56 protein-coding genes and 1 tRNA gene (1 of these 57 running past the window's edge) are annotated in these 57,671 nt (G+C 45.8%); 34 read left to right on the top strand and 23 right to left on the bottom strand.

The annotated features are described in order from the left end of the window. The 5 genes in view from obgE to K2Q26_01350 are tightly spaced (at most 3 nt apart) and all read left to right on the top strand, a layout consistent with a single transcriptional unit that may run on beyond the window. On the top strand, window positions 1-655 hold the 3' portion of the coding sequence (gene obgE, locus K2Q26_01370; protein MBY0314137.1) for a GTPase ObgE. Its footprint begins 374 nt before the window's first position; 655 of the gene's 1,029 nt are visible here — the last part of the coding sequence; the start codon falls outside the window, past its left edge; the stop codon is at window positions 653-655. A 1-nt stretch (window position 656) separates the two neighbouring features. Beyond that, window positions 657-1,703: a nicotinate (nicotinamide) nucleotide adenylyltransferase gene (gene nadD, locus K2Q26_01365; GenBank protein ID MBY0314136.1), complete on the top strand. Its 1,047-nt coding sequence runs from the start codon at window positions 657-659 to the stop codon at window positions 1,701-1,703. Window positions 1,704-1,705: 2 nt separating this feature from the next. Continuing rightward, on the top strand, window positions 1,706-2,179 hold the full coding sequence (locus tag K2Q26_01360) for a 23S rRNA (pseudouridine(1915)-N(3))-methyltransferase RlmH (protein MBY0314135.1): 474 nt from the start codon (window positions 1,706-1,708) through the stop codon (window positions 2,177-2,179). Between the two features lie 3 nt (window positions 2,180-2,182). After that, complete coding sequence (locus K2Q26_01355; GenBank protein ID MBY0314134.1) at window positions 2,183-2,791, top strand: DUF3267 domain-containing protein; 609 nt, start codon at window positions 2,183-2,185, stop codon at window positions 2,789-2,791. Beyond that, a complete protein-coding gene (locus K2Q26_01350; protein MBY0314133.1) occupies window positions 2,775-3,371 on the top strand; it encodes a DUF3267 domain-containing protein in 597 nt (198 codons plus the stop codon). Before K2Q26_01355 ends, K2Q26_01350 begins: the two co-directional genes overlap by 17 nt. Window positions 3,372-3,377: 6 nt before the next feature. On the opposite strand, the gene K2Q26_01345 is transcribed toward K2Q26_01350, so the two are convergent. Next, entirely contained in the window at window positions 3,378-5,252 is a 1,875-nt protein-coding gene (locus K2Q26_01345) for a potassium transporter Kup (protein ID MBY0314132.1), read from the bottom strand. Window positions 5,253-5,664: 412 nt separating this feature from the next. Here K2Q26_01345 and K2Q26_01340 point away from each other — a divergent pair, with 412 nt between their 5' ends. The 5 genes from K2Q26_01340 (at window position 5,665) to tadA (K2Q26_01320) (ending at window position 11,193) form a co-directional block, all read left to right on the top strand. Further along, complete coding sequence (locus K2Q26_01340) at window positions 5,665-6,195, top strand: hypothetical protein (protein ID MBY0314131.1); 531 nt, start codon at window positions 5,665-5,667, stop codon at window positions 6,193-6,195. Between the two features lie 78 nt (window positions 6,196-6,273). Further along, window positions 6,274-6,954 (top strand): outer membrane lipoprotein carrier protein LolA, encoded by a 681-nt coding sequence (locus tag K2Q26_01335; GenBank protein MBY0314130.1) that lies wholly within the window; start codon window positions 6,274-6,276, stop codon window positions 6,952-6,954. Continuing rightward, window positions 6,951-8,321, top strand: coding sequence for a 30S ribosomal protein S12 methylthiotransferase RimO (rimO, locus tag K2Q26_01330; GenBank protein ID MBY0314129.1), 1,371 nt, complete (start codon window positions 6,951-6,953; stop codon window positions 8,319-8,321). Before K2Q26_01335 ends, rimO begins: the two co-directional genes overlap by 4 nt. Further along, on the top strand, window positions 8,296-8,850 hold the full coding sequence (locus K2Q26_01325) for a DUF2878 domain-containing protein (GenBank protein ID MBY0314128.1): 555 nt from the start codon (window positions 8,296-8,298) through the stop codon (window positions 8,848-8,850). The genes rimO and K2Q26_01325 overlap by 26 nt, the downstream gene beginning before the upstream one ends. 72 nt (window positions 8,851-8,922) lie before the next feature. After that, window positions 8,923-11,193 carry a Flp pilus assembly complex ATPase component TadA gene (tadA, locus tag K2Q26_01320; protein ID MBY0314127.1) on the top strand — a complete coding sequence of 757 codons (2,271 nt, stop codon included), beginning with the start codon at window positions 8,923-8,925 and terminating at the stop codon, window positions 11,191-11,193. An 18-nt stretch (window positions 11,194-11,211) separates the two neighbouring features. On the opposite strand, the gene hpt is transcribed toward tadA (K2Q26_01320), so the two are convergent. From hpt to K2Q26_01300, 4 genes are read right to left on the bottom strand one after another with little or no spacing between them, the layout of a single operon-like run. Continuing rightward, complete coding sequence (gene hpt / locus K2Q26_01315) at window positions 11,212-11,730, bottom strand: hypoxanthine phosphoribosyltransferase (protein MBY0314126.1); 519 nt, start codon at window positions 11,728-11,730, stop codon at window positions 11,212-11,214. Window positions 11,731-11,738: 8 nt separating this feature from the next. Next, window positions 11,739-12,452: a tetratricopeptide repeat protein gene (locus tag K2Q26_01310; GenBank protein MBY0314125.1), complete on the bottom strand. Its 714-nt coding sequence runs from the start codon at window positions 12,450-12,452 to the stop codon at window positions 11,739-11,741. Next, a complete protein-coding gene (bamD, locus tag K2Q26_01305) occupies window positions 12,449-13,180 on the bottom strand; it encodes an outer membrane protein assembly factor BamD (GenBank protein ID MBY0314124.1) in 732 nt (243 codons plus the stop codon). Before bamD ends, K2Q26_01310 begins: the two co-directional genes overlap by 4 nt. Window positions 13,181-13,240: 60 nt before the next feature. Then, complete coding sequence (locus K2Q26_01300; GenBank protein ID MBY0314123.1) at window positions 13,241-14,014, bottom strand: hypothetical protein; 774 nt, start codon at window positions 14,012-14,014, stop codon at window positions 13,241-13,243. Between the two features lie 76 nt (window positions 14,015-14,090). Between K2Q26_01300 and K2Q26_01295 the strand changes: the two genes are divergently transcribed. Genes K2Q26_01295 through mltG form a run of 5 tightly spaced genes read left to right on the top strand, consistent with a single transcriptional unit; the run spans window position 14,091 to window position 20,418 of the window. Further along, window positions 14,091-15,467 carry an aminotransferase class III-fold pyridoxal phosphate-dependent enzyme gene (locus tag K2Q26_01295; GenBank protein ID MBY0314122.1) on the top strand — a complete coding sequence of 459 codons (1,377 nt, stop codon included), beginning with the start codon at window positions 14,091-14,093 and terminating at the stop codon, window positions 15,465-15,467. Window positions 15,468-15,469: 2 nt separating this feature from the next. Next, complete coding sequence (locus tag K2Q26_01290; protein ID MBY0314121.1) at window positions 15,470-16,798, top strand: M20/M25/M40 family metallo-hydrolase; 1,329 nt, start codon at window positions 15,470-15,472, stop codon at window positions 16,796-16,798. Continuing rightward, entirely contained in the window at window positions 16,795-17,808 is a 1,014-nt protein-coding gene (locus K2Q26_01285) for an arginine N-succinyltransferase (GenBank protein ID MBY0314120.1), read from the top strand. Before K2Q26_01290 ends, K2Q26_01285 begins: the two co-directional genes overlap by 4 nt. 20 nt (window positions 17,809-17,828) lie before the next feature. Further along, window positions 17,829-19,334 (top strand): succinylglutamate-semialdehyde dehydrogenase, encoded by a 1,506-nt coding sequence (locus K2Q26_01280; protein MBY0314119.1) that lies wholly within the window; start codon window positions 17,829-17,831, stop codon window positions 19,332-19,334. 10 nt (window positions 19,335-19,344) lie between these two features. Further along, window positions 19,345-20,418: an endolytic transglycosylase MltG gene (gene mltG, locus K2Q26_01275; protein MBY0314118.1), complete on the top strand. Its 1,074-nt coding sequence runs from the start codon at window positions 19,345-19,347 to the stop codon at window positions 20,416-20,418. Here mltG and K2Q26_01270 read toward each other — a convergent pair. From K2Q26_01270 to K2Q26_01260, 3 genes are all read right to left on the bottom strand, one after another. Beyond that, window positions 20,413-20,853: a hypothetical protein gene (locus tag K2Q26_01270; GenBank protein ID MBY0314117.1), complete on the bottom strand. Its 441-nt coding sequence runs from the start codon at window positions 20,851-20,853 to the stop codon at window positions 20,413-20,415. The two genes, mltG and K2Q26_01270, sit on opposite strands and share 6 nt — an antisense overlap. Before the next feature lie 131 nt (window positions 20,854-20,984). Beyond that, window positions 20,985-22,328 (bottom strand): OmpA family protein, encoded by a 1,344-nt coding sequence (locus K2Q26_01265; protein MBY0314116.1) that lies wholly within the window; start codon window positions 22,326-22,328, stop codon window positions 20,985-20,987. A 110-nt stretch (window positions 22,329-22,438) separates the two neighbouring features. Beyond that, entirely contained in the window at window positions 22,439-22,957 is a 519-nt protein-coding gene (locus K2Q26_01260; protein MBY0314115.1) for a hypothetical protein, read from the bottom strand. Window positions 22,958-23,191: 234 nt separating this feature from the next. Here K2Q26_01260 and K2Q26_01255 point away from each other — a divergent pair, with 234 nt between their 5' ends. From K2Q26_01255 to groL, 3 genes are all read left to right on the top strand, one after another. Then, entirely contained in the window at window positions 23,192-23,632 is a 441-nt protein-coding gene (locus K2Q26_01255; GenBank protein MBY0314114.1) for a hypothetical protein, read from the top strand. An 87-nt stretch (window positions 23,633-23,719) separates the two neighbouring features. Then, complete coding sequence (gene groES / locus K2Q26_01250) at window positions 23,720-24,013, top strand: co-chaperone GroES (protein ID MBY0314113.1); 294 nt, start codon at window positions 23,720-23,722, stop codon at window positions 24,011-24,013. 21 nt (window positions 24,014-24,034) lie between these two features. Continuing rightward, complete coding sequence (gene groL, locus K2Q26_01245; protein MBY0314112.1) at window positions 24,035-25,681, top strand: chaperonin GroEL; 1,647 nt, start codon at window positions 24,035-24,037, stop codon at window positions 25,679-25,681. Window positions 25,682-26,024: 343 nt separating this feature from the next. Here the strand turns inward: groL and K2Q26_01240 are convergent, their stop codons facing one another. Both K2Q26_01240 and K2Q26_01235 read right to left on the bottom strand, forming a co-directional pair. Then, window positions 26,025-26,528 (bottom strand): hypothetical protein, encoded by a 504-nt coding sequence (locus K2Q26_01240; protein MBY0314111.1) that lies wholly within the window; start codon window positions 26,526-26,528, stop codon window positions 26,025-26,027. 3 nt (window positions 26,529-26,531) lie between these two features. After that, window positions 26,532-28,130: a porin family protein gene (locus K2Q26_01235; GenBank protein MBY0314110.1), complete on the bottom strand. Its 1,599-nt coding sequence runs from the start codon at window positions 28,128-28,130 to the stop codon at window positions 26,532-26,534. A gap of 157 nt (window positions 28,131-28,287) precedes the next feature. Between K2Q26_01235 and K2Q26_01230 the strand changes: the two genes are divergently transcribed. Together K2Q26_01230 and K2Q26_01225 are read left to right on the top strand one after the other, a co-directional pair. Continuing rightward, entirely contained in the window at window positions 28,288-28,668 is a 381-nt protein-coding gene (locus K2Q26_01230) for a response regulator (protein ID MBY0314109.1), read from the top strand. Further along, window positions 28,661-29,065 carry a hypothetical protein gene (locus tag K2Q26_01225; GenBank protein ID MBY0314108.1) on the top strand — a complete coding sequence of 135 codons (405 nt, stop codon included), beginning with the start codon at window positions 28,661-28,663 and terminating at the stop codon, window positions 29,063-29,065. Before K2Q26_01230 ends, K2Q26_01225 begins: the two co-directional genes overlap by 8 nt. Here K2Q26_01225 and K2Q26_01220 read toward each other — a convergent pair. The 11 genes from K2Q26_01220 to ligA all read right to left on the bottom strand — a co-directional run bounded on the left by K2Q26_01220 (window position 29,037) and on the right by ligA (window position 40,904). Then, window positions 29,037-30,713: a cell wall-associated protein wapA gene (locus K2Q26_01220; GenBank protein ID MBY0314107.1), complete on the bottom strand. Its 1,677-nt coding sequence runs from the start codon at window positions 30,711-30,713 to the stop codon at window positions 29,037-29,039. The genes K2Q26_01225 and K2Q26_01220 overlap by 29 nt on opposite strands. 4 nt (window positions 30,714-30,717) lie before the next feature. Continuing rightward, complete coding sequence (locus K2Q26_01215) at window positions 30,718-31,566, bottom strand: type II secretion system F family protein (protein ID MBY0314106.1); 849 nt, start codon at window positions 31,564-31,566, stop codon at window positions 30,718-30,720. 35 nt (window positions 31,567-31,601) lie between these two features. After that, complete coding sequence (tadA, locus tag K2Q26_01210) at window positions 31,602-33,842, bottom strand: Flp pilus assembly complex ATPase component TadA (GenBank protein ID MBY0314105.1); 2,241 nt, start codon at window positions 33,840-33,842, stop codon at window positions 31,602-31,604. Window positions 33,843-33,954: 112 nt separating this feature from the next. Beyond that, window positions 33,955-35,424, bottom strand: a complete 1,470-nt coding sequence (locus K2Q26_01205) for a BON domain-containing protein (protein ID MBY0314104.1) — start codon at window positions 35,422-35,424, stop codon at window positions 33,955-33,957. Between the two features lie 9 nt (window positions 35,425-35,433). Next, the gene (gene cpaB, locus K2Q26_01200) at window positions 35,434-36,306 is read right to left on the bottom strand and encodes a Flp pilus assembly protein CpaB (GenBank protein MBY0314103.1); all 873 of its coding nucleotides are present in this window, start codon (window positions 36,304-36,306) and stop codon (window positions 35,434-35,436) included. A gap of 1 nt (window position 36,307) precedes the next feature. After that, a complete protein-coding gene (locus tag K2Q26_01195) occupies window positions 36,308-36,787 on the bottom strand; it encodes a hypothetical protein (protein ID MBY0314102.1) in 480 nt (159 codons plus the stop codon). A 1-nt stretch (window position 36,788) separates the two neighbouring features. Beyond that, the gene (locus K2Q26_01190) at window positions 36,789-37,400 is read right to left on the bottom strand and encodes a hypothetical protein (GenBank protein MBY0314101.1); all 612 of its coding nucleotides are present in this window, start codon (window positions 37,398-37,400) and stop codon (window positions 36,789-36,791) included. Beyond that, window positions 37,400-37,675 (bottom strand): hypothetical protein, encoded by a 276-nt coding sequence (locus K2Q26_01185; GenBank protein MBY0314100.1) that lies wholly within the window; start codon window positions 37,673-37,675, stop codon window positions 37,400-37,402. The genes K2Q26_01190 and K2Q26_01185 overlap by 1 nt, the downstream gene beginning before the upstream one ends. After that, window positions 37,672-38,160: a prepilin peptidase gene (locus K2Q26_01180; protein MBY0314099.1), complete on the bottom strand. Its 489-nt coding sequence runs from the start codon at window positions 38,158-38,160 to the stop codon at window positions 37,672-37,674. The genes K2Q26_01185 and K2Q26_01180 overlap by 4 nt, the downstream gene beginning before the upstream one ends. Before the next feature lie 215 nt (window positions 38,161-38,375). After that, complete coding sequence (locus K2Q26_01175; protein MBY0314098.1) at window positions 38,376-38,555, bottom strand: hypothetical protein; 180 nt, start codon at window positions 38,553-38,555, stop codon at window positions 38,376-38,378. Window positions 38,556-38,825: 270 nt separating this feature from the next. After that, the gene (gene ligA, locus K2Q26_01170) at window positions 38,826-40,904 is read right to left on the bottom strand and encodes an NAD-dependent DNA ligase LigA (protein MBY0314097.1); all 2,079 of its coding nucleotides are present in this window, start codon (window positions 40,902-40,904) and stop codon (window positions 38,826-38,828) included. A 126-nt stretch (window positions 40,905-41,030) separates the two neighbouring features. On the opposite strand from ligA, the gene gatC reads away from it, so the two are divergent. The 5 genes from gatC to K2Q26_01145 all read left to right on the top strand — a co-directional run bounded on the left by gatC (window position 41,031) and on the right by K2Q26_01145 (window position 46,108). Continuing rightward, window positions 41,031-41,312 carry an Asp-tRNA(Asn)/Glu-tRNA(Gln) amidotransferase subunit GatC gene (gene gatC, locus K2Q26_01165; GenBank protein ID MBY0314096.1) on the top strand — a complete coding sequence of 94 codons (282 nt, stop codon included), beginning with the start codon at window positions 41,031-41,033 and terminating at the stop codon, window positions 41,310-41,312. A 7-nt stretch (window positions 41,313-41,319) separates the two neighbouring features. Then, window positions 41,320-42,795: an Asp-tRNA(Asn)/Glu-tRNA(Gln) amidotransferase subunit GatA gene (gene gatA, locus K2Q26_01160; protein MBY0314095.1), complete on the top strand. Its 1,476-nt coding sequence runs from the start codon at window positions 41,320-41,322 to the stop codon at window positions 42,793-42,795. After that, the gene (gatB, locus tag K2Q26_01155; protein MBY0314094.1) at window positions 42,782-44,215 is read left to right on the top strand and encodes an Asp-tRNA(Asn)/Glu-tRNA(Gln) amidotransferase subunit GatB; all 1,434 of its coding nucleotides are present in this window, start codon (window positions 42,782-42,784) and stop codon (window positions 44,213-44,215) included. Before gatA ends, gatB begins: the two co-directional genes overlap by 14 nt. Then, complete coding sequence (locus tag K2Q26_01150; GenBank protein ID MBY0314093.1) at window positions 44,212-44,670, top strand: DUF192 domain-containing protein; 459 nt, start codon at window positions 44,212-44,214, stop codon at window positions 44,668-44,670. The genes gatB and K2Q26_01150 overlap by 4 nt, the downstream gene beginning before the upstream one ends. Window positions 44,671-44,794: 124 nt before the next feature. Beyond that, a complete protein-coding gene (locus tag K2Q26_01145; protein MBY0314092.1) occupies window positions 44,795-46,108 on the top strand; it encodes a LysM peptidoglycan-binding domain-containing protein in 1,314 nt (437 codons plus the stop codon). A gap of 97 nt (window positions 46,109-46,205) precedes the next feature. On the opposite strand, the gene K2Q26_01140 is transcribed toward K2Q26_01145, so the two are convergent. Beyond that, window positions 46,206-46,568 (bottom strand): PilZ domain-containing protein, encoded by a 363-nt coding sequence (locus K2Q26_01140; protein ID MBY0314091.1) that lies wholly within the window; start codon window positions 46,566-46,568, stop codon window positions 46,206-46,208. An 866-nt stretch (window positions 46,569-47,434) separates the two neighbouring features. Here K2Q26_01140 and rho point away from each other — a divergent pair. From rho to K2Q26_01095, 9 genes are all read left to right on the top strand, one after another. Beyond that, on the top strand, window positions 47,435-48,676 hold the full coding sequence (gene rho, locus K2Q26_01135) for a transcription termination factor Rho (GenBank protein MBY0314090.1): 1,242 nt from the start codon (window positions 47,435-47,437) through the stop codon (window positions 48,674-48,676). Between the two features lie 276 nt (window positions 48,677-48,952). Further along, a complete protein-coding gene (gene rpmE / locus K2Q26_01130; protein MBY0314089.1) occupies window positions 48,953-49,171 on the top strand; it encodes a 50S ribosomal protein L31 in 219 nt (72 codons plus the stop codon). A gap of 32 nt (window positions 49,172-49,203) precedes the next feature. After that, entirely contained in the window at window positions 49,204-50,280 is a 1,077-nt protein-coding gene (gene prfA / locus K2Q26_01125) for a peptide chain release factor 1 (protein ID MBY0314088.1), read from the top strand. Then, window positions 50,277-51,116 carry a peptide chain release factor N(5)-glutamine methyltransferase gene (gene prmC / locus K2Q26_01120; protein MBY0314087.1) on the top strand — a complete coding sequence of 280 codons (840 nt, stop codon included), beginning with the start codon at window positions 50,277-50,279 and terminating at the stop codon, window positions 51,114-51,116. Before prfA ends, prmC begins: the two co-directional genes overlap by 4 nt. A gap of 22 nt (window positions 51,117-51,138) precedes the next feature. Then, window positions 51,139-52,383, top strand: a complete 1,245-nt coding sequence (gene murA / locus K2Q26_01115) for a UDP-N-acetylglucosamine 1-carboxyvinyltransferase (GenBank protein MBY0314086.1) — start codon at window positions 51,139-51,141, stop codon at window positions 52,381-52,383. A gap of 3 nt (window positions 52,384-52,386) precedes the next feature. Further along, window positions 52,387-55,203, top strand: a complete 2,817-nt coding sequence (locus K2Q26_01110; GenBank protein MBY0314085.1) for a tetratricopeptide repeat protein — start codon at window positions 52,387-52,389, stop codon at window positions 55,201-55,203. A gap of 7 nt (window positions 55,204-55,210) precedes the next feature. Next, window positions 55,211-55,507 carry a hypothetical protein gene (locus K2Q26_01105; GenBank protein MBY0314084.1) on the top strand — a complete coding sequence of 99 codons (297 nt, stop codon included), beginning with the start codon at window positions 55,211-55,213 and terminating at the stop codon, window positions 55,505-55,507. A 15-nt stretch (window positions 55,508-55,522) separates the two neighbouring features. After that, window positions 55,523-56,797, top strand: coding sequence for a serine--tRNA ligase (gene serS, locus K2Q26_01100; protein MBY0314083.1), 1,275 nt, complete (start codon window positions 55,523-55,525; stop codon window positions 56,795-56,797). A 155-nt stretch (window positions 56,798-56,952) separates the two neighbouring features. Next, window positions 56,953-57,042 (top strand) — tRNA-Ser (locus K2Q26_01095). Between the two features lie 30 nt (window positions 57,043-57,072). Here the strand turns inward: K2Q26_01095 and K2Q26_01090 are convergent. Next, window positions 57,073-57,630, bottom strand: a complete 558-nt coding sequence (locus K2Q26_01090; protein MBY0314082.1) for a site-specific integrase — start codon at window positions 57,628-57,630, stop codon at window positions 57,073-57,075. Window positions 57,631-57,671 lie beyond the last annotated feature (41 nt).

The following is a 57,671-nucleotide window of genomic DNA, read 5'->3' as shown; positions in this document are numbered from 1 at the left end:
CACGTTCTTTAAAAATAGCGTCAACCAAGCTCCGATGCACGCTCAGCCCGGCGAAGAGGGTCAGGGTGGAGAAGTCATCATCGAAATTAAGGTGATTGCAGATGTAGGAATTATCGGTTTCCCGAATGCAGGAAAATCAACTCTGGTTTCTGCCGTGACCGCTGCTCGTCCGATTATCGCAGACTACCCCTTCACGACGCTAAATCCTCAATTGGGCGTCGTCGTGATTGATGTCGAAAGAAACTTCGTCATCGCCGATATTCCTGGATTGATTAAGGGCGCGCACAAGGGCCAAGGGTTAGGGCACAAGTTTTTGAAACACATCGAGCGCACACGTTGTTTTGTGCATCTCCTCGATGTGAGCGAATTCTCAAATCGCGATGTGTGGCAAGACTTTGCCGACATCAATGAGGAACTCGAAAAATATGATCAGGTGAACGCCGAGTACGACTGGTACAAACCACTCGCCAAACGTCCTCAGGTGGTGGTGTTCAATAAAGTCGACGCCACCTCTCCGGATCGCATCGAAGAGCTCGAAGCGATGTTTAGAAAAAAAGGCGTTAAAGAAATTATTAAAATCTCGGCGGCAACCCGATTGAATCTCCCCCAGCTTGTGAATAAGTTGACGGAGATCGTGTTTAACAAGGATTTATAGAATGAATAACGATCTTATCGCAATTTATGGTGGCACCTTTGATCCCTTTCACATGGGTCATATCTATTGTATCCAAAGCATTTTGGAAAAAAGCAAAATTGACCGGGTCTTTGTGGTCCCAGCCGCGCAAAATCCCCTCAAACAAGCGCAAGAAATCCCATCAGCGAGCCAACGCCTTGAAATGGCAAGAATTGGGGTCGCAGATTTCGACAACGTTGCCGTGGACGATCAAGAAATCAAGCGCGGCGGCAAGAGCTATACTGTCGACACAATTAAAACTTATCTTAAAGAGTACGAACCTCAACAGATCCATTTGGTGATCGGTCTTGACGAGTTCTACCAATTTCATCTCTGGAAAAATTTCGAAACCATCCTCGAGAGCTGTAACCTGATCGTGGTGAGTCGCCCAGGGAATTTACTTCCGGCGACGAAAGAAGATCTCTCGGAACCTTTGCAAAAGTATGTGGGTGCCATTGATCGCAATTACATCGCCTTAACTACGGGACGTTCTGTGGAGTTCCTGCGAGTCAAAGGCTTAGACATCGCCTCCACCGAAATCCGTAAACTTTTAAAGACGGGTCGTGGGGTAGAAAAATTCCTCGATATGAAAGTCGAAGAGTACATTAAAGAAAACAATCTTTATCCTCTGATTGGCCCCAAAATTGGGGATTTTAAAAACTTCACGGAGTTTTGCGGGGATGTGCTTTTCTCAAGAAAAGCACTTAACCTTAGAGGATATGATCTCGCCAAGTTGGGAACAGCTTCCAGTGATTATGTGATTATCGCTTCGGGCACAAGCAAACGGCAAACTCAGTCCCTCGGCGAATCATTAACGAAAGAAGTGAAAAATCAGTACGGCCTAAGCCCGCTCAGTATCGAGGGCATGGAAGAAGGACGTTGGGTCTTGATCGATTACGGTCAATTGATCATCCACCTCTTCTACGATTATGTCCGAATGGAATATAGTCTGGAAAGCTTGTGGAAAAACGGCGTCGACATGCAATTACGCGATAAAAGCGAGAGCGCTGACGAAAACACTCGAGCCTAAGCATGCAAGTGGTGTGTATCGCGGTCAATGATCAAAAGGAAGATTGGTTCAATCTCCTGGCCGCCCACTACAGTAAAAAAATTAAACCTTACGCTAAATTCGAAATCCAATGGATCAAACCGTTCCGTGAATCGCGAGAAGATCTCGAAAAAAAGATCCAAAAGGAAGCGGAAAACATTCTTAATAAAATTGAATCGAATGATGTTGTCGTTGTCTGCGATGAGCGCGGAGAAGCGCTGTCATCCATCAAATTTGCAAAAAAAATCGAACACTATAAAGACACGATCGGTTCAAGACGAGTTGTTTTTATTGTGGGCGGTGCCTACGGATTAGATGTCAGTATTAAGAAGCGCGCTAATATGACTTTACAACTATCCACAATGGTCATGAACCATCACGTGGCGGCCGCGATGCTCTTCGAACAAATCTACCGCGCCTTCACGATCATTAATAAAATCCCCTATCACAACGAGTAGTCGATGAAGTTCTATTTTAACGAGTTACCCGTCCAAAAAAAATTTTATGAGAACAGTTCAGATTGGGTTCGAGTTCTCGAACCAGACTTTAACATACAGCTTCGATGGGGAATGGTGATTGGTTTTACCATTGGATTCATCGTACTTTTGGCTTTTACACATTTTTATAAAGCGGAGCTGAGGGCCGCGAGGGTCACACCTGTTCAGGTGGGCCTACTAGTATTTGGTTTTTTTGCCGTAAATTTCATTCACGAAATTATCCATTTAGTATTACTTCCCCATTGGGGCTTTTCTGAAAAATCAATTATGGCTTTTATACCTAAACAAGGCGTTTTATTTGTAGCGCATCTCGAAGGCATAACGAGATGGAATTATTTATTGGCGTTGGTGGGGCCGCTTTTTTTTCTTTCGATTGTTCCATTAGGCATTTGCATGTATGAACCCAACAAAGTGGTTGTAATTCTCGCCGTCGCAAATCTTGCTGCCTCTGGAGGGGATATGATGAGAGTGTGGGTGATTTATAATCGTGTCCCTAAGGGAGCCTTGGTTCGCACTTACGAACAGCAGACGTATCATTCCACCAGGTATTTTCTTCGTGAAGATCATCTTTAATCAAATTCCTACCGGCCCTCAATTTTACCAAGAAGAGCCGGGGTGGACGAAACATAAAGAGCCTTCATTCAATATATACATTCTTATTGGTTCTGCGATGGGGCTCCTCCTTGCCATGATCGTGACTTTTTTATTTTTGACCTATCTGCGCGACGAAATGCTTGCGGCGAAAAAGACAGCACCAGTCAACCACGGACTCGTTTTTCTGACACTTTGTGGAGTATTTATCGTTCATGAATTGGCCCACATTATTTCTTACCCCGATCGAGGATTGAGTTCTCAATCGTCATTTGTCATATTACCGAGGAAAATGTGCATGGCTGCCGTATTTATCGGCCGGCTCTCTAAGCGCCGTTATATGATCTGCTTATTAGCGCCTATATTTGTAATCACAGTACCATTATTGATCTACTGTTTAGTCACCTTCAACTTCTACGCATTTGTTGCGGCCATCGCAAATTTAGCGGGCGCAGGTCCTGATATCTTTGGTGTGATTCTTATTGCCCGGCGGATTCCGTCGGGGGCCATCGTGCAAAACTATCAGTACGATACCTACTACAAAATGGAAGCCTCTTTTTAAAAGAACTTAAAGTTCGATTTGGACGCCGAGTTCGACGACTTGGTGTCGAGGGATATTAAAGAAGATGATCGCGGCTTCGGAGTTTTTCGTCATAAACGAGAAGAGCTTTTCGCGCCAAATGGCCATGCCTCGATTATGAGTGGCGATGATGGTCTCTTTTCCAAGGAAAAAACTCACATCTTCCATCTTAATTAAATTGGACTGGTCATGAGACGCATCAAAGACGTCGCGCACGTCGGGCTTTTCCATAAATCCGTAATGAGCGATCCAGCGAGAAAATCCGTCTTTGAGTTTGGTGATTTCCAAACGATCTTGTTTTTTAACGTAAGGGACTTCCTCTACACGAATCGTCAGGAAAATGTTCTTTTGATGGAGAACCTTGTTGTGTTTCACGTTATGAAGTAGCGCCAACGGAATTCCCGAGGTCTCCGCCGTCATAAAAATTGCAGTGCCGGGAACTTTGGCCGGCGGTCTAATTTGTATTTGCTCAACAAAAGTATCGAACGGAATTGTATGGCTCTTCATGTATTCGAAGAGAATAATTCTTCCGGTCTTCCAAGTCGTTGTGACTAGGAAAAGGACCGAGGCTAATGCGAGAGGGAACCATCCTCCGTCATGAATTTTAAGAGAGTTCGCGAAGAAGAAAATAAGATCAACACCCATCATGAGGACAAAGCCGATCCCAATAACGATAGGGTTGAGCTTCCACATGCGATAGGCCACTAAGCAGGCTAAAAATGTAGTGATCAGCATGGTCAGTGATACGGCGATGCCGTAAGCCGAGGCGAGGGCGCTGGAAGATTTAAATTCAATCGTCAGCCAAACTGTAAAAGTAAGTAGGGCCCAATTCACATGAGGCATGTAAATTTGGCCTCGAGCTTCGTCCGACGTATGAACGACACGAATTCGCGGCAGGTAGCCGAGGTGAATGGCTTGCTGGGTGATCGAAAACACTCCAGAGATCAGGGCTTGCGAGGCAATTACTGCGGCACATGTCGCGAGGATCACCATTGGATACAAGGCCCAGCTCGGCACTAAGAAATAAAAGGGATTGGTGATAGCTGTGGGATCCGTAATAATCAAAGCGCCTTGCCCCAGGTAATTTAAAATGAGAGCCGGAAAGGCCACATAGTACCAACCTTTACGAATCGGCGAAGGACCAAAGTGTCCCATGTCGGCGTAAAGCGCCTCAGCTCCGGTGACGGCGAGGAAAACAGCACCAAGAACATGGACAATGTGCCATCCTTGTTGAAGCGCAAATTCAATTCCATAGATGGGATTAAATGCTTGAAGCACTTCCGGGGCTTTTAAAACTCCAGAGATCCCGAGGACCGCCAGAGCCGAAAACCAAACAGTGATGACGGGGCCGAAAACTAATCCAATTCTTGCGGAGCCATAGTGTTGAGCCCAAAAAAGCAATACAAGAATAGTGATAGCAATAGGAACGACCACCGGCTTAAAGAGTGGAGTTGCAATCTGTAGACCTTCGACAGCGGCTAAAACGGTAACGGCCGGCGTAAGCACGCCGTCGCTAAAAAGCAAAGCCGCGCCGAAAAGACCAAGGAGAAGAATGGGGGCGCGACGAAATCCCTCCGAGGGACGGAGCGAAGAGATTAGAGCGGTCAAAGCCAGGATTCCGCCCTCGCCTTTGTTGTCCGCCTTCATGACGAATAAGAGATATTTCAACGAAACAATAAGAACAATAGTCCAGATGATCAAAGAAAGTACGCCGAGAACATTAAATGCCGACGGATCCAAGCCACCGTGCCCGGTGAAGGCTTCTCGCAACGTGTAGAGTGGACTGGTTCCGATATCTCCGAAAACAACACCAAGCGCCGCGATTATGAGAGTGAGTTCAGTTCCCGATTTTTGTGATTTCATATCGTATCCCTAAAGAATAGCTGACTGGCCAAGCAGGTCAAAATCTTTAAACAAGAAATGGAGTAAATTCCGATATGACTTTAGAGTCAATAGTCTTAGGCCGACGAAAATTGAGCTGTAAGTAATTGAAATTATTAATAAATTATTCGCCACGTTGTAACTTGAAACTCAGCAATTAACACCAGCCCTACGACCACCGCTCTCCCACGTTCATCTAGAAACAAACTCAATATACAAAGATCGGGCTGCGATTCCGGTACAATAGCGTTGGGATCGGCGGTGTTGAGTCTCAGCGTCGGTTTTATTTTTGCTTTCCATCATTGTTATGACGAAATGGTTTCGATCCTGTTTGATCTGTGCAAGTCGATGGTGGGGGAATGAGCTCTTTTGCGAAAACTGTTGGAAGGAAATCTTGCTCAGATCTCCGCGACGTTTACGCTCTCGTTATCCGGAAGAGTTTGATGGAATCCACCATTACCTGTGGACTTGGACCCCGGTATCGGAGGTGCTTCCCAAGCTCATTTACACTCTCAAATCTCGGGAAATGGTGAATTTTAAAATAGAACTCCTGGAGAAACTGATCGTGCGTGTGCCTCTTTCCCAAGTGAGCGCAGATCATATTGTCTACGTGACTCGCCCAGGGATGGTCTACGACCATACAAGAATTCTTGCTGAGAAGCTCAGTGACCTTCTCAGCTGCCAGCTCAACCCGATTTATCTCAAAAACGATTTAAAAAACTATAAATTAATGAATCGAGCCGATCGCCTCCTCAGTCGAAAGGCGATCCCTCTGCACATCGAGGGAGTTCACCAAAAAAAGGTGCTTTTTATCGATGATGTTTACACGTCTGGGGCGACGGCGAAAGCCGCATGGGAAGCCTTGGGAAAACCCAAAGATTATGGGGCCCTGACGCTCGCTTTTAAACGATATGAGGGAGATTAGAGTCCAATGAGTGAGAAAGTTTTCCATTTCCGAAGGGTTTGGTTGAGGTCTCAGAGGGCCTTTGGTATAAATTTCAAAATGTTCAGCCTTTTAGTTTCCATACTCATTCTGACCTCTTCGGCTGCAGAGAAATCTGTGGATGCGGGCGATATCGAACAAGTGAACACTCTCAAAGAAGTGGATGCTAAATATCAGAAATCAAAATCCATCATTATGGATGTGCAGAAAACCGATCGCATCGCTGCGCTCGAGCAAACAAAGTCTGCTGCGGGAAAAATCTGGATCCGCAAAGGCAAGTTTCGTTTGGAGCTCGAGACCAAAGATGAAAGCAAAGACAAATCAACGATCGTCGCCGATGGCCAACATTTATGGATGGTCACGCCACCACCTAAAGAATTTAAGGGCGCTAAAACTCAAGTCGTGAAAGTTCCCATGAACACGGACCGCGCGCGACAACAAGGGTTACTGCAATTATTGACCGAAGGGGGAGTTCTTAAATATTTCAAGGTGACTGGTACTTCTGTGGAGCGAGGCCGAGTGACTTACTTTTTATCTCCCGATAAAAAAAGTGTGGAATTCCGTCGAGCCCAAGTGGTGATCGATACCGAGGCCAAGAAAATTTTAAGTTTAAAATATTGGGACTCTCTGGATAACGAAACTAATTATGAATTCAGTAAAGTGTCTTTTAATGGCTCTGTGGCAGACAGTTTACTTAAATATTCTCCGCCTAAAGATGCCGATGTGATTACAAATATATGAAGACTGCTATTGCCTCCTCTCCCACTCATAAAGTCCACATGATTAGCTTAGGCTGTCCCAAAAATCTCGTTGATAGCGAGATGATGTTGGGATCCTTAATGAAGGACGGATATCAGATTACCGACGGAGTTGATGAAGCGGAAACAATTATCGTGAACACGTGCAGCTTTATCGACGACGCTAAAAAAGAATCGATTTCAAAAATTCTTGAGGCGGCCGAGTACAAGCAAACAGGGAAATTAAAAAACCTCGTTGTAACGGGCTGCCTTCCCCAGCGTTACAAAGACGAGATCGTCAATGACCTTCCAGAGGTGGATGTTTTTGTGGGCTCAGGAGAATTCCAAAAAATTTCTACGATTCTTAAGGCACGTCAACAGGGTGAGGCCGAAAGACAGTATTTTAATCTCCCGACCTATCTCCAAGAAGAAAACACGCCCCGGGTGAATTCAGAACCATTTTACCGAGCCTATCTTAAAATCTCAGAGGGTTGCTTAAAACGCTGCTCGTTTTGTGCGATTCCCAAAATTCGTGGAAATCTTCAGTCTCGCCGGGTTTCCGCGATCGTCAACGAAGCCAAGCTTCTTGTGGCGGGAGGAGTTCGAGAGATCAATGTGATCTCCCATGATTTTACTGATTATGGCTGGGATCTCCGGCGCAAAGATAAGTCAGTGACGGATTCTCCCTACGAACTTTTAAAAGCTCTCTCGGACATTAAGGGTTTAGACTGGATCCGTCTGTTGTATCTTTATCCAGATGGTTTAGATGTGAATGTTCTTGAGCCGATGAAAGAGCGTCCGAATCTAGTGAAGTACTTCGATATGCCTCTTCAACACATTAGTAACAATATGTTGAAAGTCATGAATCGTAAAATGGTCCGCTCCGAGATCGAAGAAACTTTGAACAATATCCGACGAATTATGCCCGAAGCGATTATTCGCACTCAATTTATTGTTGGTTTTCCTGGAGAAACGGAAGAGGATTTTAACGAACTCGTCGAATTCGTTAAAGAACAAAAGTTTGATCGCGTGGGCTGCTTTACTTACTCTCCTCAAGAGGGAACGGCAGGAGCCAAGATGGTGCAGACAGTGAGCGAAGAAGAAAAAGCTCGGCGCTTTCATAAATTAATGAAGACGCAACAGTCGATCAGCAAAAAGAATCACAAAAAGTATATTGGTCAAATCATTCCGGTGATCATTGATGGCGAGTGTGAGGAGACAGAACTTCTCATGCAGGGCCGTACTTCCCAACAGGCTCCAGGCATTGACGGTGTTGTGCTTATTAACGAGGGTCATGCTGAAGTCGGTGAAATCGTAAATGTAAAAATCACGAGCAGCCACGATTATGACCTTGTCGGCCACATCGTCTAAAGCTCAGTTATTAAATTCCAGCATTTTTTTCGCCGGCCTGCTGGGGTTTCTTATCGCAGCAGTATTGCGAAATAACGATTTGGGCCTAGTGGTCTCATTTCTAGCGGTCATTCTCAATCTTGGCTTTGTTTCTCGTCGCCATCGCGTGGATCTTATCAAAGCCATCACCTGTTTTAGTTTGGGTTTTTTCTTTGAATATTTGAATATGAATTTGCGAACATTTTATTATGAGTTCACACCGACGATTCCGCCGGTGTGGATGTTAGGGTTATGGCCCCTCATTTCGACATTGTTTTTTTCTGCATTCAAAGACTTGTCTTCGCAAGCGCGGTGGAAGATTTTTGCCTGCGGGCTCCCGATTTGTGGGGTTCATATTTTTATGTCGCACTTTGGGCGTATTGAGTTTTTGGAACCGAAGGCGTTAACTTATGGAATAACGGCCTTGATCATTGCGCTTGAATTTTCTGTTGTGGCTTTTATTTGCAAAAAACTCGACGCACGTCCTGAGATCTCACGACCTAAAGCCTGAATTCACCGCATTCCAGGCTTCATTTTTTTCTCTAAAAAGTCGATATAAATCAAAGACTTGAGGAGAACCTCCATGAACTATCACGCATGGTACAGACAGTGGAAATCCAAACTTAAAAACATTTCGGCGCTCGGCGCGGTGAGATATCACGAAGAGAACCACAATTCTCTTGTGATAGAGCTTGCCGGTAAGATCAATTCGGCTCACTACGATCTCTCGTTTTTAACTAAAAATGTTCCTCGAGAGGACATGGAAAAAGACAACTTTGAAACCATTAAGCACGAGTGGTTTTTTACGCTAAAGATCAATACGGAGATTCCTCTCTCTCAGGCGGATTTTGAGACGGTTTCAAATTTTCTGACCGCAGAACTCGGCGAAAACATTAGCCGCTCTCTTCAACGAAAAGACCGATCCGGATATTTTGAGTTCTTTTGTCATTTTTGGGGAGTCTTTCCCGCTGCCGAAGGTGTAGACCATGTGATTCATCATCTTTCCCCTTTGATTGAGGGAAAGCTTTTGACAATTATCAACGAGAAACGAAATACAGAGGTCACCGCTCCAGGCCGCGATGCGGACCTTCAGGCGGTTGGGGTAATGGATCTCGTACAACCCGAAAAAGAAGTTTCTTCGCCATCGACGCTGGAGAATCCGCAGGGGACCAAGTCCGTAAAGCTCAATTATGTACAGTGGCTAGAAAAATTCAAAAAAGAAATCGATTGTGAAGATTTCCTTGAGTCCGTCAACTATGACGAGACTCGTAAAGAACTTCGCTTAAATTTTAGTGGAAGTATAGATGGGGAACCCTGTTGGTTTACCCTCTTAAGCCAAGACGTTGCTAAGGAGGAGATCACTCAACCTCATTTTGAAAATCGGGTTCGCATCTGGCACATTTATTTTCACAGTAACTGGTCGGCGGCCCTCGACGACAACGAGTTTATTGCGGTGGTGAAAAATCTCATCCGTTTTTATCCTGCCGATGAGATGTCCATTAATCGTTTAGTTATGGATGCAGATAACTTCGCATTCTCTGTTTACTTTCAAGATACGGCCCCACAGCCTTTTGCTCTTAATACGATGCTTGAATCTTACATTGAGTTTAAACGGCGTTACCCCCAAGAAATTCGGCAACGTCTTTTTAAAAACGCAACGGTGCTTCAGTTTCGTAAAGCGATGTCACAGTCGTTGGCGAGTTCAACAATTGAACCTCGTGAAGAGCTTTACACCCAGCTAGAAAAAGAAAACTTTGCATTGCAAATGAATTTAGATCAGAAGGCTCGACTGGTCGAGATGATTTACTGTGAGGAGTTCACCGGTGGTCCTATAGAAGATTTGCTAGAAATGCAGGTCTCTAAAATCATGATCAACGGCCCGGAGGATATATTTATCGAGGAGAATTGTCAGATTCAGAAAACGTTCTTTAACTTTGTATCGGCGTCTTCGCTAAATAAAGCGGCACTGTATCTTTTAAAAAGATATGGGGTGGATACGCCAGAGCGTTTAGAGGCGGGTGTTTATAAGCTGATCTATAAAGGATCAGAGTTTGCGTTTAATGTTCATGAATCTGCAGGCAAATTTTACTTTGTGATTTCCGCGATGAAGTTTCACGCCGTGAGTTTGGACTTACTGACGAAGTATGGGTCCCTCAACCCAGAGATGAATGATTTTTTAAAATCAGTCGTAGGTTGTAGACGCAATGTTCTGGTGTGTGGTTCTACTGACAGTGGGAGAACTCAATTCGTCTCCGCATTAGCCGCAGTCATCTCTCCGCGCCTAAGAATTTTGCACTTCGGTCCTAACCCCTATCATACGGAAGGGTCAGAGTATAATTACGTCCATTCTCAAAACAGTGCCGATCTACTAGAAACGATCGGTCATATGCATCCCGAGATAGTGGTCGTGGAAAATCTTAAGGACCAAGAGGTGTGGCCCCTGGTTCGTGCGACGGCCGAAAATACAGTGGTGTGTGGTGCCGCCAGCCGCTCTCCTGAAGACGCATTTGGAAAGTTGGAATGCCTAGCAAAAATCGGAAAAGTGGGACTTGATAGTCAAGGAGTCCATCAATTTCTCGATAACGCTTTCGAGATTATTGTCCATCTGGAGAGTCTCGAAGATGGAAGTCGTAAAGTGTCCCGCATCTGCGAGGCTGTGAAAGATCGGAATGGAAAGTTAGAGTTCAAAGATATTTTCTACTTTAAAAAGATAGGAATAGATGAATCTCGTGTGATCGGGGAACATATTTCCACAGGACATGTGCCGCAATTTGTACACCAAGCATTGCACTCTAAAAACCCGGGCATCACCTATGACCTGTCACTGTTCTCGAGAACTAAAAAAGCATCCTAATCGGTACCCGGTACCGATTTACATTTTGAATGAGAAGATGTCGCGATAGTTGCGGCCGATTTCGTCGGAATCCATGCCATAACCGACGACATAACGATCATCAATTGTCATGCCGGTATAGTCGGGCTTGAGCGGAAGCTCGCGGCGAGCGGGCTTATCTAATAGAGTTAACACCTTGAGAGAAGCTGGTCGCGCAGAGCCCAAGCGATCTAGCAAAAAGCTGAGCGTGCGGCCGGCGTCTATGATCTCTTCCACAACGATGACATTCTTGCCGGTAATATTGATCGTAATATCTTTTAGAATTTGGACGGCGCCCCCTTTTTCGGTGGACTTCAAGTAGACGAAATCGATTTTTTGCTGAAGACTGATATTTCTCATGAGATCAGCCACAAAAAATAATGAACCCTTCAGAGGGCAGATAAAAATAATTTCCCGCCCGTGATAATCAATTTCAATTTCTTTGGCCAGACGAAAAACCGTTTCCTGCACTTTTTTGGCAGTAATCAACTGGGTCATGTTTTCTTTAAGCTGAGCCATACATTACCTCACAAATTCAAATCATTCAGGCGCTGGCGCCAAGAATCGATTTCTGGAAGAGTTCCGTTTTTCATTTGCATTTTATCAAGCTCAAAAAGGGCACGATCTTTCTTGCCGGTCTTTTCATAGGCTTCGACCAGTTTTAAGTGGGTATCCACTTTGTAATCGCTCGAGAGAGAATTTTCAAAAGCGCTGATGGCTTGCTCGTCGTTATTAAGTTTCATAGAGCTTTCGCCGAGGCGACGAGAAAATTCACTGATATTCGGAGCTAACTCCATCGCCTTTTTAAACTGTTCGCAGGCATCCGAAAACATGTTGGCCAGGAAGTACATATCTCCAAGTTCGCCGTGCTTGCGCGCCAATTTCTCTTTAAGATTGGTATCTTCGCCGCCACGCTGTTTACGCTTCATCGCTGAATACGCCGTTTCGAAAACTTTTTTGGCCTCGTCGTATTTTCCAAGGTCATTTAAAATGATCGATAAGCCGACGCTGGAATCGGTAAATTCGGGATCAATTTCTAGAGATGCCTTAAAGAGCTGAATGGCGCGTTTAAGATTTCCGCGGTCAAATGTGATTGTCGCTAACATGTAAGGGATTTCTGGATTTTGGGCTCCGTCGCTTTGCAATTGCATAAGAAGGGGCTCGGCCAATCGGTAATGACCTTTTGTAAAATGGTCACGAGCGGTATTCATCAGTTCTTCTTGGCGTTCCGTTAGCATCACAATCCTCCCTTGGCGGTTTGGGCTTCGCTAGAATTGGGATGGTCCTTGAGAAGTTGGGTGAGATAAATTTGCATTTTGTCTGGGATTTCCGCTTTTTTCGCGGAAGATGCGGCCTTGAGCAATACGTGCGGAACTCTGGAGTTCTGTGGATAAGACTGGAGAAATTGTTCATAACGAGTCAGTGCGCTCATATATTTTTTTTGTCCAAAGTAAAAGTCGGCGATGTAGACTTCTTTATCAGCCAACATTTGCACCAGCTTAAAGCGCTTTTCTTTGGCCTCAGGTTCGTACTGTGAGCGTGAATAGTGAGTCAGAATTTCATCGTAATAAGAGATCGCTTGAGTCGCATTGGTGAGGTCACGATCAACTGTGGTCGGAAGTTGCTCGCGCAAACTTTCGGCAGCTCGAAAGGTCACATAATCGCTGCGTGGATGACGGGGGTGAAGTTCTTTAAACGTGCGATAGGAATTGAAGGCTTCTGGGAATTCCTCTTTTTTAAAATAGCAGTCGGCCACATGCAATTCCGCATCGGGCGCAAGTTTGCTGTACGGAAATTTGTTCGAAAGAGTTTTGTACTGATTAATGGCTTCCTCGTAGCGCTCTTGTTTTTCGTAAAACTCACCTAGAGTAAAGAGACCTTCTGCGGAATTTAGATTCACCTTCGGCTCAGTCACGCAACCGGCGGAGATGAAGACGATGAGAATGTAAAAATAAAAAGACTTTGCCATCGCTCTGCAGTGTATTTATTGGGCGTGGTAAAGTCAAAAAACTTATAGAGACTGGAGGAGCTATATACCGGAATGGATAAAAATCTTATCCTTTTGAATCCAACCGACCTGAATCGAAGACTTTTTGACCTGAATCCACTGATTCTTAGGGTCTTCGGACTCTTGTTTGCGAAGGATCAACACATCTGTACCCTCGGGCAAGTTCACAAGCGACGGAGCGCTCTCGCTGGGTGAAGAGTACAGTGCGGTGTTCCCCTCAATGAGGGTCGCGTGCTCTTCCTGTGCAAAAATAAAAAAGTAATGAGTGGTGACGGTGACTGCGCCTAAAAACAGCAAACCGAATGATGACGGCAAGAACCAATTGGCGGGCCTATCGTTTTTTGTTTTTTGCAGGTTACTCATGGAAAGATACCCACAGCTCAATAGCAACAAACAAGAAGCTCCCAGAAATAACCAAGGGGGAAATCGCAAATACAAAGACTCTAAAAATGAGCGATCGTTGGTGATGGGGAGCTTTTTATGGAGCTGGGAAACGCCCTCCAGAGCCGGCGAGTAGCCTGGAGAAATCCATAGCGCTCTGCGCCAGTAGCCGAGTGCAGCGCCAAAGCGACTTTCTGAAAATTCTACTAGCCCAAGGTTGTAGAGAAGGACTTTATCGTCAGGATTTTGGGTTAAAAGTGTCTTAAAAAGGTCCCTGCTTTTTGCGTACTCCTGTGCCTTGAAAGTCTGGAGTGCTTGAGTGAAAACAGAGTCGGTTTGGCTGTCACCAACAGTGTACGGAAGGTCGCTTCCGTGAGAGAATGTCAGTGTCAGAAAGATAAAAATGGGTAACATAGAAAGCTATATTAATTAAGGACCCAGGCGAAGTGAAGTCCTTTCACCGTCACTGGCAAAAAAATCGGCCTAAGGAGTGAGTGTGTTTGCAGAAAAAGTAAATCAAAAATCTATTCAAGACCATATTCAGAAAATTGTGAGTGAAATCGGTAAATCCGTCGAGGACATTAAAGCCGTTCGCCCACCCCAGCCCGAATTCGCAGAGACCTTTAAGCACGAGATGGACGAGATCGCGGGATTTCGTGGGCGGCCACTTTACTGGTCCTACATTAGCTCAGGCTTAGGACGTGGACCCTACGTGTTATTAAAAGACGGAAGTGTTAAATTAGATTTGATTAACGGGATTGGTGTTCACGTGTTGGGCCACTCTCATCCTAAAGTTCTCCAGGCGTCTCTCGAGGGCTCGATCAAAGATGTCGTGAATCAAGGGCACTTACAAATCGGAGAAGAGTACGTACAGATCTCTAAAAAATTAGTGAACATGGCCAAGGGAAGTCGCCTTAAACACGTTTGGCTATCAACGTGCGGAACTATGGCCAACGAAAACGCGCTGAAGATGGCGCGACAAAAAAACTCTCCCGCAAAATACATTGTAGGAATGGAAAACGCTTTTTCGGGCCGCTCGACAATGATGGCGGAACTGACAGATAATCCCGAGTACAAACAGGGCCTACCCGATTACAACGAAGTTCTGCGAATTCCTTTTTACGATAAATTTGATCCCAAAAGTGCCGATAAATCTTTGCAAGCAATGAAGGCTCATATCGATAAGTACAAAGGGCAAATTGCAGCATTTTCTTTTGAGCCGATGCTTGGAGAAGGTGGTTATCGATCGGCTCCCCTGAGTTTCTTTCAACCGATCTTTGAGGAGTGCCGAAAAAACAATATCGCCATTTGGGCCGATGAAGTTCAAACATTTCTGCGCACGGGTGAAGCTTTTGCGTTTCAAACATTGGGATTTTCGGAATACGTCGATCTCTGCACAATAGCAAAAACCGCACAGATTGGTGCCACATTATACACGTCCGAGTACAACCCCAAACCTGGTTTGATTGCGGGCACCTTTGCCGGGGCCACCGTCGCGATGAGCGCGGGTATCGCCGTTCTCAATGAAGTCGATGATGGAACGTATTTTGGCGAAAATGGAAAAATTCAAAAGATCCACAAAACGTTTGTTTCTGAACTTAACAAGTTGGCTCAGGGAAGCTGCAAAGGGCTTCTTGAAGATCCAGATGGCTTGGGCTTGATGGTCGCAGTGACTCCTTTTTCTGGAGATAAAGAGAAGGTCAATCAGCTGGTAAAGGTGATGTTCAAGAATGGTCTTATGGGCTACACCTGCGGAAAAAAACCAGTGCGTATCCGTTTCCTCGTCCCCGCAATTATCGAAGAAAAAGATATTCAAGCGGCGGCAGCCATTCTCGAAAAGTCTATTCTCGAGATAGCGAAGGGATAAGCTTGGATTTTTTAGAGGCGGCTCAAAAAATTATTTCGATCGAGAGCACTCCCACACAGGGGACGGTGGAGGTCGTTTATTTTTTAAAGAAGCTCGCCGAGGGCATGGGGTTTACCGTAAAAGTAGTGGAAGAGGTGTCTGGCGGTGTGTCGCAAGCTAACATTGTGATTACACCCAACGCGCGTCCGCAAGCACTCATGTTACAAAACCATTTAGATACGATTGATCCAGGGTCTTTTGCACTATGGACGAAGACGGGATTTAATCCTTTTCAAGCCTCCATACGCGGTGGCCATATCTATGGGCTTGGAAGCGCGGATGTAAAGCTCGATTTTTTATGTAAGCTTTTTGCGATGAAAAAGACCGATTGGAATCCATTAAAATCTTCCGTGGCATTACTTGGGACTTTTGGTGAAGAGCAACACATGCGTGGTGCGATCAAGGCGGTTCGCGAACGCTTGGTCAAGCCCACTTTGGCCCTCATCGGGGAGCCTACGGATCTCAATATTGTTTACGCCAGCAAGGGCATAGCGCGAATCGAAATTATTATACCTTATAAAGGCCGCGTGATTGATGAGTGGGGCGAAGACGAAGTGACAGGATCATCGCAAAGTAAAATCTTTCAGGGGCGAGCCGCGCACTCATCGAATCCTGAGCTCGGAGAAAATGCCGTCGTCAAAATGTTGGAATATCTTCTACAGCTTCCCAAGACAATTTCACTTTTAAACATCGACGGAGGCTTAAGTTTTAACACTATCCCTACGCAAGCAGCACTGGAATTCGATCTTGACACTAATAAAGTAGATGATCGCCCTCAGAAGATTCGCGCGATCTACGAAAAGGTGAAGCAGCTTGAGGGTGAGTTTAAAAAATTCCCCGATGCGGCTTTTGAGCCGCCGAATCCAACGATTAATATCGGAATGATTCGTACAAACGAAGATCATATATTAATCACAGGAGCCGTGCGCTGGTCTTCCCACATTTCCGAGACTCAGTACACGCAGTGGATGGCGGAACTTGGCGCGGTTTGTAAAAAACAAAATGCTGTTTTTCGTGTCCTCGATGTAAAAAAACCGTTTCACACTTCCAAGAGCGATTTTGCTCAGCTGTGTCTCAAGGAAATTCAAACGACGTTTCCCGCGGCCACATTGAAAACAGTCCCAGTCACTAACGAAGCGAATGTCTTTAGTAAGCTGGGATTTGAATGTCTCGTTTTCGGACCGGGGCATCGCCAAAACAATTCACACACTCCAGAGGAGCATGTCAGTCTGGCGGACCTCCAAATCGCCGAAGATTTTTACTGTAGAGTGATTCAAAGGATTTGCTCATGAGTTTTATTGTCAGAGGAATTAGAGAAGAAGATTTTGAAGATTTATTAGCGCTGTCAAAGCAATTCACATTATTGAATCTGCCGGCAGAGCCTAAAATTTTAAAAAAGAAAATCCAAACAAGTGTTCAGTCATTTGCAGGTAAACTTAAAAAAGACGACGCGGAATATTTATTCGTCCTCGAGGATCTTGAGGTCAAGCGGGTGATTGGCACCTGTTTAATCATTGCTAAGCATGGCAACGAAAAATACCCCCATTACTTTTTTAAAATTATCGAAAAGAAAAGATTCAGTCCACAGCTCGGCGTGGGCTTTATTCACAGCGTACTGCGCTTAGGGCAAGACACCAATGGGCCGACAGAGATTGGTGGACTACTCTTAGATCGTGCGTATCGCAGTCGACCCGAAAAACTAGGGCGGTTGTTAAGTTTAAGTCGATTTATTTATATGGGAATGCATCCAGAGCGCTTCCAAGATGAAGTTCTATGTGAGTTGAGTCCTCCTCTCACCGACGAAGGAAGAAGTGAGTTTTGGGAGGCATTAGGGCGTCGGTTTACAGGAATGACTTACCACGAGGCCGACCGACTTTCCCAACTCCACAAAGATTTTATTCGTACGCTTTTCCCTGAAGAAGATATTTATCTGAGTCTTTTAGATTCAAAAGTTCGTCTGGTCATGGGAGAGGTGGGTGACGAAACTCGTCCGGCACGCTACCTTCTCGAGAAAATTGGTTTTAAATATCGTAACGAGGTCGATCCCTTCGATGGGGGTCCACACTACAGCGCACCTCTCAAGGACGTTTCTGTGATTAAAAATGGGCAGTGGCTCACGGTCAGCACGGGTACGAGCAAACTAAAAACAGAAACCATGATTGGCTTCGAAGATGAGCGGGGACAATTCACCTGCGGTAAAACCTTAGCGGTGATGGATGGCGATAAAATTCAGTTGAACCCGACTGGGGAACAGCATCTTGAACAATTTGTTGGAAAAAAAGCTTTTTGCTCTAAAATGTAAATAAAGGAACGGAGAAGATTATGCCTTCTATTCAATATTTAGGTGATTATATCCAGGGTCGTTTTGTCGCACCGGAAGCTCCAGATGGCGTGATTGACAATAAAAGCCCGGCAGATCTCTCCGAGCAGGTCATTGTTGTTCCTTACAAATTTACTCACGTGGATCAGGCTTGCGAAGCCGCGAAGAAGGCCTTCACGGAGTGGTCGGTGACATCGTTAGATCAACGAATCGCAGCGCTTAAAAAGCTCCAGTCAACGCTGGAAGGGTCGAAGGAGAAAATCGCCGAAGTTATTTCTCGTGAAACGGGGAAGCCCACTTGGGAAAGTTTGACGGAAGTTGCGGCGATGATTAATAAAATTCCGATCACCATTGAGCAAGGCTTAAGCTTCATTAAAGAAATGGAAATTGAAAATGCTCTTCCGGGAGTTAAAGGTCGCGTTCGTCATAAGCCGCGTGGGGTGATGGCCGTCCTGGGTCCATTTAATTTTCCAGGACATTTACCCAATGGTCATGTGGTGCCGGCCCTCCTTACCGGGAACACCGTAGTCTTTAAACCCTCGGAGTTCACGCCAGGAGTGGCACAAATTTATGCCGAGTGCATCCATAAGGCGGGATTTCCTGCGGGAGTATTTAATCTCGTCCAAGGCATGGGGGAGACAGGTCGTCGATTAGTCGAACATCAGTATGTCGATGGAATTCTTTTTACGGGCTCCTATGAGACCGGTTTAAAGATCAAACAGGGAACGATGGATCACTACTGGAAACTTTTAGCTTTAGAGATGGGCGGTAAAAACGCTTCGATCATTTGGCAAGATGCAGATCTTGAGAAGGCCATTTATGAAAGTTTGATAGGCTCCTTTGTGACTGCCGGGCAACGCTGCTCTTGCACGAGTCGAATTATTATTCACAAGTCCATTTACCCGGAATTTGTGGATCGTTTTTATCAAGCTGCCAAAAAATTAGAAATCAATCACTGGAGCAAAAACCCTTTCAGTGGTCCTTTAGTGAATGCCAAATCCTTAGATACCTATCTCCGATTTCAAGAGATTGCGGTCCGTGAAGGTAGCGAAAAGATTATGCGTGGAAAACAATTAGATCTTCCTCAAAAAGGGTATTACGTCACGCCGAGCATCTACGCGGTGAAAGAGCCGAATAAAAATTCTGTTTATCAGAAGAGCGAAATTTTTGGCCCGAATGTGGCTTTGTACACGGTCAGTGATTTACAGGAAGCCATCGACATCAATAATTCAACAGGCTATGGGCTGGTCACTTCGATCTTTTCAAAAACAAAAAGTGTCTACGAAGAGGTCTACACCAAAGCTCGTAGTGGGTTAGTGAACTGGAATCGCACAACCAACGGCGGCAGTTCAAAACTCCCTTTCGGCGGGCGCGATAAATCTGGAAACGATCGTCCGACGGGAAGTTTTGCAGTCTATTACTGTACGGTCCCCGTGGCTTGTCTGGAGGATACAGGCGGTTTTGATCCCAAGACGGTACTTCCCGGAATGAATTACGACTCCAAATAGTTGAGGGTGAATGAAATTTTTTAAATACCTATTTGTTGTAGTATTTATTCTGGCGGCCTTCGCCTCATGGCAGACGTATGAATACTTCTCAAGACCGCTGCCCCCAACAACGCCACGAATTGTTACGGTTCGTTCGGGGGATTCCTTACGAATGACGGCAGCAGAGCTTCAAAGCAAGGAAGTGATTTCCTCGGTGGACATGTTTGTATTTTGGGCCCGAGCCATGGGTCATCATACAAAAATTAAAACTGGAGAGTACGAAATCCCTGCAAACCTAACCATGGCCCAATTGTTCACGATCCTTCGGAGTGGAAAGTCCATCGGCTATCGCGTTACTATTCCGGAAGGCACAAATCTCTTTGAAGTCGCCAAGTTTTTAGAGGAGCAAAACCTGTGCTCGGCCGTGGATTTTATTCAGCTCGTGTCCAATAAGAAGTTTGTGAAAAGCCAAATTGGAATTGAAGCGAGCAGTCTTGAGGGCTATTTGTTTCCGGACACTTATTTTTTTACCAAAGCTGACGGCGTAAAACTCATTGTTCAGCAAATGGTTCAAAGATTTAAAGATAAATTTAAAAACTTAGGGTTGCCTCTTCCTAAGGGTTGGACGTTACAGGAAGTCGTTACACTGGCCTCTATCATCGAAAAAGAAACCGGTGCCGAGTTTGAGAGAAAAATTATTTCGTCGGTCTTTCATAATCGGATGCAAAAAAATATGCGCTTACAAACGGATCCAACGGTGATGTATGGAGTCCAAGTGAAGACGGGGGCGCCCGTTGTAAATATCACTAAAAAAGACCTACTGACGGATACCATTTATAACACGTATACTAGGAACGGTTTGCCTCCTGGGCCTATCTCAAACCCAGGGATTGAAGCGATCGAAGCGGCCATCCAACCGGAGTCCACTTCTTATTTATTCTTTGTCAGTCGAAACGATGGAACTCATGTCTTTACAGAGACGTATAAAGACCATTCAAAGGCGGTCACGGCCTTTCAGTTGAATTCAAAGGCGCGCGAGGGGAAGTCGTGGAGAGATCTTAAAAAGAAACCCACCATCGAGCCTGCGACCGGAAAAACTTTATAATGAGTGGTGTGCAAACGACTTCGTTTGCGCATTGAACTTAATGATATTGAGTTTCGATTCTAGATTGCGACCCATTGTCGGGACAATGATCTCTTGAGTGCCGTCGCTATCAAGGTGGGCTAAGAATAAATTTGTCGGCGCGGAATTAATGTCATAATAAACATCGCGCGCATCTGGGATTTCGAAAAGAGCAATCAGTGAAAAGTCCGCCGAAGCCGTCAGCTTATAGATTTCTACAGAAACTGTGGTTCCCGATTTAATTTTGACAATCTTATAAAATTCATCGCCATTGCTAAATGGAATTGTTGCGAGAATGGTTCTTTCTTCGTTCACAATCGTTGTGAAGAGTCGATGGCGAGCTTGTGGGGCAATAAGAAGGGAGCTCAGCACGAGCGCCGTAATAAAAAGACTAAAATTAATAAGGGATTCTTTCACACCATCTTTTCGGCTTTTAGCGAGCCTAAATTGAGTGGTTTATCGCGAAGGATGAAGAGCGCGGGCAATTGGCGTAACATAATACTTGGTCGAGGTCGCCTTTGGTCGGGCGACCCTATTCCCGACCTGTTCTAGAGGTCACGGTAAATCTTAATTTCGACGCGACGATTTTTTGCACGTCCGGCTTCGGTATCATTGGTCGCGATGGGTTTATCCTCACCGATACCGACGGCCGTCACTTGATCTGGTTTAAGGGGAAGCTGGGAGAGAATGATTTCTCTCACGGTGTTGGCGCGCCCTTGTCCTAACTTTTTATTGTAGTCATCAGATCCTTTACTATCGGTGTGACCTTCGATAACGAGTTTCCGAATCGTTCCTGCCTTTTTACCCATTTGCACAGCGGTACGCTCGAAATCGACTCGCGAAGCTTTGTGCATATTTTTAGAATTGAAAGCAAAATTGATCGCAGAGAGTACGATGGTTTCCGACGGCTGTTCTTCAACGGTCACCGTGGGTGGCGGTGGAGGGGGTGCAATAGCTACCGGCGCAGCTTCAGCCCAGAGAGGACCGAAGGTGTAACCGACGCCTAAATAAATACGAAAATCAGGATTAGCTAAACCATCAATCAGTTTAGTAGTGAACCCACCATGGATTGCAAATTGATCGATATTATATTTTGCGCCAGCGAGTGCCTCAAGAGACGTCAGTTGACGATCCACAGGAAGCGCTGTTTTCTTCACGGCCGATGCTCCGAAGATTTCAAAAATAAAACTCATATTCCACGGTTGTTGGAGGTAGGAGTATGCTACGGAGTAAGTCAGTTGGTCAGAAAGTGGAGTCACCCCGGTATCGGCAATGGTTTGCCCTTGATCACGAATTCGGTAACCAATGTTCACAGCCACCGTTTGAAGGGCATCCATTTTATACTCACCAACCGTGTCGAGATTTAATGTCGCCCCAGGATCCGCTCCCGAGTAGGGGTTATTATTAATGCGATCAAAGTTCGCTGAGGCGACACCCGCGGCAGAGAAGAAATCATTTTGCCAAAAACGATATTTGGTATGGAGCTTAATTTCAGTAACGCCATCGTCGTCAAAACTTCCGAGAGTCGTCGACGCATCCATAGATTGATCAAGAACCATGGGAATACCGACGCCGATTTGCCAATTTTCCGTGACCCCAAAAGCAAGGCCAATATCGGCAGACCATAGACGGTTATCGGGTTCAGAGTAATTCAGTTGGTCGGGAACTAAAGCTAATTTGTAAAACGGAAGGGAGTCCCAAGCAGAATTCGTAAAAAAACTAAAATTAAAAACACCGGGGGAGAGCGTTTGTGTGGAGTGCACTGTCACAAATCCTAAGCCATCCATCGTCGGATTGAAGGTCTGCAAGTGAGTTCCGGCGACATTGGCTAATGCCAGTGAGTGGAAGCTAAAGACGATTTGGATCAATAAAAATTTACTAAATGTTTTCACGTGATGCTCCTCGAGTGTTGCACAGAGGAGAGTATCGAGATCTTGATTGGGTTTCAAATAAAAAAGCCCGCAGTTCAGGCGGGCTTTTAAAGATTAAAATTTAGTCACAGTTACATCAGCTGCAAGTGCTCTTGCTCTTGGACTTCGATGACGGGGTTTATGCCTAAGACTTGCTGAATTTCGTTAGGGCACCTAATCTTTGCTTCTTTAACCACTTTGAATCCCGGATCCTGGAAGCTGAGTCGAGCTCCACATTCAAAGGATTCACCACCGACCCAAAAGCGAAACGCGATTGTCGTTGGTGATTTGTAGTAGTGGCCAGCAAGGGCTTTACTTAAGGCTCCGATGCTCCAGCCCGAAGCTCCTTCGGCCAATTGCGGATCCACCGCTTCTTTAGATTTGTTCATGACGGTCGGTAAATTCAGGTTTTTCTTTTTTAGAATTCGAAGCACCGAAATCATAAGTCGCGAGTCGTGTGTCCCGGTGACAAAGTCCTCGAAGTTTATTAGTTGCGTGCCTTCGACAATTCCACTCATGGGGCGGGTTTCTTTTTCTACAAGAACCACAGTTTGTGCTGAAGTTGAAAAACTAACAGCTAAGATAAGTATTCCAAGTAACGGTCTGATCATTTGAACCTCCAAAGCCATCCTATGGAATTCTTGTGCCATGGGAAAAACGGCCGCGGCCGTCCTGGTTGAGGATCAGATCGATTCAATGGGGGCATGTCCCTTTTGCGGCATTCCGGCCTGAGATTTTCGCCAAAAAGAGTCACTCTAGGGCTGAAAACCTTATTCAAATCCTATATATAGCCCCTCGCAGGTATACATCTTGTAAGTCACAACTGGTGAAAACGAGGTTCCCCTATGCTCAGTCTTAGACTGATCACATTCTACCCCTCCCTCATCCTGGCAGTGCTGCTGGGTGGAGCCTCTATGGCGTGGTCTCAGACGCCCGCCCCAGAGGTTGTGGCAGAGAAACCCGCGGTGTTAAGTTTCCTCGAATGGAAGTCCATGCGAGTGCATGAGGCTCAGAAAAAACTCGAGCAGGTCAATAAGACCGATGAGCAGAAGTTGAGCTTTAATGTGGACGTCGCCCTCCAGTTGACTGTTCAGGATTATTTTTCGATGTACCTTAAAAATCTGTCCCCCGAAGAGTTTAAGGAAGCTGTGAAAAAACTGGTTCCCGACGAATCCGCTGAACTTCTAATGGCTTACCGTAACTCCTTGGAAAAAGACAAAAAAGTTCCATTGAAGTTCTCCAAATCCCCCAAAGATAACGCTACGCAAAAACTCCCTGAAATCTAATCTTTTTTAGGTCGTCACCTTGACAGGGTGTGTGCCTATTTCCATATTGCCCACTACGAAGACATAAACATTTCTATAGGAGGAAATATGGGAGTTAACATTCGCCCTTTGCACGATCGTATTCTTGTGCGCCGAATGAAAGAAGATGAAAAAACTGCTGGTGGTTTGATTATTCCTGATACCGCTAAAGAAAAGCCTCAAAAAGGTGAAATCGTTGCTGCTGGTAACGGTCGAGTCAACGAAGACGGAAAAGTGTTCCCTCTCGAAGTCAAAGTTGGCGATAAAATTCTTTTCAGCAAGTACGGTGGAACCGAAATCAAAATCGGAACAGAAGAACTTTTAATGATGACTGAGAGCGACGTTCTCGGCGTCATCAACTAATTTTTAAGGAGACATTGAACTATGAGCAAAGAATTACGTTTTAGTGAAGACGCCCGTAAAGCCATTCTCAAAGGTGTAAACACACTCGCGGATGCGGTAAAAGTAACGTTGGGCCCTAAAGGTCGTAACGTGGTTATCGAAAAATCATTTGGTTCACCACTCATTACAAAAGATGGTGTTACTGTCGCCAAAGAAATCGAATTAGAAAATAAATTCGAAAACATGGGCGCCCAGATGGTTAAAGAAGTCGCAAGCAAAACGAACGAAGATGCTGGTGACGGAACTACAACAGCAACTGTACTCGCTCAAGCGATCTATCGCGAAGGCGTAAAAATCGTTTCTGCAGGCCAAAACCCAATGTCTGTAAAGCGCGGAATCGATAAAGCCGTACAAACAGTAATAGCTGAGCTCAAAAAACTCAGCAAACCGATCAACTCCAACGACGAAATCTCTCAAGTTGGAACTATCTCTGCGAACAACGACCCAGAAATCGGAAAAATGATCTCTCAAGCCATGGATAAAGTGGGCCGCGAAGGCGTGATCACTATCGAAGACAGCAAAACAGCTCAAACCGAGCTCGAAGTTGTTGAAGGTATGCAATTTGACCGCGGTTATCTCTCTCCTTACTTCGTTACAAATTCCGAAAGAATGGAAGCTGTTCTCGAGAACGCCTACGTTCTTATCTACGATAAAAAAATCAGTTCGATGAAGGACTTCGTGGGTATTCTTGAAGCTGTTGCCGAAACTCGTAAGCCTCTCTTGATCATCGCTGAAGAAGTTGAGGGCGAAGCGCTTGCAACTCTCGTTGTGAACAAGCTTCGTGGTGGCTTACAAGTCGTTGCCGTAAAAGCTCCTGGATTTGGTGATCGCCGTAAAGCTATGTTGGAAGACATCGCTGTATTAACTGGTGCAAACGTCATCAGCGAGGACATCGGTCGTAAACTTGAGCAAGCCACACTTGATGATCTCGGAACTGCGAAGCGCATCGTTGTTGATAAAGACAACACGACAGTGATTGATGGTTCTGGCGCTAAAAAAGAAATTGAAGCTCGCGTTGCGACTCTTCGTTCTCAAATCGATGAGACCACTAGCGACTACGATAAAGAAAAACTCAAAGAGCGCTTAGCGAAACTCTCTGGCGGTGTGGCCGTGATTCACGTTGGAGCTCCTTCAGAAGTTGAAATGAAAGAGAAAAAAGCTCGCGTAGAAGATGCCCTCAATGCAACTCGCGCAGCGGTTGAAGAAGGTATCATCGCTGGTGGCGGTACTGGTCTTCTCCGGGCTTCGACTCTGATTGATAAAGACGCTTACTCTGAAGAAGAGCGTTTCGGTGCTCTCATTATCAAGAGAGCGTGCGAAGCTCCTATCCGTCAAATCGCGACGAACGCGGGACTTGATGGCGCTATCGTTGTCGATCGCGTTCTTGGAAACAAGACCTCTTCTTACGGCTTCAACGCTTACAAAGAAGAGTACGAAGATCTCGTAAAAGCAGGTGTTATTGATCCAGTAAAAGTGGTTCGTTGCGCGCTTGAGAATGCGGCTTCTGTCGCGTCTTTGATGCTCACAACTGAGACCATGATTGCGGATGCACCTAAGAAAGACGAACCAGCTGCGGGTGGAATGCCTGGCGGTATGGGTGGTATGGGAGGTATGGGCGGCATGATGTAATCATGTTCCTCGTACTTTTGTTCTCTGAAAAAAGCCTGGTTGTGGACCGGGCTTTTTTTTATCTTTTTTCTCCTCTGAATTTAAATTTGTCTCTCCAGGCCTGACCCTTGACGGGTGCAAAGCGTCTTCGGATTGCGTCACTTCGTGCGCGCAACCAGGATACGCATTGCTCGCACGGGACGGCTCTGGAGAGACAAATTTAAATTCAGAGGAGAAAAAAGATAAAAAAAAGATCGTGAGCTTTGTTGCCCTTCGTGACGACCGTCATCCTGAGCTGGAGCGAAGGATCTTTTGGGGTTCGCTCATTGTGAGCGTTGGTGTTGGTTTTTGATTTGAGAGGGGATTATTGTTCGACGTCGGGGGCTTGTTCGGTGCCTCGTCGGATGCGGTCTTCTTGGGTTGTTGGAGTGACCGGGGTGCAGGTGGCGCCTGGGGCGTTACATTTCTTTTGGGCTTCGTTGATGGTTCGTGTGGCGAAGAGATTGAAGTCCGTGCCGGCGTCGGGGAGGTGGAATCTTCCCAGTTGGCGGAGTGCGGTTTCGGTTTTTGTGATTTTTTCGAGGACGGATTTAATGTGGTCTTCCTGAGATGTTCCCCGAGGGATTCGGTCTCGCATGCAGATTCGGGCGTTACTCAGTTGCTCGAGGCAAATCACTTGGCAACGGTTGCGTTGATCGTAGCCGGTGCATGCGCGGTCCGCGGGAGCGCTATCAAGCATCGGCATCACGAGTGACCAGTCGGCGGCGTTGCCATCTGGGGGGCGCTGGGGTTCTGATCGCGCATGGATCAGCTGCGTTGTTGCGAAGAGTGTAGCCAGTAAATAAATTATAAAAGCGTTGAGTGTCATAGTTTAGAACATATAGGTTATGCCTAGGTTCAACTGGGTGAAGCGATTGGTCGCTTTTTGTCCTGGTGAACCGGGCCGGGTGCCTGTCCCCGAAAAGTTAGTTGTTAAAGTTTTAAAATCGATTCCTGAGTTAATCCACACGCGTTCACTATAGCGGTAGTCTCCCGAAAAATTGAAATGAACGATTCGACTTTTTTCTGAACCCGAGCTCACGGGATCCTCGTTCATGCTCGGATTCAAATACCAATAAAGCATCGCCCCAGCATAAAAGCGATTCGCGTCGTCCACCGGAGTTTTTCCTCCGAGGGTCAGTCTAAGGGATTTGTACTCGAGAGACGTCAGGCCTACCGGGTTGCTGTTGTCCACACTGAGACGGAAATTGTAAATCCCAAGAGCGAAGAAAAGTTTAGAGTCCCAAAAGTCATCCTTCAAGAGTAGGTTGTAGCCCAGGTCGAACGTGTATTGCCCATAAGAGGTTGTGAGATCTCCAGGACTTCCTCCGGCCACAGGATTTTTGGACGAAGCTGTTCCTTGCTGGATGCCCACATCGAGATACCACTCGGGATTTATCCAAATCTGGCCAGCAATATTAATCGCAGGATAGAAAGACGTTTTTGAGGTGTAAGTCGTACCATCTTGAAGTGAAAGCGAATACTGCTGAGGCCCCAATAATATTCCTGCTGAAACTTGTCCAAAAGTCGGAGGGTCTTGAGGTTTCCACTCTTCGGTTCCACCCACAATTTGATTGTTTTCCGAAAGAACCATCTCTGGGGGGAGATAGTCTTTCTTAATCCAATCCTCAGCCTTGTAATTCACCATGCGTGCACCAGTGATCTTGCTATCCTTCTGAATAGCGCCCGGTTCGGATTCAGAAACAATATCGCCAAAAGCTAATGCTTTATCCACTTTGAGAACTTTGATAGTACCCAAAAGCGCTTTTTCGTTTTGCATGATATAGCCGAGCTTAGGATGGCGTTGAACTTCCACGATCTTAGAGCAATTCAAAACTTGCCCCGGCAAAATGTTGTCGATTTGGCCGAGGTTCATAGTTACGCGATTTTTAGTTCGGCTTAGAATAAGCCCATCGTAGGGAATCTTAAATTTCAGTTGGGAGTAGAGAAGCTCTAAATGCGCTAAGGCCTTATCCGTGGAACTCTGAGGAAGATCCGAGGTCACAAGCTGCGTGATGAGTTTCCCATCTTGAACGCTAAATAAATTTAAAGACACCACGATGTCTTTAGGATTTTTTCGAACTTCCGCAATCAGAAGCGCGTCTGCCCCAATGGGCTTCCCAATCTTGGTGACTTTGCTCTGGGTTTTCATCAACTCGTAAGGGCTAATAATACTTCCAATGAATTGTGAGTCGACATATTCCCACTGATGATCGGCTTGTAAGAGTTCTTTGAGTTTTACATCGAAGGGGCGAGCGAGAATTCCGTCGACGTTATCTGTGGTAGGAAGATACGAAATTTTATGAATTGTTAACGCAGAATCAATCGTGCTGGTGTAAGTCACGCCGTCTTTTGCGGCCAGTGAATACATGGAAAAGAAAACCAGTGATAAACCGAGAGCAACTTGGATGAAAGTCCTATGATTGTACATATCTATAATTTTGCCTTAATTCACCGTAAAGAGTTACTAGAACATCCAAAAACCCATCATATCGTCTAGATTATCTTTAGAGAGACCACGAGAGTGCGGGGTCGAGAGGACAATCTAGGCAAAAATGCCTTAGAATAAGAGGATCAAGGTGGTTAAAATGAAAGTTTATATCGTAGACGATACGGCGTTTATAAGGATTTTGTGCCGATATCATTTAACCAATGCGGGATTCGAAGTGGTCGGCGAAACCTACGATGGTGCCGAAGCTATCCAACAAATTATTGCCCTACAGCCCGACTGCGTGATTGTGGACATGGCTCTTCCCAGTAAAAATGGTGTCGAAGTGATTCATGAGGTTCAAGCGCATTTCCCCCACATTCAATTTATTATTCTATCTGCCTTAGATGAAGACGCCATTGCTTACACAAATAATTCCATCAGTTATCACTGCTACATTGCTAAGCCGTTTGAAGGTTCAGATCTCGTAGCCGCGGTTCGCGAAGTTGAGGCGAAGGCCAAAAAGGATCTCCATGGCTGAGTTATTTTTTGTATTGAAATGCTTTGTGATGTCGGTTTTTTTAGTCTTCTGTATGCAGTTTAAGATCAAAAATCAAACAGTAGAAACGCGACTGACATCCTCTCTGCGAGAAACCAGAGCTCATCATTGGTTAGCGGACATGGGACTTGGAGGGGTGAATCTTGTTAGAGCCATGGTGGCGCAAGCCACGGGGCAACCTGCACCAGTGCCTTGGCGCCTCGAATCTAATTACATTCCCGAATCACGAGCCACCGCGAGCGACTTTAATGGACCTGAACATTTCGAAAATTTGAGAAAAAATTTGATGGAAGTTCAGCAACAGCGTTTAGAAAAAGCAAACGCTGTCACCAACGAAAAGCAATCTGAAACTACAGAACCAGATTCAGTTCCGAAGTAACCGGGCCAACAATATCGACAAAATTATTATAGGTGGTTCGTACTTGTGCCGTGACCGTGGGCCCGCCCTTATTTTTAATTTTAGCGATCTCACCTTTGGCATCATAGGTTAATGAGATAGATCCGACAGAAGGTCTAATGATTGTCGACGGACGCATTGTCTTTTGATCATACTCAATAGAAATTTCTTTTTTGGCTTGGTCAGAAATTTCTGAGATAAGCCCTAAACTATTGTATTTGATATCCACATATTGGCCGTCGGAATTCTTTGCAGAAACCAATCGACCCGCGACATCATACTTATAGACGGTCTTCTTTTTGTGATTGCTTTTGCCACCTTTAGCAAACGATTCGGTATTTGTTTCAGTGATGCGATTGGCAGAATCGTAGTCGAAACTGATGGTGTACTTTTCCTGATCTGCAGTTTGGGCCTCAGGTCCGCTGACTGTTTTACTTTTGACAAGTCCATTAGGGTAGTACTGTAGAGTAATGACGCTTGCATTATGGCGGATAGCGATCGGCTTGGCAAAATCTTGGTGGTAAGAAATATCAACGATGTCGTTATTTCTTTCGGTAACGACTCGACTGAGGTATTTTTCGCGATCCGGACGCGATTGATACCAAAATTCGTAGCGGCTCTTGGTCACAACTTTTCCTTTGCAGTTCTTAGAAGCCGTCGACCAATAGTGGTTTTTGGGATCCGACGGGGACATTGTAAACTCAAAGCTTTCTAAACATCCATCACGATCACGAAATTGCTTCACCCAATCTTTGGATTCAATGTAGCTAATGGCTTTGTAGGTTCCGTCGGGGTAACTGATTTTCGAAAGATTATGCCCTTGATCGTAGTCATAAATATATGAGTTTTTCCAAGCGTTAGTCACACCCACAAGATCCTCTCCTGAAAATTTATAAGTCATAGAGGAGTTACTGGGGGCAAAAATTTGTTTTACTTTACCTTCAGGCGTATAGGAAAAAGTGAATTTTCGGTTTTGGTTGTCGATAATCTGGCTGGGAAGATTGTTCGTATAGGAAATTCTGATCCAGTTTTTTGCCCGATCTGTCATTGTCACCAAGCTTCCCTTGGTGTCGAACTTTTGAACCACCCCATCGGGCATGGTTCGAACGTAGCTTTCGCCATCAAACGTTATACGATCTACGTCTTTGCCATTCGCTAGAAAAACTGTATTTTTTGTGGGAGTGATTTTAAACCCGACCTCGGCGGCGAGTTGAGTTCTCAGTTTATGATCTTGTCTTAAGCGCTCGCGGAGATCTTCAAAATGGGATTTCGGTTTCTCATTATCTTTGCGTTTTAGAAGCACGATAATTTTATCGACCGAATCATTAATAAGCTGTGTATTATAGTTGGCCGGATAATAACTGACGTTGAGTCCTCCGTCGCAATCTTGAAGTACAAGATTACCCTCGAGAGTGATATCCAGGTGATTTTCGATGGTGGAACACCAGCCAAACCCAAAAATTCCAGAAAACAATGAGCGACTGCTGTACTTGCGATCGATCTTTAGATCATAGCCAGAGCCAGCTAGAGAAAAATCGACCCAGTAATCAGAAAAATTCGCATTCTTCATGTCGACAAGCGCAGAGGAAGAAGAGGACCAAATTAATAAAGCGAAGAAGATTTTTTTCATATTACTACACCTTGATGTTAACAATTTTTCTGATTAAAAGTCCACCGATCACCTGCAAGCCAAGAACAACAATAACAAAGATCCAACCTACGGTGGTTGTAAAAAGCGGTTTAACGTAATTAGGATCAAACATATAGAACATGATGAGAAGGACAAAAGGAACTAGACTGATAATTATCCCTTGCATCATCCCTTGAGCCGTCAAAGCTTCGATTTTCTTTTCGACCTTTTGTCTTTCGCGAATCGTATAATTAATTGTTTGGAATGTTTCAGACATATTGCCGCCGGTCGAGTTGAGAATATTCACCGCAGTCACAAACATTTGTACATCTGGGCGGGGAATGCGAACCGCAAGGTCGTCCAATCCCTCTTCGAGCTTTTGGCCCAATGAGTTTTGATCGAGAACTTTTTGGAATTCTTGACTAATTGGATTTGTGAGATTCTTCACAACACGATTCATGGCTTGATTTAAACTGAGGCCCGATTTAACGCCGTTGGCGAGAATCGTTGTGCCATCCACCATCTGATCGACGAACTTGTTGCATCGTCGTTCATACAGTTCTTTAAAAATAAATTTGGGGACGGTCCAGCCCATCATCATAAAAATGCCACCAAAGATTGCACCAAGGATAATATTGGGCCAGAGAAGAACAAACAGAGCCGCGCCTAGTCCCACGCTTCCTAAGAGAAGTGCGATAGTGAGTTTCCGCTCGTCCACTTCTACAAACATGAGCTTCATGTATTTTACGATCTCATCTTTTTGACCAATGCTTTTATTATAAAACCATTGAATCAGGACGTCAGCTTTAAGATAAGCGACGACGAAAACAATCGCGAATATGGCGGGATACATAAAGAAGGGATGCGTGATGATTGCGTAGAGGGAGTTCAAGTTTTACCTCCCGTACCCGTGCCGCTCCCACCCGGAACTTTTTTTACGGAAAAGCTCGGTTTAGCGACATTATTCTTCACTGGAGCTGGAGAATTTCCGGGGGCGTTTTTGGGATCATCATTACTAAAGATGTCCGTAGGAATTTCCACACCTTTTTGGCGAAGCTCTTCGATGAATTTCGGAATTAAACCTTCCGAGTAATACTGACCTTCGATTTTGTCCGTCTTTGGATTAATTCCCGTTTCTTTAAATTGAAACACAGGGAGAATTGTGACGGTATCACCCTGTAGGCCTTGGATCTCGGAGATATCGATAATTTTACGAGTTCCATCTGATAAACGAGAGATCTGCACAATAATATCCACAGCCGATGCAATCTGCTCTCGAATCGCTCGAACCGGTAGATCCATGCCCGCCATTAAACAAAGAGTTTCTAGACGGGAGACGGCCTCCCGAGGATTATTGGCGTGGACGGTGGTCATTGAGCCATCGTGACCGGTACTCATAGCGGCCAACATGTCGAGCGCCGCACCATCACGGCATTCTCCCACCACAATTCGATCAGGTCGCATACGGAGAGTGTTCCGCACGAGATCACGAATCGTCACTGCAGGTGCGCCCTCGGAGTTTGCGGGACGAGTTTCTAATCGAACCACGTGTTGTTGCCGCAACTGTAATTCGGCGGCGTCTTCCACCGTAATGATTCGCTCTTTTGAAGGAATAAAGGACGACATACAGTTGAGTAAAGTTGTTTTACCAGAACCAGTACCGCCAGAAATGATGATATTGCAGCCGTATTCCACGGCGAGTTTTAAAAAAACCATCATCTGACGAGTTGAAGATCCATATTGAATATACTGTTCTTCGCCAAATGCATCTTTTTTGAATTTTCGAATGGTTAGAGCTGGTCCATCAATCGCGAGGGGTTCAATAATGGCGTGCACCCGGCTTCCATCGGGAAGGCGAGCATCCACAAACGGCGTTTTGCTATTGATCTGGCGGCCGAGGGGCATAACGATACGTTGAATGATGTTATGAAGTTGCTGGTTGGCGGTAAACGTGATGCTACTGCGATTGATAAGTCCTTTTTTCTCAAAGAAGATATTTCCGAAACCATTCACCATGATCTCGGAAATGTCTTTGTCTGCGAGTAAAGCTTCGAGCGGTCCAAGACCTAAAGCTTCATCGAGAACCTCTTCAGTAATTTGTTTGCGATCTGAAGTCGAAAGTCCTGAACCTTCTTGCTCCATAATTTTTGCAATCGCCAAACGAACGTCCGACTCAAGTTTTTTCTTTTTTTCGGGGTCCTTAATTTCTTCCTCGATGTTCTTATTCATCGATTCAAATTCTTTAATGAGTCTGCGATGGATCAACATCTTAAGGTGAGTCCTTGGTGAGACCTCATCTTTCTTTTCGGTTCCCGGGGCTGATGGCTCCGTTTTATCGAAAGCTGATTTTTGTGTTCGATTCAAATTTTTCAGATTCTGTAAAATGCCCCCGGTCAATTTTCGAAGAATTTCGGTGTAGGCATTGGCGATGGGTGTCTGCGGCGCCGATATCATAAATGGTTCGGATCGCTTCAGCGCTGCGGAGGTTGTAATGTCGTCCTGGGGAATAACTCCCAGTAATGGTTTACGTAAAGATTGTTCGATGCTTTGTGGGGCAATACCCAAACTACTCGCTTTATTTAAAACAATCTGAATCATGTCGAAGGGTATTGTCGCCGATCGCAACTCGTTGATCACTCGAAGAGTCTGGTTGATCGTCAAAATCTCAGGAGTAGTCACAACCAGCACGGCAGAAGAAATCTCCAACAGTTTATTCTGAAGATCATCGAAATCATTTCCCAGATCGATGACGATAAACTTATAAAGGTGAGAGAGTTGCGCCAGCTGCTTGATAACGATAGCAGAGGATACCGAAAGGATTTGCCCAGGTCCTTTGACAGCGGCGATGTAATGTAAAGGAGCTTTGGGGTGAATCGCGCAGATTTGGGGAAGATTCTTGGCGATGATACTTCCGTTAAAATTACAAAGCTGATCAAGAGTTTTAGGATCGGTGAGGCCAGTGATAAAATTTTGATCCCCACAGGATTTTTGATCGGCATCAATAAGGAGTGTGGGGGTTTTTAATTCCATCCCGATTTTTATTGCAAAGTTCGCGGCAAAAACACTTTTACCTGTTCCGCCTTTACCACCAACTACCGCAATGATCGTACAATTTGTATTAAATGACATGTTTGCGAATTTCCCCTGTTTTTTTATCGGAAAATTCGCTCAAAATGTATAGTCGAGATGGTTAAAAAGAGGTCCGAATGCGCAGGTCCTACACGACGTAAGACCTGATGGTTTAATCATTCACGCGGAATTTTTCTTTGATCTTCTCGGTTCCTGAGCTTGCCGAAGATTTAATAATTGGCGTGACGAAGACCACAAACTGAGACTGGTTCTTTTGGAAGGCTTTCGATGAGTAGAAGGAGAACAGCGGATTTTTAACCCCGTCTGGAAGTTTGTTATAGTCCATGGTTTGGTTGTTACGGATCAATCCACCGACGGCGGCACTTTCGCTACTTCTGACGCTGACGATCGTTTTGATGAGATCCTGAGACGTCATCGGCCCGGCAGCCGTGATCGAAATTAAACTTCCAATGGTAAAATTCATTTCGAGTTTAATTAAGTCCGTTCTCGCGTTTTCGATGGTGGGTTTAATGGCTGAGTTTAGAGAAATGGAGGCCGGAGGTCCCGGAACAACGGCGCCCTCCTGGTTCACAATGGTGGTCGGTATAGTTGTTGTTTGATTGATTGTACCGACGTTGTCTTCTTCGGTAATAACGTTAGTGCTCGTCAGAATGCGAGCCAAACCATGGGCCTTGGCCCAATTGAGTTTCGGAATCAAATTCGAAACCGTACCGGTAATCGTCGCAACGATACCACTGGGCTGACGACTATCGCGTGTGAACGCTAAAGTACTTTCGTCAGAAATACCAGGTGTCCATTGAAAGCGAGAACTGTTTGAGTAATCTTTATTTAATTCTACGTAGTGCAGAACTAATTGAATCAACTTCTTCGGTGGCTTCTCTGCCGGCGCCCGCGTATTGATCAGGTTAATTACTGATTCCTCTTTCCGTTTTTTAATAATGTCTTGATTTTCGGCCTCGCCGCTCACAGGTGGTGGGACGTAAGTTCGAGCAATCAGCTCGGCCTGATCCTTTTCGAAGTTACTGCCGACTTCTCCAGAGAGGATATACTTCTGATTCCGCGCGCGCACCTGAACGTCAGGGTTATTAATTTCGCGCTCGATAATTTCCGCAATTTTTTGTTGAGCAAAAGGACTCACCTCGACGAGTGAGGCCGCTTGATCCCCGTACTGCTTAAGAACGGCAACGATACGATTGAGATCTTCGGGATGAATAACTTTACCATCAACAACGACGCGGTTATTGACAATTTTAATACTGATTCCTTCGATCTCGTTTAATAGCTGACGAATTTCTCTCACGATGCGAGTGAGATTTGTTTCGCGAACTTCAATACGAAATTCAAAAACCTTAGACCCTTTTTTATCGTGAATCGACATCGTTCCGATTCCCGGCGTTGTCGGGGTAAAGAGGATCTTTTGATATTCACGGGCAATACCAGCTTTAGTGACACCTTTAAAATCGCCTCTGAATTCCGCATTCGCGGGGATCGTCGACAATGTCTCCTCGTGCTCGATCCCCTTGTAGAGAATCAAATACTTTGCTCCAGGAGTTTTTTCATCCTGGGCCGAAGCCATCTGCCATGAGATACTACATGCGAGTAACAGTAATATCAGTTTCATAAATACCTCTTAAAGTTCTTCATAAGGCCCAGTTTTCTTAGGTGCGGCAACGGGTGCAGGTGGAGGAGCCGGCTTAACTGGCTCTTGTGCGGGAAGTCTCGGAGCCTTAATTTTACCAAGCACATCATCAGCGTCTGTTGTTTTTAATGGATTAATATATCGATCGTTGGGATTGCGAAGTGATATAAAAATCGACCCTGGATTTGTTGCTGAAATGTATGTTAATTTTTGGACTTCCGTGGGCGAAGCCTCTACGGTTATAGTACTAAACGCGTTCATGCGACGAAGATTGGTAACGATATACTGACCTTCTTTGCCGTCTTCTTCGATTTGCACGGGAACGGTATCAACAATATTAGTGCCAGTGGCGAGGACGGTCACGTCTTGCATGAGAGTTATAATTTCTCGTTTTTTGTCTGCACCTTGCCCACTATCGACCGCAACTAAGAGATCAACTCGGTCTCCTGGTTTAATCAACTTCGAAACTCCCCGCAGGTCGTCGACAGAGATTGAAGTGGCTCGTTTTCCGGGAGTCACTTGCATCGAAAGTCCGGTATCTTTTCCGGGTTGGATAATTTTCGTATTTAGAATCTGTTCCCCTTTTTTAATCGGGGCTAAGGCCAATTGACCGATAGCAAGCTCAGGATTCTGTAAAGCCGAGGGCTGTTTAAAGTCCGTGGGGACATCGGTAATTTCTAAAAATGATTCGTCCAAGATTTGCATTTCATCGATATCTTTGGAGGCGACGACCACTTGCACTTTTGAGCCGAATTTTTTATGCATCGCTGCCGTCTTTTCTTGCGACCAACTGTAAAGGAGGAAAACCGCAAAAAGCGCTGCGAAAACCGAGATCCATAATGTTTTGGTTTCATTATTCTGCATATTAATCCCCACACTGTGCCGTTAGGCAAATTCCGTATTGAACCATGATCCACACCGGATCGAGCGAAAGACTCGTGTTTCTTTCTCCGGGTGCGATGGTGCTTCGAGCATTGTTATGTTCATTGCTGGATCGACCGACGTCTTCGATTTCTGTAAACATGGCAATTCTTCGTTCCGTCGCATACTGGTTGGCATCACCACCGCTAGTGGCGTCAGTATTGGCACCGTGCAAACGGGCCCCGACGGCGTGATAGCGCAAGTCACTCGGAGCGTTTGTTCGAAAATGCCAGAGATGAGTGCGATGGCGAAAAATCTCGAAAGTATAATTGCGAGCCGCGATCGAATGAAGGATCGCCGTGTGAATCACACCCCAAAAACCAATGCTATACCAAAATAAAGTCAAAAAGATAATGACAAGCGAGATCGACTCGATCACGGCCATACCTTTTTGTTTTTTTCGGTTTCTAAACATCGTTTTCATTTTAACATCCGTCATCCATCATCGGCAGGTAAGTTCCGGGTTGGACATTTCCATCGGCGAAGCCGGCCTTTAAATTTTGTATATTAGTAAATCTTTGATTCACGAACTGTTCGCATTCTTCCTCGGTGGGTTCACGCATTAAATAGGAAGAGACGTAGGTCGACAAATCATCGGAGCTTGTTGAGCCTAAAAGAGGAACATTAATTTTTAATACATGGGCGGTGAGGCGCACTCTCGCTCCGACAAAAGTATCACTGTCTTGAGCTGCGTTTTCGTTGAATTCACTAGTGAAGTCGCTAATGGCGAATTCGCTGAGTTCGAACCAGTCGTTACGAAACATGGAGCCGAGGGGTGCGTTTGCATCTTGGACCAGCGTTTTAAATTTAGCTTCGGCCAAGGAGCGTTGCTCATCTTCGTTTTTATGTGCGGCAAAGTAAGTTCGAGCACTGGCAAAAGTGGCGTACTGAACTATATTGACCGCGGTAAATGTAATACAAAATACAAAAAGAATTGCAGAAAAAGTAAACATCAACAGCGTCGCAAAGATGAAGTCGAGGGTGAGCAATCCTCGTTGATTTTTAAGAATATTGGAATATGTCCCCGTTGGTCTCATTAGTTGGGCCTCGGTGAAGCGCGACGAGAGAAGCGGTTGGGGTGTTTTGATCTGGCCGATTCGGCGTCCATCCAGACTCCGCTTTCGACCATTCCTCGCATATAGGACCAGGGTCCGGAAACGATCTGCGACAAATAATTTTTTTCTTTAAATATTCTTTGAGTGACTAGGAATATTCCCACAAAAATCACCAAAAGAAGAACTGCCTCTATTGTCATTTGTCCTTTTTGGTTTCTCAATCGACTTTGGGGAGCACGCGGCTTAAAGGAACTCATAGAATTCCTCCCGCATGCGATACGGAAAGCCAACCGAGCAATAGCGCGACCGCGTAGGGAATTCTTCCGTAGTGCTGAGGAGTTCGTAAATAAAAACTCATGAAGAATGTTTTAAGCTGTCCCGATAAAGCCATCGAGATCACACCAATACACAATCCCCAAAATAGAGAATAAATTAAAACGGATGCGGTGATCTGCCACGAGGTCAATACGCAGAAAACGGACATCAACTTAATGTCTCCGGCGCCGAGAGCGCCAAGACTAAAAAGTGGAAAAAGAATCACTAGACACGCAAACCCGAAAGCCAAGCTTTGGGCCGCGGCGAAGAATGACCCGGTCAGGGCGTAAACCCAGACTACGCTAAAACATAAACTGATCAAAAACATAAAATTAGGAAATTTGCCTTTGGAAAAATCCAATGCTGAGGCGACACACAAGAAGAGTGTCGGAATTAAAAAATGTTGAGCAAAGTAAATATCCCTCATGGTGTTCCTGAGGGAGCTCCTCCGGGAGGTATTAGCCAGTTATTCGCTGGGAAAGGAAACGCGTAACCTGTACTCAGCTGTTGTTCGACTCGAGCGCCGAGGCGCGGAGCCGATTGCCGAAAGATATTGCGCGGTCCTTTCTCCCCCATGAAAGCCCCCATTACTAAAAATACAAATAATCCAAGTAACAAAATATATTCGGTAGTCATGTGTCCTTATTGCGGATTGAATCCTTGAATTTGACCGCTAAGACTGTCCACTTTCTCGTTGATAACAGCCATGATTTTTTCTTTAAAGACCAGGGCGATACCAACAACGATGACGAGCATAAGGATATACTCTGTTGCACCTTGGGCGGATTCATCATTCCAAAACTTCTTCAGCGTTGCTTTCATTTTTTTCTCCTTTTTTGGCACTATCTCCGCGCAACCACGCAAAAATAATGTAAATTTATTCCAAGAAATTATCGGCAAAACGGAGAAATTACATGAGACAAAATGAGATTTCCTCAGGACAAAGTTTCTTCGGCTAGCCATAAGTAGAACTCGAAGAAAGCGTCTCACTCCGAGACATCCTGGGGTACCCGGTACCTTTTGCGGATGCGATGTGTAAGGGGGCTTCACTAGCCCCCTTACACATCGCATCCGCAAAAGGTACCGGGTACCCTAGGAGAGGAGGGATTGGAAGGCGGGCCAGTCTAGGATTTTAACCTTAAGTTCCTCTGCTTTTTGGAGCTTGGAGCCAGCGTCTTCCCCGGCCAAAAGATAGTCGGTTTTTTTACTGACCGATCCGGAGGCTTTACCTCCGTGTGACTCAATCAATGCTTTGATTTCATCGCGTGAGATTTGGAAGGACCCCGTTATGACAAACGTAAGTCCAGCGAGCTTGCTGCTAGCGACTTTAGGGGTCGAGGAGGAAAGTTCAATGCCTTTTTTCATCAAGGTTCTGACTTCTTTGACAAAGTCCAGTTGTTTGAGAGCGTTCATGATCGCCGAAGACACCCGCGGACCGATGTCGTCAACTCCGAGCAAATCTTCCTCCGTCGCTTTAAGGAAGCTCTCGATATCGCCAAAGTGTTTGGCCAACGACCTTGCAGTTTGTTCTCCGACAAAACGAATCCCTAGCGCGTAAATAAATTTGGCGAGTGTTGTTGTCTTACTGTCCTCGATACTCTTAAGGATGTTACTAATGGATTTTTCACCCTGACGATCGAGTTCAAGCAGTTGAGATTTTTTCAAAGAATAAAAGTCAGAAAATTTTCTGACGAGATTCTTTTCGTAGAACAGATCGATCAGTTTATCTCCGAGCTTTTCGATATTCATCGCATTGCGAGAGGCAAAATGTTTTAATCCTTCGCGAATGATGGCTGGACATATGGGGTTCACGCAGCGTTTGACAGCCTCATCTTCTTCTTTGACAACCTTGTGGTCGCATTCGGGACAGTGATCTGGAAGGTGGTAAGGTTTACTTTTAGAGGGGCGCTTATCTTTGAGCACTTGGATGATCTCGGGGATGACATCGCCCGCTCTATGAACAATCACAGAATCACCCACTCGCACATCTTTACGATCGATCTCGTCTTGATTGTGAAGAGTCGCGTACGTGATGGTTACACCACCGACGGTGACGGGCTTCATGAGCGCCACGGGCGTGAGCGCGCCGGTGCGTCCGACCTGAACCACGATATCTTCGATCACGGTCTCACTCTGTTCGGGCTCGAACTTCGCGGCGAAAGCCCAACGAGGACTTCTCGCCACAAATCCGAGCTCCTCTTGGAGTCGGAAAGAACTCACTTTGACGACGATGCCATCAATATCAAAAGGCAGATGTTCGCGAAGGGAATGAATCCAGTGGTAGTACTCAATAACTTCGTCAATCCCTTCGCAAGTGCGATTGAGTGGAATTTGATACGGAGATTTTTTCCAGTTTTTAAGTTGGTTTTTAAGTTCGTCTTTTTGCTTTTTGTGATCGCAGATTTCCACCGACGGTAAACCCCAATCTCGAATCAGCCGGTCAAACTCTTCGAGGGTTTTGAGCTTGACCCCCTCGATCACTCCCGGGGAGTAGGTAAAAAATTGCAGAGGCCTTTGAGCCGCAATTTTGGGATCGAGCTGTCGAAGAGTTCCTGCGGCAGCGTTTCGCGGATTCGCAAAAGGCGCATCGCCTTTTTTAATCTGTTGCTCGTTTATTTTTAAAAAACCTTCTTTTAAAAGTAAAACCTCTCCGCGCACTTCAAAATAGGGAGGAGGGTTGGGAGTGTGCAGACGAAGCGGTATGGACTTGATGGTCTTAATGTTACTTAAAACGTTTTCACCAACATAACCATCGCCGCGCGTGAGAGCACTGACCAACAGGCCATCTTTATAAATGAGCTCCATAGCGGCGCCATCAAATTTCGGATTGCAAAAGTAAGTGAGTTTTTGCTGCCCCTGGAGTTGTCGCAAAATTTTTTCTTCGAAAGCACGAACCTCGCTTTCGTCATAGGTATTTTGGAGTGAAAGCATCGGTGTCCGATGAGTTCCTTTTTCGAATCCCTCGAGAATATCTCCGCCCACTTTGTTGGAAGGCGAATCGGGGTGGCGCAGTTCAGGAAATTGCTCTTCGAGCTTCTGGAGCTCCTCAAAGAGTTTGTCGTACTCGCGATCGGAGATTTCGGGCTGATCAAGCGTATGGTAGAGGTAATTGTGTTTATTCAGAGTCTCGGTGAGTTGTTTCAGCCGCTCTTTGGCCTGTGATTTTTGCATGCCCCGATCATAAGAGTGTATATGTATCAGGACAATAGAAACTCGCGGCGCTGCAGAGCGAAGATTCTATGGACAGAGGTCAATTTCAAGGCATAATATGATCCCTTTAATCACTAGGAAATACTCATGCTAACAAAAGATACTGTACTCAAGGTGGCTCAGTTAGCCCGACTGACCATCACCGACGAAGAAGCTCAAGCCTACCAAGTTCAATTCGAAAAAATATTGAGTTACTTCGAAAACATTTCGGCTCTTGATACAAAAGGCATCGAGCCTCTGGTGACGCCCATTCATACCCCCGCGTTTTTACGAGAAGATGTCGTTATTCAGGATGTTACGGCCGAGGACATTCTTAAAAATGCTCCCGACTCCAAGGGCCATCTTTTTAAAGTTCCGCCGGTGATTTGAGGGTGATATGAATTTATTAAATTTATCGGTGAGAGAAATCGCCAAACACGTCGCAGAGAAAAAAGTATCCGCCAAAGAAATTACGCAGTTCTACATTGATCGTATCGCTCGAGAGAATTCTAAATACAACGCTTTCGTAACGTTGAACGAGCAAGCATTAAAACGCGCAGAACAAATCGATCAAAAAATAGCCAAGGGAGAGTCTGTTGGATTTCTCGCGGGAGTTCCCTTGGCGATTAAAGATCTTTTTTGCACTAAGGATCTTAAAACAACGGCGGCGTCCAAAATGCTTCATAATTTTGTGCCACCTTACACGGCGACGTGCGTGAAACGATTAGAAGACGAGGGCGCGATCATCCTCGGCAAAACGAACATGGATGAATTTGCTATGGGTTCGTCGAATGAGACTTCCATTTTTGGAGGTTGTCATAATCCATGGAATACAGAATACGTCGCGGGGGGCTCCAGCGGTGGATCTGCGGCCGCAGTTGCCGGTGGCCTCGCTCCGGCCTCCTTGGGTTCTGATACCGGGGGCTCCATACGGCAGCCATCGGCTTTTTGTGGACTGACCGGAACCAAGCCTTCCTATGGACGAATCAGTCGCTTTGGAATGGTGGCTTTTGCTTCCTCCTTAGATCAGGCGGGCCCCATGGCTCGTTCGGTAGATGATAATATCATGCTCCTCGACGGGATGTGTGGACATGACCCTAAAGATTCCACTACCACCACTTTACCTTGGGATCGGCTTCATACGTCGAATGACTGGAAGTCCCAGCGGCTGAAGGTGGGTCTTCCCAAAGAATATTTTGAGCATAATGTTGAAGACTCCGTGAAGAAAACGTTTTGGGATACGGTAGAGAATCTTAAAAAATTGGGAGTTGAATTTGTTGACGTGAATCTTCCTCATACATCTGCAGCGGTGCCGGTGTATTACATGATCGCAACAAGCGAGGCCTCGAGCAATCTATCTCGTTATGATGGAATTCGCTACGGGTATCGGGCTCAGCCCGAGGGAAAAGATTGGGGAAGCCTGGACGAATTGTACTCTCAGTCTCGAGGGGAAGGCTTTGGTCGCGAGGTCAAACGCCGTATTCTTTTAGGAACATTTGCCTTATCCAGCGGATATTATGATGCCTATTATCTCAAAGCGAGTCAGGTTCGTCGCCTCATTCAAAATGACTTTGTCGAAGCCTTTAAAAAATGTGATGTGATTTTGGGACCCGTGACGACGTCTCCAGCATTTAAAACCGGAACGCGCATCAACGATCCAGTCCAGATGTATCTCAATGATATTTTTACGACTTCGATCAATTTGGCGGGACTTCCCGGGATGACGATTCCCACCGAAGTGAATGCTCAAGGCTTACCAGTCGGAGTGCAAGTGATTGCTCCGCAATTCGGGGAGAAATTCATGTTATCTTTGGGACAAATGGTCGAGGACATCAGCCCGATGAAAGGAAAGAGACCCCATGGCGTACAGTGATTACGAAGCTGTGATCGGCTTGGAGATCCATGCTCAACTTTTCACGGAAACTAAAATATTTGCCACCGCTTCCACCAAATTCGGAGAAGGCGATAACGATCAAGTGACGGCTCTGTGCGCAGGCATGCCGGGGACTTTACCTGTACTTAACAAACGCGCCGTGGATTTAGCGATTAAAACGGGAATTGCGCTCAACTGCACCGTGAATCCCCATTCGATCTTCTCTCGTAAACAATATTTTTATCCGGATCTCCCCAAAGGTTATCAAATCTCACAGTATGACAAGCCTGTCTGCTCCAACGGCTACGTGGAGTTTTACGTGGGCGAAAAATTGCATCGGGTGACGATTGAGCGAGCTCATCTCGAGGAAGACGCGGGTAAATCCATGCATCACGGCGAGTACACGCTCGTCAATTTGAATCGCGCCGGGATTCCACTCCTAGAAATCGTCTCTGCTCCAGACCTTCGCAGTTCCGTCGAAGCTGCCGAATACGTCAAAGCCATTCGGCAGATCCTTCGTTATATCGAAGTTTGCGATGGTAACCTCGAAGAGGGTAGCATGCGCTGCGATTGCAATGTCAGTGTTCGAAAAAAGGGTGACCCTAAGCTGGGTACGAGAACCGAACTTAAAAACATAAACTCTTTCAAATTTATCGAAAAGGCCATCGACTACGAAATCCAACGTCAGATTGACTGTGTCGAAGCGGGAGAAAAGATTGTTCAGGAAACACGGCTTTACGATTCGACGAAAAATAAGACTTTCTCCATGCGCTCTAAAGAAGAGGCGCAAGATTATCGCTATTTTCCAGATCCCGATCTTTTACCGTTAATTATTGGAAAGGAATGGATAGAGCAGACGAGAAAGTCGCTGCCCGAACTTCCCTTTGCGCGGGCAAAACGCTTTGTCGAATCCTACGGAATTCCGGAGTATGATGCGAGTGTTCTGACTCAGGAAAAAAACATGGCCGAATACTACGAAGAGGTGGTGAAGGTTTCCGGAAATGCCAAGATGGCCTCCAACTGGGTGATGTCCGAGCTCATGCGAGAACTCAAAGACAACAAGGTCGAAATCGAGCACTCGCCCATGACGTCCCAAAATCTAGGACAACTGGTGCGCCTCATCGAAAGCGGAACGATCTCAGGTAAAATCGCTAAGCAAGTCTTTTCGGAAATGTGGACTTCCAAGGCCGCGCCCGAGGACATCATCAAAAAGTTGGGCCTTGAGCAAATTAACGATGAGTCTGCGATCATTAAAATTATCGAGGACGTGATGGCACAAAACGCGGATCAGGTCGCACAGTATCGGTCAGGCAAAGATAAAGTCTTCGGCTTTTTCGTGGGACAAGTGATGAAGCTTTCTAAAGGCCAGGCGAACCCAGATGCCGTCAACCGACTCCTCAAGGAAAAGTTAAAACCGTGAGGCTCTCGATTTTTTCTGCCATTTTAGTTTTAACAACAATACTGAGTCCGTTGGGGCTCGCCGAAGTGAAGTTTCCCACCAAGAAGTTGTGTTTTAAAACAAACAAAGTGGAACTGACGGTGCAGGTCGCTGAAACTTTTGAACAAAGAGCGCACGGGCTGATGAACCGTCCGCATTTAGCTGATACCGAGGGAATGTTATTCGTCTCTGAGGACGAAGTTTTTCAGTCCTTCTGGATGAAGAACACACTCATTCCACTGAGTATTGGATTCTTTGATAAAAATAGAAAACTTCTCCAAGTTCTCGATATGCAACCGCCCCTAGGTCCAGTGGAAGACAGTCAACTCCCGAGCTACCGAAGCGCCCAGCCGGCGAAGTATGCACTCGAAGTATCTGTAGGTTGGTTTAAACGAAAGAATATAGCCATTGGTTCGGTCTTCGAATTTAAAAAATAGTCTGAGGAGATGGCCTTAAGGCCAACCCTAGACTGGCCCACGCATTTCGTTTTCAAACAAAAACTCCTGTGTTTTAATGATTTAAGTCAAGGACGACATTTTTAGTAACCAGAGGACGGCAACTATGTTTAGAAAATATCTTCTGATCTGCGTGATGATCATCTCTATGGTCTCGCTCAACGGCTGTAGTTTATTCAGCTCGGATGAGGAGTCTTCAGATGAAGCAGTAGCGAGTTCAGAGACTTCCGATGAATCCAGCGATGAGAGCAGCAGCGACGAAGAGAGCAGTACTGAAGAAGTTGCTTCTACAAGTGTTGATGAAGAAGAAGTCATCGACGAATATCCAGACGACGATTACGGATCCGATGGCAGTAAGTCTGCCAGCGCATCGGTGGAAGAGCTTCCAGATGCTCCCATCGAGGGAAATCAAGAAGAGACTTTGTTTGTAGGTTCGGAAGGAACAACAACGGAGTCGTCAGAGACTTCAACAACGACTGAGGTCGCTGAAGCCACCAACGAAACTCCTGCCGTCACTCAAACAACGGAAACCACAACGTATGTTCAAGATTCAACCTCTGAATCTGAAACAAAAACTTGGACTCCCGTTAAGAAGATGAAGAAGACGCCTTATCAAGATAGTGGCTCTCTCATCAACCGACTTTACATTGCTCGGTCTGGCGATACGATGAGTGGTGTTGCCAACAAAATTTATGGCGATAGCAGTAAATCCAAAGATCTTTTACGTTGGAATAGTCATTTCCGCGGCAGAGAGCTTAATGTTGGGGATAAAATTTATTACGCATCTGCACGCAACCCTGCGGACAGCAGCCAGATTCTTTTGTATTGGGAAGAGGCTGGGGTGCAACCACAAATGTACACCGCCGCCAAAAATGAAAACTTTAGAAAAGTTTCCCAGAATCTTTTGGGTCACTCTCGCAGTTGGATGGAGATTTGGGCCACCAACGATGTGGACGACAAATGGAGTCTTCCTGCCGGTTCTAACTTAAGATACTGGCCTGATGGTATGTCTGTTCCGGTAGCTACTCCGGTGGCCGCAGCTCAACAAGAGTTGCCACCAGAGCCTCAAGCGCCTCAAGAGCAAGCCGCTGTTCCTGAGCAGCAGTTGCCACCGGAGCCCGCAGCACCTTCGGAAGCCGGCTTTGAAGAGCCACCGCCTATGGAAGAGCCGCAACAAGTGGCCGCAGTTGAGGAAGTTCCTCCTCCTCCGCCTCCACCTCAAGAACCAGTGGCGCCACCACCTCCTCCGCCGCCAGACATGATGGCAGCTCCGGCTCCTCCGGCTGATGGATTAGCATCAATGATGGGTGGTCAAGATGATTCAATGATGATGGCCGTTCTTGGAGGTCTATTGATCCTTGCAGCTCTCATCCTACTGATCTTTATCCGCCGCGGACGCAAAAAAGTAAAATACAGCTAGGCTCGCACGAGGATCTCTAAGCAATAAAAAAGGCGCTACTCAGGCGCCTTTTTTTATTTGAGATTCTTTACTCATGTTCACAATGACGTATAAAAATTTAAACTTTGCTAAAGATGCTATGAAGAACGGCTTTTTTCTTCTCACGATGATCTTTTACGAAGTACATCAAATCATCGATGATCTGTACGTCTTGTTGATTGTCGGGAGAAAAACGTACACCGGCTCCGGCATTGCTTTTCCAAACGATTGTCGCTTGAAGAACTCGCTCTCTGCCGCTGACACGAAAATGGATATTGATCTGATCATTAATTTCGAGCTCTTCCGTTCTATGTTCAAGGAAGGCACCCGTAATACTAATATTGACCAAGCCGCCTTTTTCAGACTGGCGAGCATAGGTTTTTCTAAATTCGATGGGAAGTCTTAGAGGAATTCTGTCAGCAGGTTTAACGATTTCAGACATTCGAGGCGCTCCTTAGTGTTACCTTCAATGTATCGGGAGTCAGCTAGTGAAAAATTATACAAAGCCGCTCACATTCACCGAATCTGGACCTTAAGGATACGATTTCTGACTCATGTCGGAGCAGCGATGACCAGGGTGATAAGAAGTTTGACAAAAATACGGACTCGCCAACGTCCCGTTTTGGAGCGACTTCCTATATCGTGGAAAGGTCGTCAAGGCCTTGATTTGAGCCGTAAAAGCGAGATTACGACGACCTCCTTATCAAAAATGTCCACCACCCCCGATTGACAATGATAAACGAACTAAGTTAGAACTTGTGTATCTACTAATTTTTGTCAAATTAATCGAAAACCTAAGGTTAGTTCTTTTTAGCCAAATCCAAAAAAATCCATGAATTTTCTTTCAACAAAATAAATCAAAAAAAATAACCCGGAGTCTTAATGTCAGAATCAGATAAGCCACAAAAGCCTGCTAGCGAAGAGAAAGCTGCTAAGGAGCAACCGAGCCAGGATCTTAAAGATCTCGAAGCTCCCGGGGGAGAGCAAGAGCCCCGTCGCAAAGAAGGCGTAAGAGAGCCTCGGGAAGCGAGTGGCAGAGATAACAAGAACTACGGAGGAGGCGGCGGCGGACGTCGGTCCCACTTCAAAGACCGTAACGACAGAAACGACCGCGGCGATCGCAACAATAATCGCAATAACAACAACAATAATAATAACAACAACTGGAAGCCTAAGCGCAACAACTCGCCCAGTTTTCAAAAGTACGACGACCTCGAAGACACAACTCACCCTCCTCAACACAGCGGCCTCCCTGACGAAAAGGTCGATCTCTCTGATATTAATCTGACCGAGGATGAAAAATCCGCTCTGAGCTCGAAAGGGCTCAAATCAAAACAAATTGCGGACATTTTAGGTTTTGCAGCAAAACTTAAAATTGAGAATGCTTCAGGACTTCGTCGCCAGGAGCTGGTTTTCGAAATTCTTAAGCGCGCCGCCACTCTCGTCGACGTTTACGGCGATGGCGTTTTAGAAATTCTCCCAGATGGTTACGGTTTCTTACGCTCGCCAGATTATAACTATCTTCCGGGTCCCGATGATATTTATGTAAGTCCTTCTCAGATTCGTCGCTTTGGTCTGCGCACCGGAGACACGGTGAGCGGAACCGTTCGCCCCCCGAAAGAGGGCGAAAAATATTTTGCTCTCTTAAAAGTAGAAGAACTCAACTTTGAACCGCCGGAAAAATCAAAAGAGAAAATTCTTTTTGATAACTTAACTCCGCTCTATCCCGACAAGCGTTTAAAGTTAGAGCACAGTCCTACAGATTTCACGACTCGAGTGGTGGATCTCATGGCTCCTCTCGGAATGGGTCAACGTGCATTGATTGTTGCTCCTCCTCGTACGGGTAAGACAGTTCTTCTCCAAAATATCGCAAACTCGATTTCTAAAAATCATCCTGACGTAAAGCTGATCGTACTTTTGATCGATGAGCGTCCTGAGGAAGTGACCGATATGTCTCGGAACGTAAAGGGTGAAGTGATTAGTTCGACGTTTGACGAACCACCCACTCGTCACGTTCAAGTTTCGGAAATGGTTTTAGAGAAAGCGAAACGTCTTGTGGAGCACAAACACGATGTGGTGATTCTATTGGATTCAATCACGCGTTTAGCTCGTGCCTACAACACTGTCGTTCCTCCCTCTGGAAAAATTCTTTCGGGGGGTGTGGACTCCAATGCTCTTCATAAACCGAAGCGGTTCTTCGGAGCGGCTCGAAATATCGAAGAGGGTGGCAGTTTAACGATTATCGCCACGGCCCTTATCGATACGGGTTCGCGTATGGATGAAGTGATTTTCGAAGAATTCAAAGGTACAGGTAACTCTGAGATTCACTTGGATCGCAAGCTGATGGAAAAACGTATTTTCCCTTGCATGGACATCAACAAATCAGGAACTCGTAAAGAGGACTTGTTGGTGGAAAAGGGTGATCTCAATCGCCTTTGGATTCTCAGAAAAGTTCTCGCTCCGATGAATGTGGTCGATAGCATGGAATTTTTACTAGATAAGATGAAGGAATCAAAAACCAACACTCAATTTTTGGGTGGAATGGGTTAAGAATTGGGCACACGGTGCCCTTTTTTCCCCGAAAATCTTGCTAAATGACGCTAAGGTCGCACATTTAGAAGGCAGTATGTAGGGTTTTAACCAGGGCGACCCCTACATATAGGGTATGCAAACAGGATATTGGTCCAGATTTAGCGGTGTCCTGTGGATAACTCGGTGGAATAGACTCGATTTTGTGTATAACTCGCGGATTCGCCTAAATTATACTCGACCGGACTCGTTCACTATGGTAACAGTAATCTTCCCTGATCAATGGAGTAATGCGTTATGAAAGCGGAAATTCATCCAAAGTATTTTACTGAAGCAAAAGTCACTTGTGTGTGCGGTAACACGTTCACTACCGGATCTGTGGCTAAAGAAATTAACATCGATATTTGCGCTGCTTGCCATCCGTTCTTTTCAGGTAAACAAAAATTAATCGATACCGAAGGCCGTATTGAAAAGTTTAAGAAGAAATACGCAAACTTTAATTTAAAAGCCAAGTAATCTTTCTTTCTCCTTTCTCTCGTTAGAGCAGCATGTTTGATAAACTAGATGAAGTCGTGCAAAAGCACGAGTCGATCACGCACCAACTGCAGAATCCTGCAGTTGTGGGCAATCAAGACAAATTCAGATCTCTAATGAAAGAGCACGCAGAGCTCGGCAAAGTTGTTTCTGTTTACCAAAGCTATAAAAGACTCAAGACCGATTTCGAGAACAATCGACAGATGCTCGATACGGAGTCTGATCCCGAACTTCGCGCCATGGCCAAAGACGAAATGGCCGCCATCGAAAAGCAAATCCCGGCCCTTGAGCAAGAGCTTAAACTCCTCCTTCTCCCTAAAGATAAAAACGACGATAAAAACGTGATCCTCGAAGTGCGCGCCGGTGCCGGAGGCGACGAAGCGAGTCTATTTTGCGAAGAGCTTTACCGCGCCTATTCTCATTACGGATCCCAGCGAGGTTGGACCTCCGAAATCCTTTCGATCTCTCCCGGAAATGCCGGTGGCTATAAAGAAGTCATCGCTAGTGTGACGGGAGAAAAAGTTTTCTCAACCCTGAAGTACGAGAGCGGCGTCCATCGGGTTCAACGAGTTCCTAAGACCGAGGCTCAGGGCCGCGTTCACACTTCGACGATCACCGTAGCGGTGATTCCCGAAGCCGAAGAGGTGGATGTAAAGGTGAATCCTGCGGATGTGCGTATTGATACTATGCGCGCCAGCGGGGCGGGTGGTCAGCACGTCAATAAAACGGACTCTGCGGTCCGACTGACCCACAATCCAACAGGCATTGTTGTGTATTGCCAGGATGGTCGCTCTCAACACGCCAACCGAGACAAAGCCTTTAAAATTCTCTATGCGAAATTGAAAGATATCGAAGAACAAAAAGCGGTGAAGGATGCTTCCGACGCGCGCTTGAGTCAAATTGGAACCGGGGATCGATCCGAGCGCATTCGCACCTATAACTTCCCGCAATCGCGCATCACCGATCATCGCATCGGTCTCACTCTCCATAGCATCAACGAAGTCATGAAGGGTGATCTCGATCCTATTATCGAACCTTTGATCACTCACTATCAGGCAGAAGCACTTAAGGCGAACGAAACTCAGCGATGAGACTCGAAGCGCTTCGAAGACAGATCTACGAACAACTTAAAGACAAACTCGATGGCGATGCTTTCCAAGAATCCTTTTTTATCTTGGAGTATGTCTTAGGGAAAACGAAATCCCAAATGATCACCGACTCCGAAGAGACGGTAACTCCCGAGAGCCAGGTGAAGGCCCAGGAAATTGTGGCCCTTCGCCAAGCCGGAAATCCCATGGCTTACATTGTGGGCTATAAAGATTTTTATAAGAGTCGCTTTTTGGTCAATCCGAACGTACTCATTCCTCGACCAGAAACCGAGTTGGTCGTGGAAAAGGCATTGGAGATCTCCTCTTTATCGACGATCGCTGATCTCGGCTGCGGCTCGGGTTGTATCGGCATTAGTATATTGCGCGATCGACCCCGCACACGACTTTGGACTTGCGACGTATCGCCGAGAGCGGTGGAGGTCGCAAAACAAAACGCGACACAACTCGGTGTAAGTGATAGAATTATCTACGAAACTGGTGATGTGCTGGCGTTTAAAAAGTGGGGGGAATTTGACCTTATCGTCTCGAATCCTCCATACATAGATAAGACCGATGAGCGCGTAGAAAAAAATGTACGCGCCTTCGAACCGGAGCTAGCGCTGTTTGCGGAAGAGAACGGATTACTTTGTTATAAGCAGTGGATTCCGTGGAGCGTTCAAGCACTGAGACCTGGTGGGAAAATTATTTTTGAATTTGGTGAGGGTCAGCACGAAGCTCTTCGAAAGATTTGTAGCGATGCGGGCCTGATGAACATAAAAACATATAAAGACTTTGCAGATATTGAGCGAGTCATCGTCGCGGAAAAAGCGGCGCAGTGATAAAGGATGAGCCATGGACAAAATGAGTGTCGTCGGTGGAAAAGTATTAAATGGAGAAGTCACAACCGGCGGAGCCAAAAACTCAGTTCTAGCTTTAGTCTTTGCCGCACTTCTGGCGCCCGGTCGCCATCGCTTAAGTAATGTTCCTCGGCTGAATGATATCGAGTCTGCAAATCTCTTATTAAATTCTTTGGGTTGCGAAACACAACTGACAGGCAACGTTCTCGAAATCAATGTGCCCGAGAAGCTCAAAACTCATGCCGATTATGACATTGTAAGAAAAATGCGCGCGAGCATTCTGTGTTTAGGACCATTACTTGCGCGAATGCGCGAGGCGCAGGTGAGTTTGCCCGGAGGTTGTGCTATCGGTGCGCGTCCGATTAACTTACATTTGGAAGCCATGAAGTCTCTCGATGCCGAGATGAAACTCGAAAACGGTTATGTGATCGCTAAGACTAAAAAACTCAAGGGCGCGAAAATTACGTTCGAGCTTCCCACAGTGGGCGGTACCGAAAACGCTATGATGGCGGCGACACTTGCGGACGGGGAAACCATTATCGAAAACGCCGCGAAAGAACCGGAGATTAATGATTTAGCGGAATACTTACGAAAGATGGGCGCTAAAATCGAAGGTGATGGGACGAGTCTTATCAAAATTCAGGGTGTGGATCAGCTGAAGGCGACCGACCACGCGGTGATTCCTGATCGTGTCGAGGCCGGAACATTAATCATTGCGGCTGCAATTACGCATGGCCAAGTGACGGTTAAAAACTGTAACCCGAAACATCTCGAATCATTTTTACATAAGCTTCAGGAGAGCGGAGTAAAGATGGAACTCGGTAAAGATAGTGTGACGGTTCTTAAGAGTCATGGCTACAAAGGCGTAGACATGGCGACAGGGCCTTATCCTGGGTATCCGACCGATCTCCAAGCACAGTTTATGACATTGATGACAGAGGCCGACGGAATTTCGGTGATCAAAGAGACCGTTTTCGAAAACCGCTTTATGCACGTTCAAGAATTAAATCGCTTGGCGGCAGACATCACCATATCGTCCAACACGGCCATTATTCACGGAAAACCGGGCTCGCTGATCGGAGCCCAAGTGATGGCGACGGACCTTCGCGCCAGCGCGTGTTTGATTCTCGCTGGATTAGCTGCCAAAGGGGAAACCATTGTCGGTCGCATTTATCATTTAGATCGTGGATATGAAAATCTCGAAGGTAAACTATTAGCTTTAGGGGCGCAGATTAAACGACTCAAATAATATATGTCACAAGATAACAGCTGGTACGTCAGAAACATTCAAGGGCAGCATAAAGGACCGCTGAGCGATAAAGATGTGATAGAACACATCCGTCAGGGTTATTTTTCGGGTCAAGAGTCGATTTCCAGAGTCGGCGAAACGCGATGGTTTCCCATCACCCAGTATCCGCCGTTTTTCGATGCGCTCGTTGAAAGTTTGAATCAAGAGATGAATCAGGTGAAGGATGAGACCACCGAGATTCAGGGGGACGAGGTCAGCGAACAAACCGAAATCACCGGCAATAAAAAAGCGGTGGTTGAAAAGCCACTGTGGCAACAGATCGAAGAGTTCCACAAACAAAAAAAAGAGGAAATGATTCAGTTTGAGCTCGAGCGCCGTCAGCTCGAGGCGAATACCAATTCGGACATTCCTGCATCGAAAGCGCCAACCCCGCCCTCACAAAATATATTTGCAAAGTTTTTTAATCTGTTCGTCATCGGCGGCATCGCTTTTGTAGTCATCGCCGTGGGAATGGTGTTTTTTTCTACAACAAAGCCCACAAAAGATCGCATTCGTTTACGAATGGTCAAGATGACGGGAGCCAGTGATGCCCCCAATACCTACGACTCTTATCTTAAAAAGGCGATTCTTCATTTGCTTCAACATACCATCGAAGATTATCAAAAAGCTCAAGAGCTCTTGGCGACGGTGATCGAAAAAAACAATGGAGCCTCCGAGGCCATGGAACTGCTTTGTATTACGTATAAAGAGTTATGGCCGTATTCCTTTCAGGATTCCAAAGACATCGATACGATCTATTCTATTTTTCGAGCCGCTTCGGTTTTACAGTCCGATAAATCCGCAAGTGGTGTTTGTTACAGTATCTATCTTGTCACCGTTGGCGAGTATGAGCCCGCAAAAAACTATATGGAAGATGCTCTCAGACGAGATCCGGGGTTATTATTTTTTAACCAACTGATGGGAGATCTTCTTGAGCAGCAGCAAAAGTATTCGACGGCGATTTACTATTTTCAAAAGGTGCGGGAGCTCTGGTCTTCACAAACCCGTTTAAAGCCCTGGATTAAACCCATCCTTCAGGAGGCGCGCACGCAGCGGAAGCTCGGTCGTTACGCCGAGTCACTGAACGCCTATGGTGAAGCTCTTAAACATTATCCTGGGCACACTTTGGCGACCATGGAGCTGGGGATTCTTGAGTTTCAAGCGTTTCGTCACGCGGACAAAGCGGTGACCTATATTCAAAAGGCATTACAGTCCTCAGAAAAGTTCCCTCAGGATATTAAAGCCGAGGCCTATTACGTGATGGCTCAGGTGAGTCAGCTTCAAGGAAACAAAAGAGAGGCTTTAGAATATGCCAACAAATCTTTTTCCATCGATTCCAGTAATGCCGATGTGAAAGCCCTGATCGTCAATTTAGGAGGGCGAAGTGCTCTTGAGAGCGTGCAGTTAGATAGTAGCAACATGCTCTACCTTGGAACCCTTTATATGAAGCTCGGAAACTATTTTGCGGCCCAAGCGGAATTTCGCTCAGCTTTTGAGGCTGATCCCACAAATGCATTAGCGGCCTACCATGCCGGGCAGTCTTTGTGGGAGCTCAATCAGAGTTCCGAAGCGATCAAATGGGTCGAGCGCGCGATTCACGCCGATCCGGGTTTAGTTTCGGCCTATGTGACTCTCGCCGAATATTATTCTTTTCGCTACGATTACGAAGGCGCGGCACAGATCTTAAAGAATGTTCAAAATCGCTTCCCCAGAAATAACGAAATCTCTCGAGGTTTTGCAAAAGTAGAGTACTTGCGAGGGAATTTTAAATCCGCGAGATCCTTTGCCGAAAAGGCTCTGAGCTATTACTCCATGGACGTGGGAGCGATGCAAATTATCACCAAAGCCAATATCAGTTTGGGAGACAATCAGGCGGCGCTCTCTTCGATCAATAAAACTTTGGAGATTGATCCCCACTCTCCAGAAAATCATTGCCTCTACGCACGTGTGATCGCGAACTTGCACGGGCCCGGAGCAGGGATCGATTATATCAACCGGAAAATCGAAGAATCTCCTGACGTCATCGCCTACAAAAAAACTTTGGCAGATATTTTTATCGAAGAAAAAAACTGGAGTGGGGCTCGGCCCGTGCTCCAACAGATCATCTCTATGAAGAAAGATGATAAACCTTCGATTCTGAGTTTAGCGATGGTTTATAAGCAGGAGGGCTATGTGAATCGGGCTCTCGAAATGTATCTGACCGCTGCCAGCTTAGATCCACTGGATCCGACACCATTGTTTTTGGCCGGAGAGCTTTACATGGGTGCCGGAAATTATACTTCGGCTCAAGCTCAGTTCTCTCGTGTCTTAAAAATTAACAAAAGATTTCCTAAGGTGTATTACAATCTGGGGAAAGCGGCATTAGAGAGCAAAGATTTTACTAAGGCTCTCGAAATGGCTCAGATGGAGCAACACATAAACCCCAACATCGCAGAATCTTACTTATTAGCGGCCGAGGCTTACTATCGTATGGGCCAATACTCCAGTTGCGCCACCGAATATCAAAAGGCCATTCCTAAGCGGCCGCAAACGGCAGATATTTATATTAATTTGGCTCGTTGTTACCGTCTTTCGGGGGCTCTAGAATCGGCGGTCACTATGTTAGATCAAGCGGCCCAAAAAGAGTCGGGCCATCCCGACATTTATAAAGAGCTAGGTGCAACTTTCCATATGCAGGGATTATTAGTTGAAGCCTATACGGCCTATGAGAGATACTTGGCCTTAGCGCCAAACGCGCCGGATCGCGGTGATATCGAGCGCATAATGAAAGAACTTCAGTGAGGGGATTATGGGAGAATTTGCTGAGCGCATTAAATTTAGTTTAAAAGAATCACTCCTCGAATTTTTAATTTTTCTAGTTCGATTAGCTTCGGGAGTTTTCTTGGGACTCACCCTCGCTGTCACGAGTGAGGCGATCTGGCATACCGGGATTCTGGTCTTCATGTTTATTGTCGTTGTTACGATGGGAGTCATTGCGCGGATCACGCGATATTGGGGTCTGTTAACTTCGGTGATCTTGCTCCTCAGCTTAGTGTTGATCGGAGTGCTGTTTAAATTGTATATACATACAGCAATTGTTGGTTAAAGGAGTTCTCAAGTGATTTATCTCAAAAATTTAGAAGACGAAGGCTACTTTAAAAGTTACGAAGCCTCGCTTAAAAAACGCAATGGCGATCTTTCTCTCTTGCAAAAGATCATGGAGATGAATCAGGTTCGTAAAAAGAGCATGCAAGAGTCAGAGTCCAAAAAGGCTCATCAAAATAAAGTCAGCGAGCAAATTGCGCAACTCAAGAGGCAAAAACAAGATGCCTCGGCTCTACTTACAGAGATGCAGGCTCTCAGCCAAGAAGTAAAGGGCTTAGAGAAACAAACAAAGGATATCGAGGAAGAAGTCCGCGATCTTTTATCGAGCCTCCCCAACAAGCTGAATGACAACGTGCCGGCCGGGACGAGCGAGCAAGACAATCAACTGATTCGCACAGTGGGTGAACCTACAAAGTTCTCTTTTAAAGCCAAGGAGCACGGCGAGATCGGTGAAAAATTAAAAATTTTAGATTTTGATCGCGGCGCTAAAGTGGCTGGTGCCCGTTTTACATTCCTCATGGGTTTAGGGGCTCGCCTCGAGAGAGCCATCTCGAGCTTTATGATGGATCTTCATTCGGAGAAGCATGGTTATCGCGAAGCGATTCCCCCGTATATGGTCAACAGTCATGCCATGTACGGAACGGGAAACTTTCCTAAATTTAAGGAAGACGTGTTCCATCTCTCCGGCACCGATTATTATTTAATTCCCACGGCGGAAGTTCCGGTGACCAATTTCTATAATGGCGAAGTTTTAAACGAAAGCGATCTTCCGCAACGATTCGCGGCTTACAGCTCTTGCTTTCGATCCGAGGCGGGAAGTTACGGAAAAGATGTGAAGGGTTTGATTCGACAGCACCAGTTCCAAAAGGTGGAGCTCATGTGCTTTGTTCACCCTGATAAATCTTACGAAGAGCATGAGCGCTTAACGACAAATGCAGAAGAGGTCCTCAATCAATTAGAGATCCCTTACCGCCGTATGCTTTTATGCTCGGGAGATATTGGTCCCAACTCTGCGAAAACCTATGATTTAGAGGCGTGGCTCCCAGGTCAGCAGGCGTATCGCGAGATCAGCTCGTGCTCGAACTTCGAAGATTTCCAGGCGCGGCGTGCAGATATCCGTTTTAAACCTCAAGGCGGTGGCAAACCTCAGTTTGTGCACACGCTCAACGGTTCGGGTCTTGCGATCGGGAGAACTCTCGTGGCGATCCTCGAAAATTACCAACAGGAAGACGGCAGCGTGAAAGTGCCCAAAGTTCTTCAGCGCTACATGGGCTGCGAAGTTATTAAGTAGAGTTACGGGGAGAGGCGAGGGTCAGCCCAGGCCTCCGAATCCCCTGAACAATGCTGCCCAGCAGTAATTGGCCCGGGTGGACCCCAAAAAGACATTTCAAATAGACTCCCCGGCGCCCTTATTTTATAAGAATAAATCCAACCGAATTCATGTACGGAGAGATGGCTGAGCGGTTGAAAGCACCGGTCTTGAAAACCGGCGAGCCTTCGCGGGCTCCGTGAGTTCGAATCTCACTCTCTCCGCCAAATTTTCTAAGTAATTCAAATACTTATCGATTATCGGAGCGCCAAAATATTTTGGTCATTTTCTGGTAAATCTTCGACACTTCCACCGCTAAAGCTAACAACGTTTGATGCTGACAACAGATGATCAGGGCTGAGATGCGCATACTTCATCGTCATCTTCATATCCGTATGACCTAAAATCTTTTGAAGATCATAAATGTTTCCGTTGTTCATCATAAACTGGCTCGCATAGGTATGTCTTAAATCATGAAAGCGAATTTTTCTTACTTTGGCTTTATCAAGAGCTTCTTTAAACCATCTTCCTGAATGGTCAACATTCCAGTGATTTCCTTTTTCGTTCAAACAAACAAAATCCGATTTGCTTTGCCGAGAGAGTTTCTCAAGTAAGGAAAAAACTTGGTGGTTCATCGGGACGTAGCGCACACGTTTGGTCTTCGTGCTTTCTTGCAATCCTTTGCTGGACATCGTTCGACGTACCACGATTTGGCGAGACTGAAAGTTGACTTGATCCCAACAAAGCCCGCATATTTCACCAAGGCGCATCCCGGTATTGATACCCGGATCTGTGGATAAGCTGCAGCAATTCATGTTTTTTCGAGTTTAAAATATAAAAAATTAAAATTTAAAGT

It is taken from the genome of Bdellovibrionales bacterium (genome assembly GCA_019750295.1).
Lineage (GTDB): Bacteria > Bdellovibrionota > Bdellovibrionia > Bdellovibrionales > JAGQZY01 > JAIEOS01.
This window is presented reverse-complemented; position numbering and strand designations above follow the sequence as displayed.

Excerpts from the sequence above, each read along its gene's own strand:
- nadD (MBY0314136.1), top strand. The coding sequence starts at position 657 with ATGAATAACGATCTTATCGCAATTTATGGTGGCACCTTTGATCCCTTT.
- K2Q26_01360 (MBY0314135.1), top strand. The coding sequence starts at position 1,706 with ATGCAAGTGGTGTGTATCGCGGTCAATGATCAAAAGGAAGATTGGTTC.
- K2Q26_01355 (MBY0314134.1), top strand. The coding sequence starts at position 2,183 with ATGAAGTTCTATTTTAACGAGTTACCCGTCCAAAAAAAATTTTATGAG.
- K2Q26_01345 (MBY0314132.1), bottom strand. The coding sequence starts at position 5,252 with ATGAAATCACAAAAATCGGGAACTGAACTCACTCTCATAATCGCGGCG.
- K2Q26_01335 (MBY0314130.1), top strand. The coding sequence starts at position 6,274 with ATGTTCAGCCTTTTAGTTTCCATACTCATTCTGACCTCTTCGGCTGCA.
- rimO (MBY0314129.1), top strand. The coding sequence starts at position 6,951 with ATGAAGACTGCTATTGCCTCCTCTCCCACTCATAAAGTCCACATGATT.
- K2Q26_01325 (MBY0314128.1), top strand. The coding sequence starts at position 8,296 with ATGACCTTGTCGGCCACATCGTCTAAAGCTCAGTTATTAAATTCCAGC.
- tadA (MBY0314127.1), top strand. The coding sequence starts at position 8,923 with ATGAACTATCACGCATGGTACAGACAGTGGAAATCCAAACTTAAAAAC.
- hpt (MBY0314126.1), bottom strand. The coding sequence starts at position 11,730 with ATGGCTCAGCTTAAAGAAAACATGACCCAGTTGATTACTGCCAAAAAA.
- bamD (MBY0314124.1), bottom strand. The coding sequence starts at position 13,180 with ATGGCAAAGTCTTTTTATTTTTACATTCTCATCGTCTTCATCTCCGCC.
- K2Q26_01300 (MBY0314123.1), bottom strand. The coding sequence starts at position 14,014 with ATGTTACCCATTTTTATCTTTCTGACACTGACATTCTCTCACGGAAGC.
- K2Q26_01285 (MBY0314120.1), top strand. The coding sequence starts at position 16,795 with ATGAGTTTTATTGTCAGAGGAATTAGAGAAGAAGATTTTGAAGATTTA.
- K2Q26_01280 (MBY0314119.1), top strand. The coding sequence starts at position 17,829 with ATGCCTTCTATTCAATATTTAGGTGATTATATCCAGGGTCGTTTTGTC.
- mltG (MBY0314118.1), top strand. The coding sequence starts at position 19,345 with ATGAAATTTTTTAAATACCTATTTGTTGTAGTATTTATTCTGGCGGCC.
- K2Q26_01260 (MBY0314115.1), bottom strand. The coding sequence starts at position 22,957 with ATGATCAGACCGTTACTTGGAATACTTATCTTAGCTGTTAGTTTTTCA.
- K2Q26_01255 (MBY0314114.1), top strand. The coding sequence starts at position 23,192 with ATGCTCAGTCTTAGACTGATCACATTCTACCCCTCCCTCATCCTGGCA.
- groES (MBY0314113.1), top strand. The coding sequence starts at position 23,720 with ATGGGAGTTAACATTCGCCCTTTGCACGATCGTATTCTTGTGCGCCGA.
- groL (MBY0314112.1), top strand. The coding sequence starts at position 24,035 with ATGAGCAAAGAATTACGTTTTAGTGAAGACGCCCGTAAAGCCATTCTC.
- K2Q26_01240 (MBY0314111.1), bottom strand. The coding sequence starts at position 26,528 with ATGACACTCAACGCTTTTATAATTTATTTACTGGCTACACTCTTCGCA.
- K2Q26_01235 (MBY0314110.1), bottom strand. The coding sequence starts at position 28,130 with ATGTACAATCATAGGACTTTCATCCAAGTTGCTCTCGGTTTATCACTG.
- K2Q26_01230 (MBY0314109.1), top strand. The coding sequence starts at position 28,288 with ATGAAAGTTTATATCGTAGACGATACGGCGTTTATAAGGATTTTGTGC.
- K2Q26_01225 (MBY0314108.1), top strand. The coding sequence starts at position 28,661 with ATGGCTGAGTTATTTTTTGTATTGAAATGCTTTGTGATGTCGGTTTTT.
- K2Q26_01220 (MBY0314107.1), bottom strand. The coding sequence starts at position 30,713 with ATGAAAAAAATCTTCTTCGCTTTATTAATTTGGTCCTCTTCTTCCTCT.
- K2Q26_01215 (MBY0314106.1), bottom strand. The coding sequence starts at position 31,566 with ATGTATCCCGCCATATTCGCGATTGTTTTCGTCGTCGCTTATCTTAAA.
- tadA (MBY0314105.1), bottom strand. The coding sequence starts at position 33,842 with ATGTCATTTAATACAAATTGTACGATCATTGCGGTAGTTGGTGGTAAA.
- K2Q26_01205 (MBY0314104.1), bottom strand. The coding sequence starts at position 35,424 with ATGAAACTGATATTACTGTTACTCGCATGTAGTATCTCATGGCAGATG.
- cpaB (MBY0314103.1), bottom strand. The coding sequence starts at position 36,306 with ATGCAGAATAATGAAACCAAAACATTATGGATCTCGGTTTTCGCAGCG.
- K2Q26_01195 (MBY0314102.1), bottom strand. The coding sequence starts at position 36,787 with ATGAAAACGATGTTTAGAAACCGAAAAAAACAAAAAGGTATGGCCGTG.
- K2Q26_01190 (MBY0314101.1), bottom strand. The coding sequence starts at position 37,400 with ATGAGACCAACGGGGACATATTCCAATATTCTTAAAAATCAACGAGGA.
- K2Q26_01185 (MBY0314100.1), bottom strand. The coding sequence starts at position 37,675 with ATGAGTTCCTTTAAGCCGCGTGCTCCCCAAAGTCGATTGAGAAACCAA.
- K2Q26_01180 (MBY0314099.1), bottom strand. The coding sequence starts at position 38,160 with ATGAGGGATATTTACTTTGCTCAACATTTTTTAATTCCGACACTCTTC.
- K2Q26_01175 (MBY0314098.1), bottom strand. The coding sequence starts at position 38,555 with ATGAAAGCAACGCTGAAGAAGTTTTGGAATGATGAATCCGCCCAAGGT.
- ligA (MBY0314097.1), bottom strand. The coding sequence starts at position 40,904 with ATGCAAAAATCACAGGCCAAAGAGCGGCTGAAACAACTCACCGAGACT.
- gatC (MBY0314096.1), top strand. The coding sequence starts at position 41,031 with ATGCTAACAAAAGATACTGTACTCAAGGTGGCTCAGTTAGCCCGACTG.
- gatA (MBY0314095.1), top strand. The coding sequence starts at position 41,320 with ATGAATTTATTAAATTTATCGGTGAGAGAAATCGCCAAACACGTCGCA.
- gatB (MBY0314094.1), top strand. The coding sequence starts at position 42,782 with ATGGCGTACAGTGATTACGAAGCTGTGATCGGCTTGGAGATCCATGCT.
- K2Q26_01145 (MBY0314092.1), top strand. The coding sequence starts at position 44,795 with ATGTTTAGAAAATATCTTCTGATCTGCGTGATGATCATCTCTATGGTC.
- K2Q26_01140 (MBY0314091.1), bottom strand. The coding sequence starts at position 46,568 with ATGTCTGAAATCGTTAAACCTGCTGACAGAATTCCTCTAAGACTTCCC.
- rpmE (MBY0314089.1), top strand. The coding sequence starts at position 48,953 with ATGAAAGCGGAAATTCATCCAAAGTATTTTACTGAAGCAAAAGTCACT.
- prfA (MBY0314088.1), top strand. The coding sequence starts at position 49,204 with ATGTTTGATAAACTAGATGAAGTCGTGCAAAAGCACGAGTCGATCACG.
- prmC (MBY0314087.1), top strand. The coding sequence starts at position 50,277 with ATGAGACTCGAAGCGCTTCGAAGACAGATCTACGAACAACTTAAAGAC.
- murA (MBY0314086.1), top strand. The coding sequence starts at position 51,139 with ATGAGTGTCGTCGGTGGAAAAGTATTAAATGGAGAAGTCACAACCGGC.
- K2Q26_01110 (MBY0314085.1), top strand. The coding sequence starts at position 52,387 with ATGTCACAAGATAACAGCTGGTACGTCAGAAACATTCAAGGGCAGCAT.
- K2Q26_01105 (MBY0314084.1), top strand. The coding sequence starts at position 55,211 with ATGGGAGAATTTGCTGAGCGCATTAAATTTAGTTTAAAAGAATCACTC.
- K2Q26_01090 (MBY0314082.1), bottom strand. The coding sequence starts at position 57,630 with ATGAATTGCTGCAGCTTATCCACAGATCCGGGTATCAATACCGGGATG.